General features: G+C 71.4%; 53 protein-coding genes and 5 tRNA genes (2 of these 58 running past the window's edge). 20 read left to right on the top strand and 38 right to left on the bottom strand.

Going from position 1 to position 55,963, the window contains the following annotated elements; genetic code table 11:
* The 4 genes from AB0927_RS07005 to AB0927_RS06990 all read right to left on the bottom strand — a co-directional run.
* On the bottom strand, positions 1–578 hold the 5' portion of the coding sequence (locus AB0927_RS07005; RefSeq protein WP_366666498.1) for a sugar porter family MFS transporter. 841 nt of this gene lie to the left of the window's left edge; 578 of the gene's 1,419 nt are visible here — the first part of the coding sequence; the start codon lies at positions 576–578; its stop codon lies beyond the left edge, outside the window.
* Positions 579–827: 249 nt separating this feature from the next.
* Positions 828–4,415, bottom strand: a complete 3,588-nt coding sequence (gene smc, locus AB0927_RS07000) for a chromosome segregation protein SMC (protein ID WP_366666497.1) — start codon at positions 4,413–4,415, stop codon at positions 828–830.
* A gap of 262 nt (positions 4,416–4,677) precedes the next feature.
* The gene (locus AB0927_RS06995; protein ID WP_018544743.1) at positions 4,678–4,881 is read right to left on the bottom strand and encodes a hypothetical protein; all 204 of its coding nucleotides are present in this window, start codon (positions 4,879–4,881) and stop codon (positions 4,678–4,680) included.
* A gap of 372 nt (positions 4,882–5,253) precedes the next feature.
* Entirely contained in the window at positions 5,254–5,535 is a 282-nt protein-coding gene (locus tag AB0927_RS06990; RefSeq protein ID WP_366666496.1) for an acylphosphatase, read from the bottom strand.
* A gap of 158 nt (positions 5,536–5,693) precedes the next feature.
* On the opposite strand from AB0927_RS06990, the gene AB0927_RS06985 reads away from it, so the two are divergent.
* Positions 5,694–6,974: a CAP domain-containing protein gene (locus tag AB0927_RS06985; protein ID WP_366666495.1), complete on the top strand. Its 1,281-nt coding sequence runs from the start codon at positions 5,694–5,696 to the stop codon at positions 6,972–6,974.
* 46 nt (positions 6,975–7,020) lie between these two features.
* On the opposite strand, the gene AB0927_RS06980 is transcribed toward AB0927_RS06985, so the two are convergent.
* Complete coding sequence (locus tag AB0927_RS06980; protein ID WP_366666494.1) at positions 7,021–7,608, bottom strand: flavodoxin family protein; 588 nt, start codon at positions 7,606–7,608, stop codon at positions 7,021–7,023.
* 102 nt (positions 7,609–7,710) lie between these two features.
* On the opposite strand from AB0927_RS06980, the gene AB0927_RS06975 reads away from it, so the two are divergent.
* Positions 7,711–8,106: a helix-turn-helix domain-containing protein gene (locus tag AB0927_RS06975; RefSeq protein ID WP_366666493.1), complete on the top strand. Its 396-nt coding sequence runs from the start codon at positions 7,711–7,713 to the stop codon at positions 8,104–8,106.
* Here AB0927_RS06975 and mutM read toward each other — a convergent pair.
* From mutM to AB0927_RS06930, 9 genes are all read right to left on the bottom strand, one after another.
* Positions 8,079–8,939, bottom strand: coding sequence for a bifunctional DNA-formamidopyrimidine glycosylase/DNA-(apurinic or apyrimidinic site) lyase (gene mutM, locus AB0927_RS06970; RefSeq protein WP_366666492.1), 861 nt, complete (start codon positions 8,937–8,939; stop codon positions 8,079–8,081). The two genes, AB0927_RS06975 and mutM, sit on opposite strands and share 28 nt — an antisense overlap.
* Before the next feature lie 83 nt (positions 8,940–9,022).
* Positions 9,023–9,841: a ribonuclease III gene (rnc, locus tag AB0927_RS06965; protein ID WP_366666491.1), complete on the bottom strand. Its 819-nt coding sequence runs from the start codon at positions 9,839–9,841 to the stop codon at positions 9,023–9,025.
* Between the two features lie 19 nt (positions 9,842–9,860).
* Entirely contained in the window at positions 9,861–10,034 is a 174-nt protein-coding gene (rpmF, locus tag AB0927_RS06960) for a 50S ribosomal protein L32 (RefSeq protein ID WP_003951102.1), read from the bottom strand.
* A 2-nt stretch (positions 10,035–10,036) separates the two neighbouring features.
* Positions 10,037–10,681 carry a DUF177 domain-containing protein gene (locus tag AB0927_RS06955; protein WP_366666490.1) on the bottom strand — a complete coding sequence of 215 codons (645 nt, stop codon included), beginning with the start codon at positions 10,679–10,681 and terminating at the stop codon, positions 10,037–10,039.
* 152 nt (positions 10,682–10,833) lie between these two features.
* Complete coding sequence (locus tag AB0927_RS06950) at positions 10,834–12,006, bottom strand: cell division initiation protein (protein ID WP_366666489.1); 1,173 nt, start codon at positions 12,004–12,006, stop codon at positions 10,834–10,836.
* A 57-nt stretch (positions 12,007–12,063) separates the two neighbouring features.
* A complete protein-coding gene (gene coaD / locus AB0927_RS06945; RefSeq protein ID WP_366666621.1) occupies positions 12,064–12,543 on the bottom strand; it encodes a pantetheine-phosphate adenylyltransferase in 480 nt (159 codons plus the stop codon).
* Between the two features lie 26 nt (positions 12,544–12,569).
* Positions 12,570–13,157, bottom strand: a complete 588-nt coding sequence (rsmD, locus tag AB0927_RS06940) for a 16S rRNA (guanine(966)-N(2))-methyltransferase RsmD (RefSeq protein WP_366666488.1) — start codon at positions 13,155–13,157, stop codon at positions 12,570–12,572.
* 107 nt (positions 13,158–13,264) lie between these two features.
* Positions 13,265–16,507 (bottom strand): helicase-related protein, encoded by a 3,243-nt coding sequence (locus AB0927_RS06935; RefSeq protein ID WP_366666487.1) that lies wholly within the window; start codon positions 16,505–16,507, stop codon positions 13,265–13,267.
* A gap of 118 nt (positions 16,508–16,625) precedes the next feature.
* Positions 16,626–18,308 (bottom strand): DAK2 domain-containing protein, encoded by a 1,683-nt coding sequence (locus AB0927_RS06930; RefSeq protein ID WP_366666485.1) that lies wholly within the window; start codon positions 18,306–18,308, stop codon positions 16,626–16,628.
* Positions 18,309–18,576: 268 nt separating this feature from the next.
* Between AB0927_RS06930 and rpmB the strand changes: the two genes are divergently transcribed.
* Positions 18,577–18,762: a 50S ribosomal protein L28 gene (gene rpmB, locus AB0927_RS06925; protein WP_003993230.1), complete on the top strand. Its 186-nt coding sequence runs from the start codon at positions 18,577–18,579 to the stop codon at positions 18,760–18,762.
* Between the two features lie 113 nt (positions 18,763–18,875).
* Here the strand turns inward: rpmB and AB0927_RS06920 are convergent, their stop codons facing one another.
* The gene (locus AB0927_RS06920) at positions 18,876–19,352 is read right to left on the bottom strand and encodes a MarR family transcriptional regulator (RefSeq protein WP_366666484.1); all 477 of its coding nucleotides are present in this window, start codon (positions 19,350–19,352) and stop codon (positions 18,876–18,878) included.
* Between the two features lie 44 nt (positions 19,353–19,396).
* Here AB0927_RS06920 and AB0927_RS06915 point away from each other — a divergent pair, with 44 nt between their 5' ends.
* Positions 19,397–20,317: an alpha/beta hydrolase gene (locus AB0927_RS06915; protein WP_366666483.1), complete on the top strand. Its 921-nt coding sequence runs from the start codon at positions 19,397–19,399 to the stop codon at positions 20,315–20,317.
* Here the strand turns inward: AB0927_RS06915 and thiD are convergent.
* Together thiD and AB0927_RS06905 are read right to left on the bottom strand one after the other, a co-directional pair.
* On the bottom strand, positions 20,307–21,095 hold the full coding sequence (gene thiD, locus AB0927_RS06910) for a bifunctional hydroxymethylpyrimidine kinase/phosphomethylpyrimidine kinase (RefSeq protein ID WP_366666482.1): 789 nt from the start codon (positions 21,093–21,095) through the stop codon (positions 20,307–20,309). The genes AB0927_RS06915 and thiD overlap by 11 nt on opposite strands.
* Positions 21,092–22,057 carry a thiamine-phosphate kinase gene (locus AB0927_RS06905; RefSeq protein WP_366666481.1) on the bottom strand — a complete coding sequence of 322 codons (966 nt, stop codon included), beginning with the start codon at positions 22,055–22,057 and terminating at the stop codon, positions 21,092–21,094. Before AB0927_RS06905 ends, thiD begins: the two co-directional genes overlap by 4 nt.
* A 254-nt stretch (positions 22,058–22,311) precedes the next feature.
* Here AB0927_RS06905 and AB0927_RS06900 point away from each other — a divergent pair, with 254 nt between their 5' ends.
* On the top strand, positions 22,312–22,545 hold the full coding sequence (locus AB0927_RS06900; protein WP_019328745.1) for an Lrp/AsnC ligand binding domain-containing protein: 234 nt from the start codon (positions 22,312–22,314) through the stop codon (positions 22,543–22,545).
* Positions 22,546–22,565: 20 nt separating this feature from the next.
* On the top strand, positions 22,566–23,096 hold the full coding sequence (locus tag AB0927_RS06895; protein ID WP_366666480.1) for a DUF3515 domain-containing protein: 531 nt from the start codon (positions 22,566–22,568) through the stop codon (positions 23,094–23,096).
* Positions 23,097–23,109: 13 nt separating this feature from the next.
* Here AB0927_RS06895 and AB0927_RS06890 read toward each other — a convergent pair whose 3' ends face one another.
* The 3 genes from AB0927_RS06890 to AB0927_RS06880 all read right to left on the bottom strand — a co-directional run bounded on the left by AB0927_RS06890 (position 23,110) and on the right by AB0927_RS06880 (position 26,187).
* Positions 23,110–24,267, bottom strand: coding sequence for a D-alanine--D-alanine ligase family protein (locus AB0927_RS06890; RefSeq protein WP_366666479.1), 1,158 nt, complete (start codon positions 24,265–24,267; stop codon positions 23,110–23,112).
* 103 nt (positions 24,268–24,370) lie between these two features.
* Complete coding sequence (locus AB0927_RS06885; RefSeq protein WP_366666477.1) at positions 24,371–25,381, bottom strand: NAD(P)H-dependent glycerol-3-phosphate dehydrogenase; 1,011 nt, start codon at positions 25,379–25,381, stop codon at positions 24,371–24,373.
* Positions 25,378–26,187 carry a lysophospholipid acyltransferase family protein gene (locus AB0927_RS06880; RefSeq protein WP_366666476.1) on the bottom strand — a complete coding sequence of 270 codons (810 nt, stop codon included), beginning with the start codon at positions 26,185–26,187 and terminating at the stop codon, positions 25,378–25,380. Before AB0927_RS06880 ends, AB0927_RS06885 begins: the two co-directional genes overlap by 4 nt.
* Positions 26,188–26,397: 210 nt before the next feature.
* Here AB0927_RS06880 and cofC point away from each other — a divergent pair, with 210 nt between their 5' ends.
* On the top strand, positions 26,398–27,036 hold the full coding sequence (gene cofC / locus AB0927_RS06875; RefSeq protein ID WP_366666475.1) for a 2-phospho-L-lactate guanylyltransferase: 639 nt from the start codon (positions 26,398–26,400) through the stop codon (positions 27,034–27,036).
* A gap of 68 nt (positions 27,037–27,104) precedes the next feature.
* Positions 27,105–27,308: a hypothetical protein gene (locus tag AB0927_RS06870; RefSeq protein ID WP_366666474.1), complete on the top strand. Its 204-nt coding sequence runs from the start codon at positions 27,105–27,107 to the stop codon at positions 27,306–27,308.
* A gap of 85 nt (positions 27,309–27,393) precedes the next feature.
* Here the strand turns inward: AB0927_RS06870 and AB0927_RS06865 are convergent, their stop codons facing one another.
* The 4 genes from AB0927_RS06865 to leuC form a co-directional block, all read right to left on the bottom strand.
* On the bottom strand, positions 27,394–28,029 hold the full coding sequence (locus tag AB0927_RS06865; protein ID WP_366666473.1) for an HU family DNA-binding protein: 636 nt from the start codon (positions 28,027–28,029) through the stop codon (positions 27,394–27,396).
* Positions 28,030–28,165: 136 nt separating this feature from the next.
* Complete coding sequence (locus AB0927_RS06860; protein WP_366666472.1) at positions 28,166–28,396, bottom strand: hypothetical protein; 231 nt, start codon at positions 28,394–28,396, stop codon at positions 28,166–28,168.
* A gap of 277 nt (positions 28,397–28,673) precedes the next feature.
* A complete protein-coding gene (leuD, locus tag AB0927_RS06855; RefSeq protein ID WP_366666471.1) occupies positions 28,674–29,267 on the bottom strand; it encodes a 3-isopropylmalate dehydratase small subunit in 594 nt (197 codons plus the stop codon).
* A 5-nt stretch (positions 29,268–29,272) separates the two neighbouring features.
* A complete protein-coding gene (gene leuC / locus AB0927_RS06850) occupies positions 29,273–30,697 on the bottom strand; it encodes a 3-isopropylmalate dehydratase large subunit (protein WP_366666470.1) in 1,425 nt (474 codons plus the stop codon).
* A gap of 191 nt (positions 30,698–30,888) precedes the next feature.
* Between leuC and ndgR the strand changes: the two genes are divergently transcribed.
* Positions 30,889–31,605: an IclR family transcriptional regulator NdgR gene (ndgR, locus tag AB0927_RS06845; protein WP_030649197.1), complete on the top strand. Its 717-nt coding sequence runs from the start codon at positions 30,889–30,891 to the stop codon at positions 31,603–31,605.
* 119 nt (positions 31,606–31,724) lie between these two features.
* Here ndgR and AB0927_RS06840 read toward each other — a convergent pair whose 3' ends face one another.
* Positions 31,725–32,279 (bottom strand): DUF4188 domain-containing protein, encoded by a 555-nt coding sequence (locus AB0927_RS06840; RefSeq protein ID WP_366666468.1) that lies wholly within the window; start codon positions 32,277–32,279, stop codon positions 31,725–31,727.
* Between the two features lie 58 nt (positions 32,280–32,337).
* On the opposite strand from AB0927_RS06840, the gene AB0927_RS06835 reads away from it, so the two are divergent.
* The gene (locus AB0927_RS06835) at positions 32,338–32,982 is read left to right on the top strand and encodes a MerR family transcriptional regulator (protein WP_366666467.1); all 645 of its coding nucleotides are present in this window, start codon (positions 32,338–32,340) and stop codon (positions 32,980–32,982) included.
* 68 nt (positions 32,983–33,050) lie between these two features.
* Here the strand turns inward: AB0927_RS06835 and AB0927_RS06830 are convergent.
* The 6 genes from AB0927_RS06830 to AB0927_RS06805 all read right to left on the bottom strand — a co-directional run bounded on the left by AB0927_RS06830 (position 33,051) and on the right by AB0927_RS06805 (position 34,334).
* A tRNA-Glu gene (locus AB0927_RS06830) sits at positions 33,051–33,123 on the bottom strand.
* A 28-nt stretch (positions 33,124–33,151) separates the two neighbouring features.
* Positions 33,152–33,223: transfer RNA gene (locus tag AB0927_RS06825), tRNA-Gln, on the bottom strand.
* A 21-nt stretch (positions 33,224–33,244) separates the two neighbouring features.
* Positions 33,245–33,317: transfer RNA gene (locus AB0927_RS06820), tRNA-Glu, on the bottom strand.
* Positions 33,318–33,346: 29 nt separating this feature from the next.
* Positions 33,347–33,419, bottom strand: a tRNA-Glu gene (locus tag AB0927_RS06815).
* A 21-nt stretch (positions 33,420–33,440) separates the two neighbouring features.
* Positions 33,441–33,512: transfer RNA gene (locus AB0927_RS06810), tRNA-Gln, on the bottom strand.
* A 90-nt stretch (positions 33,513–33,602) separates the two neighbouring features.
* Entirely contained in the window at positions 33,603–34,334 is a 732-nt protein-coding gene (locus AB0927_RS06805) for an HAD family hydrolase (protein WP_366666466.1), read from the bottom strand.
* Between the two features lie 81 nt (positions 34,335–34,415).
* Between AB0927_RS06805 and AB0927_RS06800 the strand changes: the two genes are divergently transcribed.
* Positions 34,416–34,700 carry a type II toxin-antitoxin system RelE/ParE family toxin gene (locus tag AB0927_RS06800; RefSeq protein WP_086806473.1) on the top strand — a complete coding sequence of 95 codons (285 nt, stop codon included), beginning with the start codon at positions 34,416–34,418 and terminating at the stop codon, positions 34,698–34,700.
* A 74-nt stretch (positions 34,701–34,774) separates the two neighbouring features.
* On the opposite strand, the gene gltX is transcribed toward AB0927_RS06800, so the two are convergent.
* The 3 genes from gltX to AB0927_RS06785 all read right to left on the bottom strand — a co-directional run bounded on the left by gltX (position 34,775) and on the right by AB0927_RS06785 (position 37,643).
* Entirely contained in the window at positions 34,775–36,259 is a 1,485-nt protein-coding gene (gene gltX / locus AB0927_RS06795) for a glutamate--tRNA ligase (protein WP_366666465.1), read from the bottom strand.
* On the bottom strand, positions 36,252–37,037 hold the full coding sequence (locus tag AB0927_RS06790) for a fumarylacetoacetate hydrolase family protein (RefSeq protein ID WP_366666464.1): 786 nt from the start codon (positions 37,035–37,037) through the stop codon (positions 36,252–36,254). Before AB0927_RS06790 ends, gltX begins: the two co-directional genes overlap by 8 nt.
* Before the next feature lie 408 nt (positions 37,038–37,445).
* On the bottom strand, positions 37,446–37,643 hold the full coding sequence (locus AB0927_RS06785) for a hypothetical protein (RefSeq protein WP_366666463.1): 198 nt from the start codon (positions 37,641–37,643) through the stop codon (positions 37,446–37,448).
* 584 nt (positions 37,644–38,227) lie between these two features.
* On the opposite strand from AB0927_RS06785, the gene AB0927_RS06780 reads away from it, so the two are divergent.
* The 8 genes from AB0927_RS06780 (at position 38,228) to AB0927_RS06745 (ending at position 48,984) form a co-directional block, all read left to right on the top strand.
* Positions 38,228–42,253 carry a nitrate- and nitrite sensing domain-containing protein gene (locus tag AB0927_RS06780; RefSeq protein WP_366666462.1) on the top strand — a complete coding sequence of 1,342 codons (4,026 nt, stop codon included), beginning with the start codon at positions 38,228–38,230 and terminating at the stop codon, positions 42,251–42,253.
* Positions 42,254–42,262: 9 nt separating this feature from the next.
* Positions 42,263–42,676, top strand: a complete 414-nt coding sequence (locus AB0927_RS06775; RefSeq protein ID WP_023546525.1) for a roadblock/LC7 domain-containing protein — start codon at positions 42,263–42,265, stop codon at positions 42,674–42,676.
* Positions 42,677–42,787: 111 nt separating this feature from the next.
* The gene (locus AB0927_RS06770) at positions 42,788–43,186 is read left to right on the top strand and encodes a DUF742 domain-containing protein (RefSeq protein WP_037654659.1); all 399 of its coding nucleotides are present in this window, start codon (positions 42,788–42,790) and stop codon (positions 43,184–43,186) included.
* A complete protein-coding gene (locus AB0927_RS06765) occupies positions 43,167–43,742 on the top strand; it encodes an ATP/GTP-binding protein (protein ID WP_085566720.1) in 576 nt (191 codons plus the stop codon). The genes AB0927_RS06770 and AB0927_RS06765 overlap by 20 nt, the downstream gene beginning before the upstream one ends.
* A 391-nt stretch (positions 43,743–44,133) precedes the next feature.
* Positions 44,134–47,328: a nitrate- and nitrite sensing domain-containing protein gene (locus AB0927_RS06760; protein WP_366666461.1), complete on the top strand. Its 3,195-nt coding sequence runs from the start codon at positions 44,134–44,136 to the stop codon at positions 47,326–47,328.
* A gap of 10 nt (positions 47,329–47,338) precedes the next feature.
* Positions 47,339–47,752, top strand: a complete 414-nt coding sequence (locus AB0927_RS06755) for a roadblock/LC7 domain-containing protein (RefSeq protein ID WP_030948713.1) — start codon at positions 47,339–47,341, stop codon at positions 47,750–47,752.
* Between the two features lie 94 nt (positions 47,753–47,846).
* On the top strand, positions 47,847–48,413 hold the full coding sequence (locus tag AB0927_RS06750; protein ID WP_366666460.1) for a DUF742 domain-containing protein: 567 nt from the start codon (positions 47,847–47,849) through the stop codon (positions 48,411–48,413).
* The gene (locus AB0927_RS06745) at positions 48,394–48,984 is read left to right on the top strand and encodes an ATP/GTP-binding protein (protein ID WP_085566719.1); all 591 of its coding nucleotides are present in this window, start codon (positions 48,394–48,396) and stop codon (positions 48,982–48,984) included. Before AB0927_RS06750 ends, AB0927_RS06745 begins: the two co-directional genes overlap by 20 nt.
* A 102-nt stretch (positions 48,985–49,086) precedes the next feature.
* Here AB0927_RS06745 and AB0927_RS06740 read toward each other — a convergent pair whose 3' ends face one another.
* Both AB0927_RS06740 and AB0927_RS06735 read right to left on the bottom strand, forming a co-directional pair.
* Complete coding sequence (locus AB0927_RS06740; protein WP_366666620.1) at positions 49,087–49,278, bottom strand: acyl-CoA carboxylase subunit epsilon; 192 nt, start codon at positions 49,276–49,278, stop codon at positions 49,087–49,089.
* Positions 49,279–49,328: 50 nt separating this feature from the next.
* On the bottom strand, positions 49,329–50,924 hold the full coding sequence (locus tag AB0927_RS06735) for an acyl-CoA carboxylase subunit beta (RefSeq protein ID WP_366666459.1): 1,596 nt from the start codon (positions 50,922–50,924) through the stop codon (positions 49,329–49,331).
* A gap of 402 nt (positions 50,925–51,326) precedes the next feature.
* On the opposite strand from AB0927_RS06735, the gene AB0927_RS06730 reads away from it, so the two are divergent.
* A complete protein-coding gene (locus tag AB0927_RS06730) occupies positions 51,327–51,929 on the top strand; it encodes a YceI family protein (protein WP_366666458.1) in 603 nt (200 codons plus the stop codon).
* A 157-nt stretch (positions 51,930–52,086) separates the two neighbouring features.
* On the opposite strand, the gene AB0927_RS06725 is transcribed toward AB0927_RS06730, so the two are convergent.
* Positions 52,087–53,445: a hypothetical protein gene (locus AB0927_RS06725; protein ID WP_366666457.1), complete on the bottom strand. Its 1,359-nt coding sequence runs from the start codon at positions 53,443–53,445 to the stop codon at positions 52,087–52,089.
* A 51-nt stretch (positions 53,446–53,496) separates the two neighbouring features.
* A protein-coding gene (locus AB0927_RS06720; protein ID WP_366666456.1) for a glycoside hydrolase family 3 N-terminal domain-containing protein crosses the window boundary here: on the bottom strand, positions 53,497–55,963 show its 3' portion. Its footprint extends 551 nt past the window's final position; 2,467 of the gene's 3,018 nt are visible here — the last part of the coding sequence; the start codon falls outside the window, past its right edge — the gene reads right to left on this strand; it ends in the stop codon at positions 53,497–53,499.

Here is a 55,963-nt window from a genome sequence, read left to right as displayed (position 1 = left end):
ATGACCTGCCAGGCCTCCAGGCCCATGAGGTGGCCGCGCTGCTTGCCGCCGGCGGCGTTCAGCAGGCCCCAGTTGACCAGCTGGGAGATGGCGATGCCGACGACGATCGCGGCCTGCTGGAAGGAGCCGAGCCGGCCGCGGTAGGCGGGCGGGGCGACCTCGGCGATGTAGGCGGGGCCGATCACGGAGGCCATGCCGATGGCGAAACCGCCGACGATGCGCCAGAAGGCGAGGTCCCACAGCGCGAAGGGCAGCGCGGAGCCGACGGCGCTGATGGTGAACAGCACGGCTGCGATGCGCATGCAGCGGATACGGCCGATCCGGTCGGCTATCCGGCCCGCGGTGGCGGCACCGATGGCACAGCCGATCAGGGCGATGGCGATGACCTGCGCGAGCCCGGCGGAGCCGACGGCGTAACGGTCGCGGATGGCCTCGACGGCGCCGTTGATGACGGAGCTGTCGTAGCCGAAGAGAAAGCCGCCCATCGCCGCGGCCGCGGCGATGAAGATGACATGCCCGAGATGTTCGGGATGAGCCGTCCCGGCTCCTGACTGAGGTGCCTGCGCTGTGCTGGTCACGTGAAACTCCTCGGGCCGCGGCAACGCTGCCGGGTGGGGTGAGCCCTTCCAGGTCTCCAGTGGCGCACACGTTCACACCACTTACACCTGAAGGTTAAAAGCAACGTTGCAGAGACTATGTCTTCAAGTTCCGAAGTCAATAGGTCCAATGCTGTGACTTAGGAGATAGTGCACTCTCGGCAAAACGTTCAAGAAGTGAACGTTAAGTGAGTGATGTGGCTCCATGGACTGAGTGGATCTTGAAAAAGGTCAACGCAGGCGCTGCGAGATGACCTTCGACACACCGTCGCCCTGCATCGAGACGCCGTACAGCGCGTCGGCAACCTCCATCGTGCGCTTCTGGTGCGTGATCACGATCAGCTGCGAGGACTCCTGCAGCTCCTGCATGATCCTGATCAGCCGCTGGAGGTTGGTGTCGTCCAGGGCCGCCTCGACCTCGTCCATGACGTAGAAGGGGCTCGGCCGGGCCTTGAAGATCGACACCAGCAGCGCGACGGCCGTCAGCGACCGCTCGCCGCCCGAGAGGAGGGACAGCCGCTTGACCTTCTTGCCCGGCGGCCGCGCCTCGACGTCGACGCCCGTGGTGAGCATGTTCTCGGGGTCGGTGAGCACCAGCCTGCCCTCGCCGCCCGGAAACAGCCGGCTGAAGACGCCCTCGAACTCGCGCGCGGTGTCCCGGTAGGCCTCGGTGAAGACCCGCTCGACCCGCTCGTCGACCTCCTTCACCACCTGGAGCAGATCGGCCCTGGTCTTCTTCAGGTCCGCAAGCTGCTCGCTGAGGAACTGGTGCCGTTCCTCCAGCGCCGCGAACTCCTCCAGGGCCAGCGGATTGACCTTGCCGAGCTGCTGGTACGCCCGCTCGGCCGCCTTGAGCCGCTTCTCCTGCTCGGCCCGCACGAACGGGCGCGGCCGGTTACGGGGATGGTCCGGGTCCTCCGGCAGCGTCTCGCCGTCGGCGGGGGGCGAGGGCGGCACGGGCTGGTGCGGCCCGTACTCCGTCTCCAGCCCCGCCGGTTCGACACCCAGCTCCTCCAGCGCCCTGGTCTCCAGCTGCTCGATCCGCAGCCGTTTCTCCGCGCCGAGTACCTCGCCCTTGTGGACCGAATCCGTCAACTTGTCGAGTTCCGACTTCAGTTCGCGTCCGGTGCCGCGGGCGGCAGTCAGTTCCCGTTCGCGCTGGGCCTTGGCGGCCTCGGCGGCGGCGCGTTCCCGGTCGGCGCGGGCGAGGGAGACCTCGACGTGCGCGAGCAACTGGCGGGCACCGTCGGCCACGGCCCGGGCGACGGCCGCCTCGTGGCGCAGCCGGGCCCGGCGCTGCTCGGCCCGCGCCCGCGCCTCGCGCTCCGCGCGGGCGGCGCGGTCGAGGGAGTCGGCCCGGCCGGCGAGCCCCTTGACCCTTTCCTCGTGGGTACGGACCTGGAGGCGGGCCTCCATCTCGGTCTGGCGTGCGTTGGCGCCGTCGGCGGAGAGCCGGTCGCGCACCGAGGCGTCCGGCTCCTCCTCCGTTGGCATCTCCTCGGCGACGGCGAGCCGCTCCGCGAGTTCCTCGGCCTCCTGTGCCGCCTTGTCCAGCGCGTCCTGCGCCCGCGCGGCCGCGGCGGCGGAGCGCTCGGCCTCCCCGGCGGCGGCACGGGCCTCGCCTGCGAGGCGGCCGAGCCGCTGGGCGACGGAGGACTTCTCCCGGTCGGCGGCCCGGCGCCGCTCACCGATCTCCTCCACGAGGGCGGCGGCTTCGGCACGGCGTTCGGTCGCGGTGTGCTGCCGCTCGGCCAGCTCCGCGCAGTGGACGGAAAGCTCTTCCAGCTGGGCGGCGGCCTCGTCCACGGAGGCCTGCACCTCCAGCAGGCTCGGCGCGCCCGCGGATCCGCCGTGGGCGAAGTGGGCGCTCAGGAGGTCGCCCTCCGCGGTCACGGCGGTGAGGTGGGGACGGGCACCGACGAGGTCTTCGGCGGCGTCCAGGGTGTCGACCACGACGACGTCGCGCAGGAGCCTGCGGATGGCGGGCATCAGGTCGTCGGGGGCGCGCACGAGGGTCTCGGCGAGGAGATGCCGGTCGGCGGGTGCGGGTGCGTCGGGGCCGGTCGCGCTGTCGCCGGCGCCCCTGGGGGGCGTCTCCTCGGGGCCGGTGACGAGCAGTGCCGCCCGGCCCCCGTCCTGTTTGCGCAGGAGGCGGATGGCGTCCGCGGCCGAGGCCGGGTTCGTCACGGCGAGGGCGTCGGCCGCGGCTCCGAAGGCGGCGGCCAGCGGGATCTCGTAGCCCGGCGTGATGGTCAGGAGTTCCGCCGCCGGGCCGAGGAGGCCGGTGAGGTGGGCCTTGGAGTCGAGGAGTATGCCGGTGCCGTCCTTGCGGCGCAGGCCCAGCGCCAGTGCCTCGTGGCGGGCCTGGATGGCGGCGCGGCGGCGTTCGGCGGTGGTGACGGCCTCGCGGGCGGTGCTCAGGGCGGTCTCTGCCTCGGCGAGCTGCCGCCGGGCCGCCTGGTGGCGCTCGGCGAGGTCGGTGTCGTCCGCGTCGAGGCCGTCGACCTCGGCCTTGAGGGCCTCGTACTCCTCCTGGGCGCGCACCGCGCGTTCCCGGGCCTCGTCGCGGGCCGTGGCGAGGCGGCCGATCTCGGCCTGGGCGGCGGCGGCGCGTGAACGGGCCGCGCCCACCTGGCCGTTCAGCCGGGCCAGGCCCTCACGGCGGTCGGCGATGGCGCGGGCCACGTCCTTGAGCCGGCGTTCCTCGACCGCCAGTTCCCGCTCCAGTTCGGCGCGGTGCACGACCGTGTCGTCCAGGGCGTGCCGGGCCGCTTCCAGGGCGGCCTCCAGTTCGGCCTCCTGCTCGCGGACGCGGGCGGCCTCGCGCTCCAGGTCCTCGGGATCGCGGCCGCGACGCTCCTCGGGCGGCGCTGAGGTGGCGCTCCTGACCCGGGCGTCGGCCAGCGAGATGGTGCCGCGCACCCGCTCGGCCAGCTGGGACAGCTCGTACCAGGTCTGCTGGGCGCGCTGGAGACGGGGCGTGAGCCGCCGTACCTCGTCCTCCAGGAGGGACTCGCGGTGCAGGGCCTTCTTCAGCTCCTGCTCGGCGGCCTCCCTGCGTGCCTTGAGGGCGGCCTCGTCTGCGATCTCGGCGTCGAGCGCCTGTCGCAGTCGTACGAGGTCGTCGGCGAGCAGCCGGAGCCGGGCGTCGCGCAGGTCGGCCTGGATGACGGCGGCCCGGCGTGCCACCGCGGCCTGGCGGCCAAGGGGCTTGAGCTGACGGCGCAGCTCTTCGGTGAGGTCCTGGACGCGGGCGAGGTTGGCCTGCATCGCGTCCAGTTTCCGCAGCGCCTTCTCCTTGCGCCTGCGGTGCTTGAGGACGCCGGCCGCCTCCTCGATGAAGGCGCGGCGGCCCGTCGGGTCGGCGTGCAGCACGGAGTCGAGCTGGCCCTGGCCGACGATGACGTGCATCTCGCGGCCGATGCCGGAGTCGGAGAGCAGTTCCTGGATGTCGAGGAGACGGCAGGTGTCGCCGTTGATCTGGTACTCGCTGCCGCCGTTGCGGAACATGATCCGCGTGATGGTGACCTCGGCGTACTCGATGGGCAGCGCCCCGTCGGAGTTGTCGATGGTCAGCGACACCTCGGCGCGGCCCAGCGGGGGACGCCCGGTGGTGCCGGCGAAGATGACGTCCTCCATCTTGCCGCCGCGCAGCGACTTCGCGCCCTGCTCGCCCATGACCCAGCTCAGCGCGTCCACCACGTTGGACTTGCCCGAGCCGTTCGGTCCGACGACGCATGTGATCCCGGGTTCGAACCGGAGCGTGGTCGCGGAGGCGAACGACTTGAAGCCGCGAAGGGTCAGGGCCTTGAGGTGCACGCCGCCGGACTCTACCGGCCGCCGCTATCTCACTCCATGAACCCTCGCAACCCCGCGGTTTCACCGGCCGGCAGGCAGGGCACACCAGATGTTGAAGAAGGTGAAGGATGCGCGGGGGAAAGCGCGGGGGGAAGAAGGAAGGGACGCCGAAGCGTCCCTTGCGATTCTGATGGACGGCCTCGGATGCCGACCGTCCGATCTGCTGAGCGGTTGATAGGGGCTGCCCCGATCACTGCTGAGCTGTCGTGGAGCGATGCAGCGATCAGGTGAGCGCAGGCTCCGCCTGGTGTGCGTCGATGCTCTCCATGATCCTGTCCTGAGACGCGGCAGCCGCCAGCGCGTCGTTCTCCGCCTGGATCCTGACCAGCTCGGACTCCAGGTCCTGGACGCGCTGCTGCAGCCGTCGCATCTCGGCGAGGAGTCGAGGGTCGGAGCCGCCGACGTAACCGAGAAGCGCCTTTGCCATGATGGATGGTCCTCCACACTGAGTGACCGACCGATGCGGTGTGGGTCGTGAGGGATTCGCACCCGCGGTGCTTGGCACATCCGAGTGTTGCTCTGCTGTTGCGCCATGCCAAACAGCTAAGGTGCGCGGGGCTTTCAGCGTCTCACCAAAAAGTTTGACGGTCAACACGATCACAGCCCGTATTGGCGGGCGGACCGGGGCGCGCGGCCGGGGAACGCGGCGGCGCAGCGAGTCATCCGGGCCCTGGGGCGCAGCGATCAGCTGTACCAGCGGAGCCTGCCACGCCGCGCCCTTCTTGGCAACCACCAGGCCGTTTCCGCTCCGGGCCGCCGCGAGGCGGGGTTCGGGAGCCGGGGACACGCCGGTTCCGGCTCAGCGGATCGCGAAGCCGTCGTAGCCGCCGCGGGGTGTGTCCCAGATCTCGGTGACGCCGTCCACGCGGCCGGGCGTGTCGGCGCCCTGGAGCCAGTCAAGCAGCCCCTCGCAGCACTCGGACGCGCCCTCCGCGACGACCTGGACCCGGCCGTCCGCCAAATTGAGAGCAAAACCACTCAGGCCGCCGATCTCCAGTGCCTTGGCACGGGTGAACCAGCGGAATCCCACGCCCTGTACGTGTCCACGCACCCAGGCGACCAGTCGAACATCCTCGCTCATGGGTGCAACCTAACCGGCCGGTGTCGTTCGGGACACATCGCCTCCGAAGGGCATGAGGTACCGTCCGCACGCGGGTGCATCCCAGATGCAAACTCACTCGATCGAGTGGGTTGGGTTGGCCAGAAGCACCAAGGAAGTACGAGGAAGAGGGCAAGGGCATGGGACGCCACCGACGCTCGGACGCCGACCGCGCCGCGGAGGGCGACCCGGGCGCCGCCACCGCCGGGAGCGACGCTTCGCCGTCCCCGTCCGCCGACACGGTGCCGATACCGATGGGCACCGCGCCCTATCTGAACCCCGAGGCCTACGCGGCGGCGAAGGCGAAGGCGGACGCGTATCTCTTCGCGGCCGGACCGGCGGACCCGGCGTCCACGGACCCGGCCTCCGCGGATCCGGGCGCGGGCGCGGGCGCGGGTGCGGCCGGCGATCCGGTCGACCGTTCCACCTGGGCCGGAGATCCGGGCGAGCCCGCCGCGGGCGGGCAGCGGCGTCAGAAGCAGGCCGGGCGGGCGGTGAGCATGACGCTGCTCGGGCTGTCGCTGGCCGTCGCCGTGGGCACGGCCGCGGTGGCCGCGGGCGTGGTCCCGGGCTTCCAGGGTTACCGGCTCGACAGCGGCACCCACGCCACCGGCGGCGACCGGATCCAGGTGGCGGGCTCCCCCGCCGGCACGGCCGACGCCCAGGGCGGCACGTCCGGTGACGCGTCCGGCGGCACGTCCGGCGGCACGTCCGGTGGCGCGAGCGGCGCTCCGGCGACCGGTCAGGACCCCGTCCGGTCCTCGGCTCCGGCCACCCCGACGGCATCCGCGACGGCATCCCCGACGGGCTCCCCCTCGCCGACGCCCACGAGGTCCGCCTCGCCGACCCCCTCGAAGTCCGCGAAGCCCGCCGCACCGGTGCCGTCCGGGAAGGCCACCGTCGCAAGGACGGCCCCGGCCGTCCCCGCCGCCCCGCGGCCCAAGCCCTCCCCCACCACGGCGAAGCCGAGCCCGACCCCCCGTACGACTCCGACGAGGACCAAGGCGCCCGCGCCGACCGTCCCGCCCGTGACGGTCTCCGCGCAGGCCGCCGCCGAGGCCGAGGTGCTGAAGCTGGTCAACGACGAGCGGGCGAAGGCGGGCTGCACCGCGCTGTCGGCGAACTCGGCGCTGACCGGTCTGGCCGAGGCGTTCAGCGACGACATGGCGGCGCGGGGCTTCTTCTCCGACACCGACCCGGACGGGAAGTCGCCGTGGGACCGGGCGGCGGCGGCCGGCATCAGCGGCCTGGGCGCCGAGAACATCGCCCGCGGCCCGGCGGATCCGGCGGCCGTGGTGAAGGCCTGGATGGACAGCCCCGAGCACCGCGCCAACATCCTGAACTGCGACTTCGGCAGCCTCGGCGTCGGCGTGCACTTCGGCGCGGGCGGGCCGTGGTGGACCGAGGAGTTCGGCGACTGAGCCGAACCCCTCGCTCTCCCCGCTCCGCTCGGATTTCTCCGGGCTGCTACTCGGCGGCACGCCCCCGCGCGAACGTCCGCGCGGTCTGCGTCACCCGGCGTCCCAGGTGCTCGGCCGTGGCGATGTCCGCCTTGTGCACGCCCTCCGGGCCCCGGTCGGTGTCGGTCTGGGCGGCGGCGCCGGTGAAGAAGCCGAGGCGGTTGAGGTCGTTCTCGGAGGCGGTGCTGCTGTTCCAGCCAGGGAGCAGGCCGAGGTTGACCCAGTGCATGCCGTGCTGGGCGGCGAGCGTCTGGAAGAACTGGAGGGTGTGCAGCTTGTCGCCGCTCTTGGAGCCCGAGTTGGTGAAGCCGGCGGCCAGCTTGTCCTTCCAGTCCTGGCCGGCCCAGCGCGCGGAGGTCGCCTCGCCGAAGACGTGGAAGGCACCGGTGGCGGTGCCCATGTAGGTGGGCGAGCCGAAGACGATCGCGTCGGAGCGGTCGAGTATCCCCCACTGCTCCTCGGTGATCTCGTCCACCTTGATCAGGTGCACCTCGGCGCCCGCCTCGGCGGCACCCGCGCGCACGGCCTCGGCGAGCACAGCGGTGTGGCCGTAGCCGGAGTGGTAGGCGATGGAAACGACAACAGCGGCGGTCATGACTCTCCTCGGAAGGCAGCTCAATGCGGCGAGGAAAGGAAAGCACTAACCAGAAGTGAGTGCAACCCAGTAGTTAGCGCTGTGGGGGCGTACCCTTGTCTCATGACCGCACGACCCCAGGAGTCCGACGAGCTCGCCTACAACGTCTTCGCCAAGGCCTGCCCCTCCCGCTGCACGCTGGAGAACGTCACGGGCCGCTGGGGCGGACTGACCCTCGGCGCGCTGTACGAAGGTTCGCTGCGCTTCAACGAGCTGCGCCGCCGCGTCGACGGGGTGAGCGAGAAGATGCTCTCCCAGACTCTGCACGCGCTGGAGCGGGACGGCCTGGTGCACCGCGAGGCGCAGCCGACCAACCCGCCCCGCGTGGACTACGAGCTGACCCCGCTCGGCCGCGAGGTCGCCGGGCGCCTGCGCTCCCTCATCGAGTGCGTGGAGGGCGCCATGGACGAGGTGCTGGCGGCCCGCGAGCGTTACGACGAGGCGCGCGGCGCCCGCTGACACTTCGGGCAGAAGTAGCTGGAGCGGTTCATCCAGGCCCGCCGCCTGATGGGGGTGGAGCAGCGGCGGCAGGGCTCGCCCTCGCGGCCGTAGGCGTCGAGGGAGCGGTCGAAGTAGCCCGACTCGCCATTGACGTTGACGTAGAGGCTGTCGAAGCTGGTGCCGCCGACGGCGAGGGCCGCGTTCATCACGTCCCTGACGTGGCCGAGGAGTTCGGCGGTGACGGGGCGGGTGAAGTTCGCGGTCGGACGCTCGTAGTGGATGCGGGCGCGCCAAAGGGCCTCGTCCGCATAGATGTTGCCGACGCCGCTGATCAACGACTGGTCCAGCAGGGCCCGTTTGACGGTCGTGCGCTTGCGGCGCAGCGCCTGGTGGAAGGCGTCGTCGTCGAACAGCGCGTCGAGGGGGTCGCGGGCGATGTGCGCGATGACGTCGGGCAGCCCCTCGGGGGTGTTGTCGTGCAACGACAGCCCGCCGAAGGTGCGTTGGTCCACGAAGCGCAGCTCGGTGCCGAGCGAGTCGGCGAACCTGATCCGGATGCGCAGATGCTTCTCGTCCGCCGCCTCGTGCGGCTGCACCAGCAGTTGCCCGCTCATCCCGAGGTGGGCGAGCACCGACTGGTTCGTCTCCTCCAGCGGCAGCCACAGGTACTTGCCGCGCCGGCTGGGGTCGCCGATGTGATGCCCCTTGAGCCGCTGCGCGAAGTCGTCGCCCCCGGCCACATGCCGGCGTACGGCGCGCGGGTGCAGCACCTCGGTCTCGGCGACGGTGCGATGGGCCACCCATCGCGCCAACCCCCGCCGGACGACCTCGACCTCGGGCAACTCGGGCATCGGGACCCCCGTGAGAAGACGCTGTATGAAGCGAGCGCCCGCCCCGTCCGAAACGGTGGGGCGGGCGCTCGGTGTTGCTGTCGTCAGGCGGTGGCGGACGACGTGTCGTCGTCCTTGGCGGCGTGCACGACGGCCTGCTTGGCCTCCGTCGCCGCCTTGGCGCGCTCGTCCGCGGCGGCCCTGATGGCACGCCAGGCGGACTCGGCGGCCTGCTGCTCCGCCTCCTTCTTGCTGCGGCCGGTGCCGGTGCCGTACGAGACGCCTCCGACGCGGGCGGCAGCAGTGAAGGTCTTCTCGTGGTCGGGGCCGGTCTCCGTGACCAGGTACTCGGGCACGCCGAGTCCCTCGATCGCGGTCAGCTCCTGGAGCGACGTCTTCCAGTCCAGGCCGGCGCCCAGGTTGGAGGACTTCTCGATCAGCGGGTCGAAGAGCCGGTGCACCAGCTCGGACGCCGCGTCGAGGCCCTGGTCGAGATAGACCGCGCCGATCACCGCTTCAAGGGTGTCGGCGAGGATGGACGCCTTGTCCCGGCCGCCCGTGCCCTCTTCACCCCGGCCGAGCCGGATGAAGGCGCCCAGGTCGAGGCCGCGCCCCACCTCCGCCAGCGCACGCGAGTTGACCACCGCGGCCCGCAGCTTGGCCAGTTGGCCCTCGGGCAGGTCCGGGTGGGTGCGGTACAGCGTGTCCGTGACGACGAGGCCGAGCACGGAGTCCCCGAGGAACTCCAGCCGCTCGTTCGTCGGCAGACCGCCGTTCTCGTACGCGTAGGAACGGTGGGTGAGCGCACGCACCAGAAGGGCGGACTCGACCTGGTAGCCGAGCCGCCCTTCCAGAACTGTGTGGGACGAGGCCTGCGGACTACCCCCGCGCTGGCGGGGACTAGCGGCATTCGCGTCTGTCATCGGGCCTCTCACCAACCGCTCAGACTTCGAGGACCTGGCGCTTGTTGTAGGTGCCGCAAGACGGGCACGCGATGTGCTGCTGCTTGGGCTCGTGGCAGCGCTCGCACGCAACCAGGGTGGGGACCGCAGCCTTCCACTGCGACCGGCGGTGGCGCGTGTTGCTGCGCGACATCTTCCGCTTCGGAACAGCCACGGCTACTTCTCCTGCTTCTCGTCGACGCCCGCTTCGGCGCCGCTCATCTCGTCCTTCTCGCCGTCCGTCATGGTGCCGGCGAGTCCCTGCAAAGCCGCCCAACGAATGTCGACGGCGTCGTGATGGTGGTCCGGGTCGTCCGCGAGCCGGGCTCCGCACTCGGAGCACAGACCCGGACAGTCTTCCCGGCACACCGGCTGCATCGGCAGTGCGAGCACCACCGCATCACGCAGCACGGGTTCGAGGTCGAACAGACCGTCCTCGATGAAAAGCCTGTCCTCGTCGTCCTCGGCGTCGTCGCCCGGTTCCGCGATCACGCGGCCCCGGTCGTCGGCGTCAGGGTACGAGAACATCTCCTGGAAGTCCGCTTCGAGCTCCAGCCCGACCGGCTCCAGACACCTTACGCACTCCCCCTTGGCCGTCGCACGGGCGGTGCCTGTGACAAGCACCCCTTCCATGACCGACTCAAGGCGAAGTCCGAGTTCCATCGGGGCGCCCTCGGGCACCTCGATGACTCCCGGGATGCCGAGATCCCGGGGGGCGTCGATCTCGCGAGTCAGGCGCTGCAGCGCACCAGGACGCCGACCCAGCTCGTGAGTATCGAACACGAGGGGGTTGCGGTGGTCGAGGCGGGCGTTGGAAGCCATTCCTGCTTTCGATCTACGAACTCGAAGGGACACCGCCCGTCGGTGTTTCCGGGCAGCGGCGATCGCGGACGGCTCCGCCACTCAAGCGTCAGGGCACGCGCGACCGAAGGGCCAGGATACTGGACCTTTCGCTCAGGGCCCAATCCGGTCGGTCACCGGCTGCCGCGGCCCTGCTCGTAGGCCCGCAGTTGCTCCGCGCTGATCATGCTGGTGTCGAAGAGGCTGGTCTCGTCCAGGGCGTAGTCCTGCTGCGGCTGGGACTGCTGCGGCAGCTGGGGCATCTGTTGCTGCTGGGGGTCGTAGGCGGGCTGCTGGGGGTAGCCCTGGCCCTGGTAGCCGTAGGGGTCGGCCTGCTGGTAGCCGTAGGGGTCCGGCGCGCCGTAGGGGGCCTGCTGCGGGAAGCCGGGGTAGGCGCCTTGCTGCTGGTCGTAGGCACCGTAGGCGGGCTGCGGCTCGTACGAGGGCTGCTCGGGCTGCGGCTCGTACGACGGCTGCTCGGGCTGCTGCTCGTACGACGGCTGGTCCGGCCGCTGATCGTAGGACGGCTGTTCCGGTCGCTCGTACGACGGCTGCTCCCGCCGCTGCCGCGGGGGCTCGGCCGGGGTGTCCGCGAGGGCGGCCAGGTCGGCGAGGTAGTCGGCGTCGCTGGAGTGCTGGAAGGTCGTGGTGTCGTCGGCGAGGGCGCCGAGGTCGTCGGTGGCGATCCGGCCGTGCAGCTTCTGCCGGCCGCGGCCGACGGCCTCCAGGGTCTTGGCGAGCACCGCCTCGAAGGCGCCGAGCTTGGTGTCCACGTACGCGTCGGCGTTGTGCCGCAGCGTCTCGGGGTCCAGGCTGCGCTCGGGGGCGTCCTCGTCCTCGTAGCCGTTCTCGTCGAGGCCGGGGCCGGTGCCGAGGAGCTTCTCGCGGCCGCGGCCCACCGAGCCGAGGGTCTTGGTGAGGACGACCTCGAAGTTGGCGAGCTTGGAGTCGACGTAGTCGTCGGCCTCGGCGCGGACCTCCTCGGCCTCCTGGCGGGCCTCGGCGAGGATCCGGTCCGCCTCGGCCTGGGAGCGCCGGGCGATCTCGGTGCCGGAGACCAGCGAGCCCCGCTCGGCGTGCGCGGACTCGATGATCCGCTCGGCCTCCTGGCGGGCCTGCTCGACCATCTGCTCGCGGTCACCGATCAGCTCCTGCGCCTGCGCGAGGGAGCCGGGCAGCGCCTGGCGCACCTCTTCCAGCAGCGCGAGCAGCTCGGCACGGTTGATCACGCAGGACGCCGACATGGGCATGGCCCGTGCGCCGGCGACCGCGGAGACGATCTCGTCGAGCTTCTTCTGCACGTCCACCTGTGCTCGCCACTTCCTACAGCCGGATCGGAGACGGACGGGACGACTGTAGTCCCATCAGTCCTTGCGCAGCCGCCTGTTGAGGGCGGCGAGGACCTGCGGCGGCACCAGGTGGGAGACGTCGCCGCCCCAGGCCGCGACCTCCTTGACGAGCGAGGAGGACAGGAAGCTGTAGGTGGGGTTGGTCGGCACGAACAGCGTCTCGACCCCGGTGAGGCCGTTGTTCATCTGGGCCATCTGCAGCTCGTAGTCGAAGTCGCTGACGGCGCGCAGCCCCTTGACGATGGCGGGGATGTCGCGCTGCTTGCAGAAGTCCACGAGGAGGCCGTGGTGGGTCTCCACCCGCACGTTGGCGTACTCGGCGGTGACCTCGCGGATCAGCCCGATCCGCTCCTCGACCTCGAACAGGCTCTTCTTGGACTGGTTGATCATCACCGCGACGTAGACCTCGTCGTACAGCCGGGAAGCTCGGCCGATGATGTCGAGATGTCCGTTGGTGATCGGGTCGAACGACCCGGGACAGACGGCGCGGCGCACTTGAATTCCCTCGCTCTCCGGTCCGGTCATCGTGCGTCTTCGCACGTAGAGGCGGCGCGACCGTACCAAAACGTTCCCTCGCCGTAGCGACGGGACCGGACCGGCTCGAAGCCGTCCGGCCACACGAATTCGCCGCCTCTGGTGCTGCGCTCCACGGTGACCAGCACATCCTTCGCGAGCCACCCCTCCGAGCGGAGTGTGAGGAGAATCTCGCGAAGATCGTCGTCGGTGACGGCGTAGGGCGGATCCAGGAAGACCAGGTCGTAGGGGGCGGCGGGGGGCGCGGTCCTGATGACTTGTTCCGCTTTGCCCGCTCTGACCTCGGCGCCGGGCAGGCCCAGGTTCCGCACGTTCTCGCGGACGGTCCGCGCGGCCCGGGCGTCGGCCTCCACGAGGAGGGCGTGGCCCGCGCCGCGGGAGAGGGCTTCGAGGCCGACGGCGCCGGAGCCGGCGTAGAGGTCGAGGACGCGCTCTCCGCGCAGCGGGCCGCCGAGGAGGGACTGCCAGGTGGAGAAGAGACCTTCGCGTGCGCGGTCGGAGGTCGGCCGGGTGCCGGTGCCCGGCGGGACTGCCAGGCGACGTCCGCCGGCTGCGCCGGCGATCACGCGGGTCATGTGTGGTCCTTCTCCGTGGGCGGCTTTACGGGTTCATTGTTGCTGGTCGCGCCCGGCGGCGGCAGCCGCACGTCCGATCCGGGCCCGCGGTCCCGGGCCGGGGCGCCTCAGCCCTTCTCCAGGTACTGCTCCCGCTCCTCGTCCAGCAGCGCGTCCAGGGCCGTCCGGAGCCCCGGCAGGTGCTCCAGTCCCGGATCCGCCGCCACCAGCGCCGTCGCCTCCCCGCGTGCCTCCGCGATGACCTCCTCGTCCTCGATGACCGCGAGGACGCGGAGGCTGGAGCGGGCGCCGGACTGGGCCTGGCCGAGGACGTCGCCCTCGCGGCGCTGTTCGAGGTCGATGCGGGAGAGTTCGAAGCCGTCGAGGGTGGCCGCGACCGCGTTCAGGCGCTGGCGGGCGGCGCTGGCCTCGGGCATCTCGGTGACCAGCAGGCACAGGCCGGGTGCCGAGCCGCGGCCGACGCGGCCGCGCAGCTGGTGGAGCTGGGAGACGCCGAAGCGGTCGGCGTCCATGATGACCATCGCGGTGGCGTTGGGCACGTTCACGCCGACCTCGATGACCGTGGTGGCGACCAGGACGTCGGTCTCGCCCGCGGCGAAGCGGCGCATCACCGCGTCCTTGTCGTCGGGGTGCATACGGCCGTGCAGGACTTCGATGCGCAGGCCCCGCAGGGGGCCCTCGGCCAGCCTGGCGGCCACGTCGAGGACCGCGAGCGGGGGACGCTTCTCGGCCTCGTCCTCGGGGGACTTCGCCTTGGCCGCCTTCTTCGGGTCCGCCCCCTCGTCGACGTCGTCCCCGATGCGGGGGCAGACGACGTACGCCTGGTGGCCGTTGGCCGCCTCCTCGCGCACCCGCTCCCAGGCGCGGGCCAGGAAGTGGGGTTTGTCGGCGGCCGGGACGACGTGGCTGGCGATCGGGGAGCGGCCCGCCGGGAGCTGGTCGAGGACGGAGGTCTCCAGGTCGCCGAAGACGGTCATGGCGACCGTGCGCGGGATCGGGGTGGCGGTCATGACGAGGAGGTGCGGGGGCTGGGCGCCCTTGCCGCGCAGGGCGTCGCGCTGTTCGACGCCGAAGCGGTGCTGTTCGTCCACGACGACCAGGCCGAGGTCGTGGAACCGCACCTTGTCCTCGATCAGGGCATGGGTGCCGATGACGATGCCGGCCTCGCCGGTGGTCAGGTCCAGGAGGGCGCGGCGGCGGGCCGCGGCGCCCATCGAGCCGGTCAGCAGCACCACCTTGGTGGCGTGCTCCGTGCCCCCCAGCATCCCGCCCTCGGCCAGGTCGCCCATCATCTCGGTGATCGAGCGGTGATGCTGCTGGGCCAGTACCTCGGTGGGCGCGAGCATGGCGGCCTGCCCGCCCGCGTCGACCACGGCGAGCATCGCGCGCAGGGCCACCATCGTGTTGTGGGTCACCGTGAAGTTGTCGGTGACGTATGCGTGGCTCGGGTGGGCAACACTGATGCACTGGACCGGCTTTCGCCCCACGTACTCGACCGCGCGGATTCCGCGTCGGAACGTGTTGTCCTTCGGCCGGGGTCGGACACGGGCGGCCTTGCGGGGCAGACGGAATGGAGCGTATTCGTCGGGCAGCGCCACTGACACGTTGAAGGCATCGCGCTTCGGCAGGACGCGCGCACGGCCGCCGAGCGAACGTACGAGCCAGGCGACGTCGTCGGCGAGCCTGCGAGAAGCAGAACAGAGCGAAACGCTCATGCCATCGGCGTGAACGGTCCCATCGGTGTCCAGAAGCCCTTGCAGCAAGGCATGACGGTTCTTGATCGACGTGTTCTTGAAGTCGTCTGGAACGAATTTCCCATGTGACGTCTTGCCCCACAGGTTCAGGTTTCGCAGCGCTTGGATCACCGGATTGCGGACTCCGCCGACGCGTTGTGTGAGCTGGATCGTGTAGTCGCAGCGGGAGTCCTTCACAGGTACCAGTCGGCATCCCGGCGCCACGGCGGCCTCCACGGCATCTCGGATCTCGTCGTCGATAGTGGAGAGACGCAGGTTGTGGCGGAACGAGCCGTCTCCGAGGAGAAGGCCGAACAGGTAGGGATCCATCGGCAGACCGGAGTCGCCTCCGAGGTCGACGGGGGCTGCTGCGGGGATGTACCACTTCGAGGATCCGTTTGCCTCGAACGTGTCCAGGCGAATGTCCCGGCTCGTCATGACCTTGGGCTTCTGACCCCGATGCCACCCGCAGCTCGTGCCGACGATCCAGAGATGTTCGTCGTCGCACTCCACGGAACTTCCATCGGAAAGGACCAAACGCCAGACGTCGCGTTCTCCTTGCGGAAAGACACCGTCGATCAGGGCGACCTCCCCGTCCGGCACGATGACCTCGTCCCCTGCCTTCAAGTCGCCCATGCAACGGAAACCGGCGGGTGTGAGGACGAGCGAGTCCAGTGGCTGAGCCTTGCCCGATCCCACCTCCCCCTGGAGCAGGCGGTGCATGGGGTGCTCGGTGGCGAGGTCGGCGAAGATCTCGCCGGAGACCTTCCGCTGGCCCTCGGTGAGGGTGAAGGGGAGACGGTCGTCGAAGGCGGCGAGGAGGCCGTCGGGACGCGGGCGGCGGGCGACCGCCGGGAGCTGCGCGTCGGTGTACCGGCGGCGGGCCAGGGCGACCTGGAGGACGAAGGCCTCGTCCCACTTGAGGCGGGCGCGGGCGTCCGCGATGTCGGCCTTGGTGTGCGGGCGGTGGATCTTAAGCAGGGCCTCGGGGAGCGGGAGCAGGCCGCGGCCGTCGCGCAGCGTGGGCGGCAGCGGGTCGACGGCCTCCTGGGCGGCGGGCAGGACCGTCTGGACCGCCTTGCCGATCTTCCAGGACTCCAGTTTGGCGGTGGCCGGGTAGAGCGGGATCAGGGCGCCCGCCCAGGTCTCGACGGTCTCCTCGCCGTCCCCGCGCAGCAACTCGTAGGCGGGGTGGGCGAGCTGGAGGCGGTGGTTGAAGACGGAGACCTTGCCGGCGAACATCGCGCGGGTGCCCGGCAGCAGCTCCTTGTGGGGCTTGTGCACGCCGTTGCCGAAGAAGACCAGCTGGAGGCGGCCGCTGCCGTCGGTGATCGTGACCTCCAGGCGCTGGCCCTTGCCGCGGGGGGCGCGGGAGGAGGCGAAGGAGTGCAGGCGGGCGTCGGCGACCTGGGCGACCACGGTGACGTGCTCGTCCATGGGGAGGTCGGCGAGGTGGGTGAGCTGGCCGCGCTCCTCGTATCTGCGCGGGTAGTGGTGCAGGAGGTCGCCGACGGTGTGCAGGCCGAGGTGCTCGGCCATCACCTTCGCGGTGGCGGGGCCGAGCACTGACTTCAGGGGCTGCTTCAGTGGTTCTTCCAGTGCGGGCACGGGATCCATTGCACACCACGGCACCGACAACGCCGCAGACGCCCGCCCCGCGGGTCCGTCCGCCCGGGACCGCGCCGCGCCCGGACGACCCGCGAACCGGCGCGGGGCCGGGGCCGGTCCGGCGCGCTCACTCGACGCCGATGAGCAGCAGCGCCCCCTGGCGGCCGCCCCGGTACACCACCGTGTCCACGGCCAGGTAGGACTCCCGTACCCGCGCCTCCAGACGGGCGGCGGCGGTCTCCGGCGCCTCGTCGCCGACGACGAGGGTGACCAGTTCGCCGCCGGCCTGGAGCATGCGGTCCAGGACGGTCTCGGCGGTGGCGGTGACGTCCGCCCCGATCACCGCCACGTCGCCGTCGATCAGCCCGAGCACGTCCCCGGCCTGGCAGATCCCGGCCATCGTCCAGGACTGGCGCTCGGCGACGACGACCTCGGCGTACCGGGTGGCGCCCGCGGCCGAGGTCATCTGGACGACGTCCTCGTCGAACCGGCGGCCGGGCTCGGACACCGCGAGCGCCGCGATGCCCTGCACCGCCGAGCGGGTCGGGATCAGCGCCACCCGGACCCCCTCGGCGCGGGCCTGCTCGGCCGCCGCGGCCGCGGTGTCGCGCAGGTCGGCGTCGTTGGGCAGCAGCACGACCTCGCGGGCGTGGGCCCGCCGCACCGCGGCCAGCAGCTCCCCGCTGGCGGGCGGCTCGCCGGGGCGCGCGAGCACGGTGGTCGCGCCTGCCTCGGTGTACAGCTCGGCCAGACCCTGCCCCGGTACGACGGCCACCACCGCCCGCTGGGTCCGCTCGCGCGGCGGGCGGGGGCCGCCGGTGTGCACGTCGCCGAGCCCGAAGTGCGTGATCCTGATCCGGTACGGCCGGCCGGCCTCCACGCCCGCCTCCACGGCGGCGCCCGCGTCGTCCACGTGCACATGGACGTTCCACAGCCCGTCGCCGCCGACGACGACCAGGGAGTCGCCGAGGGCGTCGAGACGGGCGCGGAGCCGGTCCACGGCGGTGTCGTCGGCCTCCAGCAGGTAGATCACCTCGTAGGCGGGGCCGCCGTCCCCGGCCGCCTCGGCGCAGGCCCCGGCGTCCGGGCCCGCTTCCGGGGGCTGGGCCGCGGCCTCGGGCACGGCCTCTCCCGCGCCCGGGGCCGGCTCCCGTACCGGCTCCCCCGTGCACGCCTCCACCAGCGCGCCGAGCACCGCCACCAGCCCGCTGCCCCCCGCGTCGACCACCCCGGCCCGCGCCAGGACGGCCAGTTGGGCCGGGGTCGCGGTCAGCGCCGTGCGGGCGCCCTCGTAGGCGGCCCGGGCGACCGTCCCGCAGTCGCCGTCCGCCCGTTCGGCGGCGTCGGCGGCGGCCGAGGCGACCGTCAGCACCGTGCCCTCGACGGGGTGCGCCACCGCCTGCCGGGCGGAGTCGGCGGCCCGGCGCAGCGCGAGCCGCAGGGCGGGCCCGTCGCAGCGGGGCTCCGCGCCGTCCGCCGCGAGCACCTGGGCCATGCCGCGCAGCAGCTGGGCGAGGATGGTGCCGGAGTTGCCCCGGGCGCCGATGAGCGCGCCGTGGGCCATCGCGCGCACCGCGTCCGCGAGGGAGGGGCCGGCGGGCCGCGTCTCGTACCCCGCGAACACGGCCTCCACGGCGGTCGCGGCGGACTCCACGGTCAGGTAGAGGTTGGTCCCGGTGTCGCCGTCGGCCACCGGATAGACGTTGATCGCGTCGATCTCCTCGCGGGCTCGTCCGAGCGCGCGCAGGGCCAGACCGCACCAGGTGCGCACCGCGACACCGTCGAGGAATGTCTGCGGCACCTGCGCCACCTGCGCCTCCCTGAGCCGGCTTGACGTGGTCGCAGCGTAGACCCCGGGACGGTGCCCGCCGGAAGCGGGCCGGGGCGGGCCCGGGGGCGGGGACCCCTCGTGGTCATGGTAGTTTCGCTCTACCGACGCAGGCTTGCTATGCTGCTCCGGTTGCCCGATCTGATCGGGCTTTTCCCCTGGCAACGCCACCCAGATCTCAGGTCTCACGATCTCGATCCCGGCCTGCCGGGATTATCCGTAAGTGCATCTGAAGTCTTTGGAGTGACCCGTGGCTGCCAACTGCGACGTCTGCGGCAAGGGGCCGGGCTTCGGCAACAACATCTCGCACTCGCACCGCCGTACGTCCCGCCGCTGGAACCCCAACATCCAGCGTGTACGTACCGTGGTGGGCGGGACGCCGAAGCGCGTGAACGCTTGCACCTCGTGCATCAAGGCGGGCAAGGTCTCGCGCTGACGCTACAGCTGAGCGCGCGGCCACTGCCTGGTTCGCTGCACTGAGCCGGTCCACCTCAGGGTGGACCGGCTTTTTGCCGTACCCAAAAACGGGTGCCCCCAGGTCCTCCCCCCTCAGCCCGTCGGCATGCCGACCTGCCGGTGTTCGAGCGCGGAACGCAGCTTCGAGAGGGTGCGCGCGGCGGCCGTCACCTCAGCGGGGTCGAGCGCCCCTCCGATCAACTCGGCCAGCGTCTCGCCGAAGGTCTCCTCCGCCGCGGCGACGAGCCGCGCGCCGTCGTCGGTCAGGGCCAGCAGGGAGGACCGGCGGTCGGCCGGATTCGGCTCCCGGACCGCCCAGCCCTGTTTCTCCAGCCGGTCGACGCTCTTGCTCGTGGCTCCGATGCCGATCGCGAACTCCGCCGCGAGGTCCGCCACCCGCGCCCCGGCGTGGTCGCGCAGATAGCGCAGGGCCTCGAACTGCGAGGTGACGAGTCCGTGCCGCGCGCGGAGCCGGTCGTTGAGGGCGTTGTACAGCCGTGTCTCGCAGCGCACCAGGTCGGAGAAGAGTTCCGGGAGCCCGGCGGCGTCCCCGCTCGTTTTATATGCCACGGCATATAGTGTAGTGGAATCTAACAGCGAGGGGGAGCACACCCATGAGCAAGGAACAGCGTGCCCGGCTCGACGCGATGCTGCGGCGGCCGCGCCCGGAGAAACCTCCGACGATCGAGGAGATACGGGCCGGCTTCGAGGCACTGATGAGCACGATCCCCGTGCCCGGCGGCATCCGTACCACCCGGACCGTGCTCGGCGACCGGCCCGCGCTGCGGGTGGCGCCGGAGAGCGGACCGCGCGCCGGAACGATCCTGTACTTCCACGGCGGCGGCTGGGTGAGCGGCTCCCCCGAGGCCGCCCTGTCGCTGACGGGCCACCTGGTGACCAGGACCGGCCGCACGGCGTACTCGGTGGACTACCGGCTGGCCCCCGAGCACCCGTTCCCGGCCGCGATCGAGGACACGCTCGGCGCCTACCGCGCCCTCCTCGACGGCGGCACCGACCCCTCGGCCCTCGTGTTCGCCGGTGACTCCGCCGGCGGCGGCCTCGCCGTCACCACCTGCCTCGCCGCGCGGGACGCGGGCCTTCCGCTGCCGGCCGCGCTTCTGGCGTTCTCCCCGGGCCTCGACGCGACGCGCACCGGCGAGAGCATGGACACCAGGGCGGCCCACGACCCGGTCTTCACCCGCGCGGCCGTCGAGCACACCGGGGCGATGTGCCTCGCCGGAGCCGATCCGCGCCATCCCCTGCTCAGCCCGGCCGTCTGCGCCGACCTGACCGGCTTCCCACCGATGCTGCTCCAGGTCGGCACCAACGAGATCCTGCTGGACGACTCCACGCGGCTGGCCGCGCGCGCCAGGGCCGCCGGGGTGGACGTGATCCTGGACGTCACGGCCGGCGTGCCGCATGTGTTCCCGGCGTTCGCCGGCTCCCTGGACGAGGCGGACGAGGCACTGGACCGCGCGGCCCTCTTCCTCGATCAGCGCCTGCGCGCGGCGGAGCGGGCCGGGCTCACGCCCTGAACCGCCAGCCGTGATCCACCGGCCCGGTCCCGGCCCCCAGCGGGAACCCCGCCGCGATCGCCCCGGTGACGTACTCCTTGGCCGCCGCGACCGCCTCCGGGACGGCGAGTCCGCGCGCCAGCCCCGAGGCGATCGCGGAGGCCAGCGTGCAGCCGGTGCCGTGGGTGTGCCGGTTGCGGTGGCGGGGCGCGCGCAGCCAGTGCTCCGCGGTGCCGTCGGTGAGCAGGTCCACCGCGTCGCCCGCCAGATGGCCGCCCTTGATCAGCGCCCAGCGCGGGCCGTACGCCAGCACGGCGTCCGCGGCCCGGCGCAGATCGTCCTCCGACTCGACCCGGACGCCGGTGAGTTGGCGCACCTCGTCCAGGTTCGGGGTCGCCACGGCCGCCGCCGGGAGCAGCTTGGTGCGCACCGCGTCCAGGGCGGAGGCGGCGAGCAGCGTGTCGCCGTGCTTGGAGACGCCCACCGGGTCGACCACGGCCGGCGCGTCCGTGCCGGAGATCAACTCGGCGACGGTCTCGACCAGTTCGGCCGAGCCCAGCATGCCGGTCTTCACCGCCTGGACGCCGATGTCGTCGACGACGGCGCGGTACTGGGCCCGCACCGCCTCCGCCGGCAGTTCCCAGACGCCCCGTACGCCCAGGGAGTTCTGCGCGGTCACCGCGGTGAGCACGCTCATCCCGTGGACGCCGAGCGCGAGCATCGTCTTGAGGTCGGCCTGGATACCGGCGCCGCCGCCGGAGTCGGAGCCGGCCACCGTGAGCACCCGGGGCGGGGTCACGGCTCTATGTCCCCGAAGTGGTCCCAGCCGCCTCTGCTGGTCCAGGGCGCCCCGTCGACCGTCACCTGCGGCAGCGCGGAGGGGTTCAGTACCTCGCCGATGACCTTCCAGCGGGCCGGGAGCTTGGTGTCCGGCGGGAAGGTGGCCACGATCGCGTGGTCCTCTCCCCCGGTCAGCACCCACTGGAGCGGATCGACGCCGACGGCCTGCCCGATGTCGTTCATCTGCGTGGGCACGTCGATCGCGCCGGAGCGGATGTCGATGCGGACCTTGCTGGCCTCGGCGATATGACCGAGGTCGGCGATCAGCCCGTCGCTCACGTCGCACATCGCGGTCGCGCCGAGCGAGGCGGCGGCCGGGCCCGCGTGGTACGGCGGCTCGGGGCGCCGGTGGGCCTCCACGAAGGCGCGCGGCGAACGGAAGCCGCGGGAGAGCACCGCGTAACCGGCCGCCGACCAGCCCAGCCAGCCGGTGACGGCCACCAGGTCGCCGGGCTGGGCGCCGGCCCGGGTCACCGGTTCCTGGTTGCGCAGATCGCCGAGCGCGGTGATCGAGACCGTGATGGTGTCGCCCCGTACGACGTCCCCGCCGACCACGGCGGCGCCCGCGACCTGGCACTCGTCGCGCAGCCCGTCCATCAGTTCGGTCGGCCAGCTGACCGGGAGTTCGGCCGGCACCACCAGGCCGAGCAGCAGGGCGGTCGGCACGGCGCCCATCGCGGCGATGTCCGCGAGGTTCTGCGCGGCCGCCTTGCGGCCGACGTCGTAGGCCGTGGACCAGTCGCGGCGGAAGTGCCGCCCTTCCAGCAGGACGTCGGTGCTCGCCACCACCCGCCGGTCGGGCGCGGCCACCACGGCGGCGTCGTCGCCCGGACCGATCCGGACCGCCGGGGTGGTGGTGAGACGGGAGGTGAGCTCCCTGATGAGCCCGAATTCCCCGAGCTCACCAACCGTGCCCTTCATGTCCCTGACTCCCCTTCTCTGCCTCTGCCTGACCGTGCTGACTCGCGCCCCATCAGTGTCCCCGATACCGTCGAGATGACCCCGACGCGGTCGGGAACGGCCGACGGTCCGGTCCCGGCCGGCCGTCAACGTCCGTCGTGCCTGCACCCTGGCGCGCAAGCCCGGTTCCCGCAGGTCTCCCCGCGGGGAGCGGCGACGCGATACCGTGGCGTTCCTTTTCCCCACATGATCCTCGTGGCCGCCCTGGAGGTTCCGTGGTACAGGCGTACATCCTGATCCAGACGGAGGTCGGCAAGGCGTCGACCGTAGCCGAGACCATCAGCAAGATCCCTGGAGTGATCCAGGCCGAGGACGTCACGGGTCCGTACGACGTCATCGTGCGCGCCCAGTCCGACACCGTCGACGAACTCGGTCGCATGGTGGTCGCCAAGGTCCAGCAGGTGGACGGCATCACTCGCACCCTGACCTGTCCGGTCGTGCACCTGTAGCCCCCGTCTACCCTTGGCCGGTGCACTTCTTCCGTCACCGGCCCCTCGCCCTGCTCGCTGTCCCGCTCGCGCCCGCCCTGCTGCTCGCGGGCGCGGGCTGCTCCTCGGACGACAGCGCGACGGTCGCGGCTCCCCGTCCCGACGCGAAGACCGCCCCGCTGTGCCGGAGTCTGCACGAGGTGCTGCCCGCCAAGGTGGACGGGCAGCGCCGCGCGGATCCCGGACCCCGGTCCGTCTACACGGCGGGCTGGGGAAACCCGGCGATCATACTGCGCTGTGGGATCGTCCGGCCGCCGAAGATGACCGACCCCAAGGTGGCCGAGGGCCAGGACCCCGACGCGATCGCGGGCGGGGTCAACGGCGTGGACTGGCTGATGGAGAAGCGGAGCGACGGCACCTGGCGCTTCACGACGTCGGGCCGGCGCGCCTACGTCGAGGTGACACTGCCGAAGCGGCTGTCGGGGCCGGACGACAGCACGCAGGTGCTGGAGGACCTGGCCCCGGCCGTGCGGAAGGCGATCCCCGAGGGGATCGCCTCCATGCGCGGCTGAGCGGCCGGCGCGGTCAGCGCAGTCCGGTGGACCTGCGCAGCGCGGCCTGCACCAGCAGGTCGATCAGTTCGGGGTAGCCGACCCCGGTGGCCTGCCACATCTGCGGGTACATCGAGATCGGCGTGAACCCGGGCAGCGTGTTGATCTCGTTGATCACGAACTCCCCGTCCTCGGTGAGGAAGAAGTCCGCGCGCACCAGCCCCTCGCAGGACGCCGCCTCGAACGCCTCCACCGCGAGCCGCCGGATCTCCGCGGTCTCCTCCTCGGTGAGCGGCGCCGGGACGATGCCGGGCGTGGAGTCGATGTACTTGGCCTCGAAGTCGTAGTACGCGTGCGTGTCCGGCGGCGGGATCTCCGCCGGGAGCGAGGCCCGCGGTCCGTCCTCGAACTCCAGGACGCCGCACTCGATCTCGCGGCCGGTGACCGCCGCCTCGACGAGGATCTTCGGGTCGTGCGACTGGGCCTCGGCGATCGCCTCGTCCAGGCCGGACAGGTCGTCGACCTTGGTGATGCCGATGGAGGAACCGGCGCGCGCGGGCTTCACGAACAGCGGCCAGCCGTGCTCGCCGGCGAAGTCCACGATCTTCTTGCGCGCGGCGGCCTCGTCCCGCTGCCACTCACGGGGCCGGATCACCACGTACGGGCCGACCTTGAGCCCGAAGGAGGTGAAGACCCGCTTCATGTACTCCTTGTCCTGGCCGACGGCCGAGGCGAGCACGCCCGCGCCCACGTAGGGCACTCCGGACAGCTCCAGCAGGCCCTGGAGGGTGCCGTCCTCGCCGTAGGGGCCGTGCAGCACCGGGAATACGACGTCGACCTCGCCGAGCGCCTTGGGCACGGAGCCGGGCTCGCTGTAGACGACCTCGCGGTTGGCGGGGGCGACGGGGAGCACCACGTCGCCCTCGTGCGACTCCGCCAGTTCCTCGACGGCGGGCAGGGAGCGGTCGGTGATGGCCATCCGCTCCGGCTCGTCGGCCGTCAGCGCCCAACGGCCGTCCCGGGTGATGCCGATCGGCAGGACGTCGTACTTCGTCCGGTCGATGGCCTTGAGGACGGCGCCGGCGGTGACCACGGAGATCCCGTGTTCGGAGCTGCGGCCACCGAACACGACGGCCACGCGCGGCTTGCGCGACGGCTGCTCAGGGTTCTGGGGAAGGTTCTCGGTGCTCATATCGCGTTGAGAGTACCCGTTGGTACAGCCCGGATACAGCGTCGCCTCCGCCCCGGAACGTGCAAAAACGGGCGGATTTGGCTCAGTGGCCTTACGGTTTCGCTCAGCGTCGTTCGGGCTTCGCGCTGCGCGACATCAGCTCCCGGAGCGCGACGACCGGCGGCTTGCCCTCGTGCACGATGCCGACGACCGTCTCCGCGATGGGCATGTCGACGCCGTGCCTGCGGGCCAGATCCAGCACGGACTCACAGGACTTGACGCCCTCGGCGGTCTGGCTGGTGACCGCGATGGTCTCCTCCAGGGTCATGCCCTTGCCGAGGTTGGTGCCGAAGGTGTGGTTGCGGGACAGCGGCGAGGAGCAGGTGGCCACCAGGTCGCCCAGGCCGGCGAGGCCGGAGAAGGTCAGCGGGTCGGCGCCGAGCTCGACGCCGAGCCGCGCGGTCTCCGCGAGGCCCCGGGTGATCAGCGAGCCCTTGGCGTTGTCGCCGAGCCCCATGCCGTCCGCGATGCCGACGGCGAGCCCGATGACGTTCTTCACGGCACCGCCCAGCTCGCAGCCGACCACGTCGGTCTCGGTGTACGGCCTGAAGTACGGCGTGTGACAGGCCGCCTGCAGCCGCCGGGCCACGGACTCGTCGGCGCAGGCCACCACCGCCGCGGCGGGCATCCGGGCGGCGACCTCGCGGGCCAGGTTGGGCCCGGTGACGACGGCGACGCGCTCCGGGCCGACCTTGGCGACGTCCTCGATGACCTCGCTCATCCGCATGGCGGAGCCGAGTTCGACGCCCTTCATCAGGGAGACGAGCACGGTGTCCGGGGCGAGCAGCGGGAGCCACTCGGCGAGGTTCCGGCGCAGGGTCTGGGAGGGGATGGCGAGGACGGTGAACTCCGCGTCGCGCAGCGCCTCGGCGGCGTCCGAGGTGGCGCGCACGTTCTCCGGGAGTTCCACGCCGGGCAGGTAGTCGGGGTTGATCCGGGTGGAGTTGACCGTCTCGACCAGGTCGGCCCTGCGGGCCCACAGGGTCACGTCGCAGCCGGCGTCGGCGAGCACCATGCCGAAGGCGGTGCCCCAGGAGCCGGTGCCCATGACGGCCACCCGCACAGGCGTGCTCACTTGCTCTGCTCCTCTTCCTGCCTGTCCGCCCTGTCCATGCCCGGCGCCTGCGCCTGGCTCTGCACCTGGTTCTGCGCCTGCGTCCGGCGGCGCTGCTCGATCCGCTCGCGGCGCGGGTCGTACGGCGTCTCGGGCGCCTTCTCGCCGCGGATCTCCTCCAGGAGACGGGTGATGGACGCCATGATGGCCTCGGTGGCCTCCTTCTGGAGGTCCGGGGTCATCTCCTTGTCGTAGAAGCGCGACAGGTCCACCGGGGGGCCCGCCAGCACGTGGTGGGTCTTGCGCGGGAAGAGGTTCGGCTTCTTCGCGTACGGCGGCAGCAGCTCGTTGGCGCCCCACTGGGCGACCGGGATCACCGGGCACTTGGTCTGCAGGGCCACGCGGGCGGCGCCGGTCTTGCCGGTCATGGGCCAGCCGTCGGGGTCGCGGGTCAGGGTGCCCTCGGGGTAGAAGGCGACGCACTCACCGCGCTCCACGGCGTCGATCGCGGCGCGGAAGGCGCTCAGCGCGTCCGTGGACTCGCGGTAGACGGGAATCTGTCCGGTGCCGCGCATCGCGGCGCCCACGATTCCCTTCTTGAAAAGGCCGCTCTTCGCCAGGAATCGCGGAACCCGTCCGGTGTTGTACTGATAGTGCGCGTATGCGAAAGGGTCCACGTGGGAATTGTGGTTCACCACGGTGATAAATCCGCCCTCGGCCGGAATGTGCTCCATTCCACGCCAGTCCCGCTTGATCAGAACCACCAGTGGCGGTTTGCAGATCACCGCGGCGAAGCGGTACCAGAAGCCGATTCTGCGGCGGGGCACAAGGACACCTTCCTCTAGGGACCCACGGGGGACTGCCACCCCGGCGGGGGCCGCACAAGTGTCGCCCCGGACCGCCGGTCTGTCGAGAACACCGTACGCCCGCCCGTCACCCGCCCCCGCCCTTCCAGGGAGCTTCGCGCGCCGCCCCGGACGCCTGCGGACGGCGTCCGCGGGGCACAATGATCGCGACGACGGAGGGACGGTACGCCGGTGCTGTGGACGTTGGTCATCCCCCTGAAACCCCTGTCCCGGGCCAAGAGCAGGCTCGCGGACACCGCGGGCGACGGGGTCCGCCCGGGGCTGGTCCTCGCGTTCGCCCAGGACACGGTGGCCGCGGGGCTGGCGTGCGCGGGGGTGCGGGATGTGGTGGTCGTCACGGACGATCAAGTCGCCGGGCGGGAGCTGTCCGCGCTGGGCGCGCGGATCGTGCCGGACGCGCCCGCGCCGGGCCTGAACGCGGCGCTGGCGCACGGCGCGGAGGCGGTGCGGCTGGCGCGGCCGAGTGCCGCCGTGGCCGCCCTGAACGCCGATCTGCCGGCGCTGCGGGCGGCCGAGCTGGAACAGGTGCTCACCGCCGCCGCGGAATTCCCCCGCTCTTTTCTGGCGGATGCCGCGGGGGTCGGCACGACATTGCTGGCGGCGGGGGCGGACCGGGAATTGCGGCCGGGGTTCGGTCCGGGATCACGGACGCGGCATCGGGCGTCCGGCGCCGGGGAACTTCTGCTGGGGGGCGTGGATTCGGTACGGCAGGACGTGGACACGGGAGAGGACCTGCGGGCGGCTCTCACGCTGGGGGTCGGGCCGTACACGACCGCCGCGTGCGCCAATCTGCTGATCCCGGGCCTGTGAAACCGAGGGACGACCCAGGCGTCCCGGCGGCACGGCCGGCCGCGGCCGGGGCGGATACGCTGAACCGTATGCAGGCGACCGCGTACACCTACGACTCCGAGACCCACAGCGGGCAGGTGCTGCTCGACGACGGGACCCCCGTGCCCTTCGACGCCGCGGCGTTCGACCGGGGCGGCCTGCGGTTGCTGCGGCCGGGGCAGCGGGTGCGGATCGAGACGGAGGGCGCCGAGGGCGCCCTGCGGATCACGCTGGTCACGCTCCAGACCCTGTAACTCCCCCCGCGACTCCCCTCGCACACGCCGCGGGCCGGACTCCGGTGGGAGTCCGGCCCGGCGCGTGGGTGCCCTGGTCGATGACCTACGCCTTGCGCGCGGTGGCCTTCTTCGCGGTGGTCTTGCGGGCCGTCGACTTCTTGGCCGGCGCCTTCTTCGCGGTGACCTTCTTCGCCGGGGCCTTCTTCGCGGTGGCCTTCTTGGCGGTGGTCTTCTTCGCCGCCGCGGTCTTGGCGGTCGGCGCGGTCTTCTTGGCGGTCGTCTTCTTCGCCGTGGTCTTCTTGGCGGCGGCGGCCGTGGTCTTCTTCGCCGTCGTCTTCTTGGCCGCGGCCTTCTTCGCCGTCGTCTTCTTCGCGGCGGCCTTCTTCACCGTCGCCGCGGCGCCCCCGGTCAGGCTGCCCTTCGGCGCCTTCTTCACGGAGACCTCGCCGCCCCGCGGGAGCTTCTTCGAGCCGCTCACCAGGTCCTTGAAACCCTGACCGGCGCGGAACCGCGGCACGGAGGTCTTCTTGACCCGAACCCGCTCGCCCGTCTGGGGGTTACGGGCGTACCGGGCGGGGCGGTCCACCTTCTCGAAGGACCCGAAGCCGGTGACCGAGACCCGCTCGCCCGCGACGACCGCGCGGACGATGGCGTCCAGAACATGATCGACGGCGTCGGCGGCCTGCTGGCGGCCGCCCACCTTCTCGGCAATCGCTTCTACGAGCTGCGCCTTGTTCACGTCTTCCCCTTCGGAGACATTGCCAGAACGAATGTGTTCAAGCTTTTTCGCACGTTAGGCAGATATATACCGCAAATCAAACACGAAACGGGCTTATCACCCTTGTGCCGCAACAGACTCGGCGTACTCGGGCTGTTCAGCGGTCCTCGCCGGGGATCCGACCCTCGTCGAGGTCCGCGGTGAACCGCTCAAGCCGCCTTGCCGCACCGGCGAGATCGTGCTTGGCCGCAGCCGTAATGACCAGCAGCTTCCGGGTCAGCGCCATCCGTACGCCCTCCGGGACTTGCAGTGCGCGCACTCTTGCGTGCGCTTCCTTGAGCTGGTTCGCGACCGCCGTATAGAGCTGGAGTTGGCCGTCGTGTTCCATGCACAGATTGTGCCATCTGGGGCGAGTTGTCGCCTGCCCAGGGGGCAACTCCCGCCACAAATGGCCTTACAGGCACTTGCGGAAGGCACGATCCTCTGCCTCATCTACCCTCCCAACGCCCTTCATAACACGGGAAGTTGAGAGAACCCCCTGAGTGCCGCGGGTCCGGACGGGCCCCGACATGCCTGTACCCCCGATCGGGGCGATCGGGGGTACAGGCGGGTTCGTTGGGGTGGCCGAAACCCGACCCTCACGGGATCCGGGACAGGCTACCTGCTCAGCCCTGGAGGGTCTGCGGCTTGTGGGAGGGCCGCTTCTCCTCGTACGCGGCGATGTCCGCCTCGTTCCGGAGGGTGATGGAGATGTCGTCCAGGCCGTTCAGCAGGCGCCAGCGGGAGTTCTCGTCCAGCTCGAAGGAGGCGGTGACGCCCTCGGCGCGCACCTCACGGGCCTGGAGGTCCACCGTGATCTCGGCGGTCGGGTCGGCCTCGGTCAGCTCCCACAGCGCGTCCACGATCTTCTGGTCGAGGACCACGGTGAGCAGGCCGTTCTTCAGCGAGTTGCCCCGGAAGATGTCCGCGAAGCGGGCGGAGATCACGGTCTTGAAGCCGTAGTTCTGCAGCGCCCAGACGGCGTGCTCACGGGAGGAGCCGGTGCCGAAGTCGGGGCCGGCGACCAGGACGGTGGCGCCCTGCCGCTCGGGGCGGTTGAGGACGAACTCGGGGTCCTTGCGCCAGGCCTCGAAGAGCCCGTCCTCGAACCCGTCCCGGGTCACCTTCTTGAGCCAGTGGGCGGGGATGATCTGGTCGGTGTCGACGTTGCCGCGGCGCAGCGGGACGGCCCGGCCGGTGTGGGTGGTGAAGGCTTCCATCGTTCTCAGACTCCAGCGGGCGTGCGGTCGTCGGTCAGGTCGGCCGGGGAGGCCAGGTGGCCCAGGACGGCGGTCGCCGCCGCGACCTGCGGCGACACCAGGTGGGTACGCCCGCCCTTGCCCTGCCGGCCCTCGAAGTTGCGGTTGGAGGTGGAGGCGGAGCGCTCGCCCGGGGCCAGCTGGTCCGGGTTCATGCCCAAGCACATCGAGCAGCCCGCGTACCGCCACTCGGCGCCGGCCTCCTTGAAGACCACGTCGAGGCCCTCGGAAGCCGCCTGGAGACCGACCCGCGCGGAGCCGGGCACGACCAGCATCCGTACACCGTCGGCGACTTTGCGGTCCTTCAGGATCCCGGCGACGGCGCGCAGGTCCTCGATCCGGCCGTTGGTGCACGAGCCTACGAAGACGGTGTCCACCTTGATGGACCGCAGCGGCGCTCCGGCCTCCAACCCCATGTATTCCAGGGCCTTTTCGGCGGCCAGGCGCTCCGATGCGTCTTCGTACGAAGCCGGGTCGGGGACGGACGCCGAAAGCGGCGCGCCCTGGCCGGGGTTGGTGCCCCAGGTGACGAACGGGGACAGCGCGGCGGCGTCGATGACGACCTCGGCGTCGAATTCCGCGTCGTCGTCGGTGCGCAGCGTCTTCCAGTACTCGACGGCCGCGTCCCAGTCGGCGCCCTCGGGGGCGTGCGGGCGGCCCTTGAGGTAGGCGAAGGTGGTCTCGTCGGGGGCGATCATGCCCGCGCGGGCGCCGGCCTCGATCGACATGTTGCAGATGGTCATCCGGGCCTCCATCGAGAGCTTCTCGATGGCGGAGCCGCGGTACTCCAGGATGTAGCCCTGGCCGCCGCCGGTACCGATCCTGGCGATGATCGCGAGGATCAGGTCCTTGGCGCTGACGCCGTCGGGCAGTTCGCCGTCGACGGTGATCGCCATGGTCTTCGGGCGGGCCATCGGCAGCGTCTGGGTGGCCAGCACGTGCTCGACCTGCGAGGTGCCGATGCCGAACGCCAGGGCGCCGAACGCGCCGTGCGTGGAGGTGTGGGAGTCGCCGCAGACCACGGTCGTGCCGGGCTGGGTGAGGCCGAGCTGGGGGCCGACCACGTGCACGACGCCCTGCTCGACGTCGCCCAGCGGGTGCAGGCGCACCCCGAACTCGGCGCAGTTCTTGCGCAGCGTCTCCAGCTGGGCGCGCGAGACCGGGTCGGCGATCGGCTTGTCGATGTCGAGGGTCGGGGTGTTGTGGTCCTCGGTCGCGATGGTGAGGTCGAGGCGGCGCACCCGGCGGCCGTTCTGCCGCAGCCCGTCGAAGGCCTGCGGGCTGGTCACCTCGTGCAGCAGGTGCAGATCGATGTAGAGGAGGTCGGGCTCGCCCTCGGCGCGCCGGACGACGTGGTCGTCCCAGACCTTTTCCGCGAGTGTCCTACCCATCGCTTTCCCTCCGGCCGGCATGCATGCACCGGCCCAACTAGAGATCTTGAGGAGGCGGCGCCCGCACCCCTGACTCCGGGCGTCCGCCGCCGCGGGCCCATCGATGGACGGGCCGCCGTGTTCCTCCAGAGTGGCGCGTTCCGCGGAAAATTGAACTTGCGTTTCACAGAGTGAGACGCGAGTATCGTTGCATGGACAACAGTAGCGGCGTCGGCGTTCTGGACAAGGCGGCCCTCGTCCTGAGCGCTCTGGAGTCCGGTCCGGCCACCCTCGCGGGTCTGGTCGGCGCCACCGGACTGGCACGACCCACGGCCCACCGCCTGGCCGTGGCCCTGGAACACCACCGCATGGTGGCACGCGACATGCAGGGCCGATTCATCCTCGGCCCGCGCCTCGCGGAGCTGGCGGCGGCCGCGGGCGAGGACCGCCTGCTCGCGACGGCCGGCCCCGTGCTCACCCACCTCCGCGATGTCACCGGCGAGAGCGCGCAGCTCTACCGGCGCCAGGGCGACATGCGGATCTGCGTGGCCGCGGCGGAGCGGCTGTCCGGCCTGCGGGACACCGTGCCGGTCGGCTCCACGCTCACAATGAAGGCCGGCTCCTCGGCGCAGATCCTGCTCGCCTGGGAGGAGCCCGAGCGGCTGCACCGCGGTCTCCAGGGCGCCCGCTTCACGGCCACGGCCCTGTCGGGCGTACGGCGCCGGGGCTGGGCCCAGTCCATCGGCGAGCGCGAGCCGGGCGTCGCGTCCGTCTCGGCACCGGTGCGCGGCCCCTCCAACCGCGTCGTGGCCGCGGTCTCCGTCTCGGGGCCCATCGAGCGCCTGACCCGCCACCCGGGCCGCATGCACGCCCAGGCCGTCATCGACGCCGCCACCCGCCTCTCCGAGGCCCTGCGCCGCTCCGGCTGAGCCGACGGGGCCGCTCCGCCCCGGCGGGCAGCCGGTCACCCCGTGCCGAGCCCTTGATCCCCCGAGCCCCTGGTGGGCCCGCCCCAACGCCGCGGCGGACCCACCGGGGGCTGTCGATCTCAGCTCGACGGTGCGCCCTTCGCCTCCTCCGGAACTTCCTCGGGCGCGCTTTCCGGCGCCTCCCGCGGCGCGGGCTTCGACCGGTAGGCGAACCGGTCCCGCGCGTACCGCCCCCGCTCCGCCAGCGGCACCTGCCCGTGCGCGGCCGCCAGCCCGAACGCCGGCATGTCCCCGTAGACCGCCTCGTACGAGCCCTCCGGCACCACGTACGTCTCGTGCCAGATGCCGACCTGCCCGCGCAGCCTGCCCGCCCGCTCCATGCGGTTCAGCCGCGCCCAGACCTCGCGGTGGAAGGCGTCCGGTGCCGTGGCATAGGCGTACAGCTTCTCCTTGGACTCCCAGTACTGCACCACGTAGTACGTCCGCGGCGACGCCGTCAGCAGCACCCTCTCGCGCAGCCCGCGCCCCGGGTCCTTCGCCAGCTCGCGCAGCATGCGGAACATCGCCAGCATCACCGGCAGCCACAGATGCACCGCCCAGAAGCGGTTTATCCGCATGCCGATCAGCAGGACGACGACCTCGCCCTTCGCGTCGGCGGTCGTACGGGACACCATGGCTTCCCCCTTCGTCGCGTGCTTGGATAGTGCTCTTATCCAAGGAAGGGCGCAAGACATGCGGCTGGCCGAACTGAGCAGACGCAGCGGTGTCTCCACCGCGACGATCAAGTACTACCTGCGCGAGGGCCTGGTGCCGCCGGGCCGGCAGATCAACACGACCACGGCGGAGTACGACGAGGAGCACCTGCGCCGGCTGCGGCTGGTGCGGGCGATGATCCAGGTCGGCCGCCTGCCGGTGGCGACGGTGCGCGAAGTGCTCGGTCACGTGGACGACGACTCCCTGGGCCGCTCGATCCGCCTGGGCGCGGCCCTGTGGGCGCTGCCGCAGGTGCCGGAGCCGGACGAGGACGACGCGTACGTCCAGGCCGCGCACGAGGAACTCCAGCTTCTGCTGGACCGGCTCGGCTGGGGGAACGCGAAGGCGCTTTCGACGCTCTCCCCCGCGTACCGCTCGCTGGTGGTGGCGGTGGCCGCGTACCGTCGGCTGGGCTACGACTGGGGCGCCGAACAGCTCACGCCGTACGCGGAGTTGATGCACCGGACGGCCGTGCTCGACCTGGACAACATGGAGACGCGTCCGCCGGGGGCGGAGCGGGTCGAGTTCGCGGTGCTGGGGGCGATCCTCAACGAACCGGCGCTGCGGGCGCTGCACCGGCTGGCCCAGGAGGAGGAGACGGCGCGGCGGTACGGCTTCGAGTGAGCCCGGCCGGCACGGCCGCCGGACGCGGCGAAGGCCCCCCACCGGAGTGGAGGGCCTTCCCTGATCTGTACCCCCGACCGGATTCGAACCGGCGCTACCGCCTTGAGAGGGCGGCGTGCTAGGCCGCTACACAACGGGGGCCTGGACACTGCGTTTCCGCAGGTCCGAGCTGGTCTACCTGGACTCGAACCAAGACTAACTGAACCAGAATCAGTCGTGCTGCCAATTACACCATAGACCAATGATGGTTTAGACCAGTCAGTACCCCCGACCGGATTCGAACCGGCGCTACCGCCTTGAGAGGGCGGCGTGCTAGGCCGCTACACAACGGGGGCCCTAGCGATCCCGACAAGATCAGGATCAGTACCCCCGACCGGATTCGAACCGGCGCTACTGCCTTGAGAGGGCAGCGTGCTAGGCCGCTACACAACGGGGGCTTTGCAGATAAGCTCTGCGAGCTGGCCTACCTGGACTCGAACCAAGACTAACTGAACCAGAATCAGTCGTGCTGCCAATTACACCATAGGCCACTGGAACTCAAGCCCCTGCGGGGTCTTCGTTCTAGTTCGCTCCTCCGGGTTCCGGCCTCTCGGCCCGTTCCCCTCGGCGCAGGAAGAACATTACCCGAAGGTGGACGGGGCTCCAAAACGAGTATCCGAGCGGAGCAGCGCGGGGAGTTCGGCCAGGCTGGCGATGCGGTGCACGACGACGTCCCCGGCGGCCCGCGCGGCCACCGTCCCGCGGTCGATCCACACGGCCAGCAGCCCGGCCTCGGCCGCGCCCCGCCCGTCGATCTCCGGGTGGTCGCCGACGTAGGCCACCTCGTGCGGGGCGAGGCCCAGCGTCTCGCAGGCGGCCAGGAAGGCGCCGGGCCGCGGCTTGGAGACGCCCAGCTCGGCGGCGCACAGCACGGACTCGAAGCGGTCCAGGAGGCCGAGGGCGCGCAGCTTGCGCTCCTGGACGGTGATGCTGGAGTTCGACAGCACCGCGTGCCGGTGCGTGCGCGCGAGCGCCTCCAGCGCGGGCAGCACGTCCGGGAACAGCGCCCAGGCGGCCTCGTAGTGCCCCACGTAGCGCTGGAACCAGGCGTCCGCCTCGGCGTCGGCCAGCTCCGCGCCGAGGAACGCGCGGACGCGGTCGAGGCGCTGCTGGTGGAAGTCGCACTCCCCCGCCGCGTACCGCGCCCACTGCCGGTCGGTGATCTCCCGCCACCGGCGCAGCGCCTCCTCCACCGCGCCGTGGCGCCCGAGCAGGCCCTCGGCGACGAGATGCGCCCGCATCCCGCTGCGGTCGGCGCTGGTGTAGTCGAAGAGCGTGTCGTCCACGTCCCAGACCACGGCTCGGATGCTCACGGTTCGAAGGTAACGCCCGTGCGGGGCGGGCGGGCCGGATTCCAGGATCCCGGGGTCCGCGGATGCCGTAGCTTGGTGCCCATGAGCGAGTACCGAATCCAGTTCACCGTCGAGGCCCGCTCGGCCTATGACTCCCTGCCCGGCTCGCGCCAGGCTCAGCTGGACAAGGCCCTGCGGATACTGGCCCGCGATCCGTTCCGCAAGACCTCGACCGCCCAGCTCGGCCCGGACGAGCATCTGCGCAAGGCATACGTGGCCCCGGGAGTGGTGCTGGAGTACATGGTGGCCGGCGCGATCATGGTCATCGTCGTGCTGGAGATCTTCGACGAGAGCGCCTACCTGGTCGACGAGGCCGACGCGCAGTGACAACGTGACAGGGGCGGCACCCGGGGTTCCGGGTGCCGCCCCTGTCGGGTGCGGTGGGCCTTACGCGGTGGGCCTTACGCGGTGAGCTTCGCCAGGGCGGCGTCGATGCGGGCCAGGGTCGTGTCCTTGCCCAGCACCTCCAGGGACTCGAAGAGCGGCAGGCCGACGGTGCGGCCGGTGACGGCGACGCGCACCGGGGCCTGGGCCTTGCCGAGCTTGAGGCCGTGGGCCTCGCCGGCGGCCAGGACGGCCTCCTTGAGGGACTCGGCCGACGTCCAGTCCGCGGCCTGGAGCTTCTCGCGGGCGGTGCGGAGGAGGGCGTCGCTGCCCTCCTTCATGGCCTTGGTCCAGGACGCCTCGTCGAAGACCGGCTCCGGCAGGAACAGGAAGTCGACGTTCTCGGTGATCTCGGAGAGCACCTTCAGGCGGGTCTGGGCGTGCGGGGCGATCGCCTGCCACTTGGCCTCGTCGAAGTCCTCCGGCGCCCAGGGGGCGAACGGGGCCTTCAGCCAGGTGCGGCAGCGCTCGGTGAACTCCTTCACATCCAGCATGCGGATGTGGTCGGCGTTGATCGCCTCGCACTTCTTCAGGTCGAAGCGCGCCGGGTTCGGGTTGACGTCGGAGATCTCGAAGGCCGCGACCATCTCCTCGATCGTGAAGATGTCCTTGTCCGCGGAGAGCGACCAGCCCAGCAGGGACAGGTAGTTGAGCAGTCCCTCGGGCAGGAAGCCGCGCTCGCGGTAGAGGTTCAGCGACGACTGCGGGTCGCGCTTGGACAGCTTCTTGTTGCCCTCGCCCATCACGTACGGCAGGTGCCCGAAGGCCGGGACCTGCTTGGCGATGCCCAGCTCCATCAGCGCCTTGTACAGCGCGACCTGGCGCGGGGTGGAGGAGAGCAGGTCCTCGCCGCGGAGCACGTGCGTGATCTCCATCAGCGCGTCGTCCACCGGGTTGACCAGCGTGTACAGCGGGGCGCCGTTGGCGCGGACGATGCCGTAGTCCGGCACGTTCTCCGGGGTGAAGGTCAGCTCGCCGCGCACCAGGTCGTCGAAAGTGATCGTCTCGTCGGGCATCCGGAAGCGGACGATCGGGGTGCGGCCCTCGGCCTGGTACCGCTCGACCTGCTCGGCGGACAGGTCGCGGCAGTGGCCGTCGTAGCCGGAGGGCCTGCCGGCAGCGCGGGCGGCCTCGCGGCGGGTGTCCAGCTCCTCCTGGGAGCAGTAGCAGTGGTACGCGTACCCGCCGTCGAGGAGCCTCCGCGCGACGTCCGCGTAGATCTCCATGCGCTGCGACTGGCGGTACGGCGCGTGCGGGCCGCCGACCTCGGGGCCCTCGTCCCAGTCGAAGCCGAGCCAGCGCATCGCGTCGAGCAGCTGGTTGTACGACTCCTCGGAGTCGCGGGCCGCGTCGGTGTCCTCGATACGGAAGACCAGGGTGCCCTGGTGGTGCCGGGCGAACGCCCAGTTGAACAGGGCGGTGCGGACCAGGCCCACGTGGGGGTTACCGGTGGGCGAGGGACAGAAACGGACGCGGACGGAGGATGCGGGTGCGCTAGCCACGCTTGACAACCTTGTTGGTGAGAGTGCCGATGCCTTCGATGGTGACGGCGACGTCGTCGCCGACGTTCAGGGGGCCGACCCCTGCGGGGGTGCCGGTGAGGATGACGTCACCGGGCAGCAGCGTCATGGCCTCGGTGATGTTGACGATCAGGTCCTCGATGGGATGGATCATCTCGCTGGTGCGGCCCAGCTGGCGTTGTTCGCCGTTGACGGTGAGCTGCACGGTCAGGTCGTTGGCCCGCGCGAGGTCCAGGTCGGTCTCCACCCAGGGGCCGAGCGGGCAGGAGCTGTCGAAGCCCTTGGCCCTGGCCCACTGCTTCTCGCGGCGCTGGACGTCGCGGGCGGTGACGTCGTTGGCGCAGGTGTAGCCGAAGATCACGTCCTTGACGCGCTCGCGGGGCACCTCGCGGCACATGCGGCCGATGACGACGGCCAGCTCGGCCTCGTGGTGCAGTTCCTCGGAGAACGACGGGTAGCGGATCTCGTCCCCGGGACCGATCACCGAGGTGGACGGCTTGAAGAAGGCGAACGGGGCCTCGGGCACCTCGTTGCCCAGCTCCCGGGCGTGCTCGGCGTAGTTGCGGCCGAACGCCACGACCTTGTTGGGCAGGACCGGCGGGAGCAGCCTGACCTTGCTCAGCGGCACCTTCGTCCCGGACAGCTCGTGGTCGGCGAAGGGAATGCCCTTGATGATGTCGAGGACGAGTTCGTCCTGCTTGTCGCCCTCGACCGCGCCGAAGGCTACGTTCCCGTCGATGGAGAACCTGGCGATGCGCACGGGTGCTTGCGCCCCTCACTGAGAACCGGCGTACTGACGCCCAAGGTTAACCGGTCGGGCGGCCCGGCGTTCGGCCGGGAGCGCATGCAGAGGGGTTTTTCCGGGGCCGTAATGCGCTTAAGGGGAATTCCCGTTTCCGGTGTTTTCGGGGGCGCCCGGGGCCGGATCCCTCGGCACACGCAGGCATCTGACCTGCGAAAACGACGCACCCCCGGGTCCGGCTGCGAGGACCGGGAGGGCTACGGCGCCCGCCGCCGTAGCCGCCGATAAACGCGGCGGGGCGAATGCGGTGGAAAACGTGTGCGGCCCGCCGCCGGGGCCGCCGAAAAGACGAGCGCGGCCCGGAAGATCATCACCGCCGGGTGATCTTCCGGGCCGCGCTCCGGGGTGCCGCGACCGCCGGGGCGGTCACTCGCCGGCGGTGGCCGCCACGGCCTCGGGGAGTTCCATCAGGATGGTGCGCCGGGGGTTGGCCGTCTGGGCGGGGAGTTCGACGGAGGACTGCTCCGGCAGCGCGGGCGTCTGCAGCTCGCCGGCGTCGTCGAGGTGCGCCAGGGTCGTGCGTCGCGGGTTGGCTATCTTGCGGAACATCATCGTCGTCTTCACGGTTGTACGCGTCCTAGTCCTGTGTCGGCGGGTGACAGTGCGGGGTGACAGATACGTCCCTCATGTAAAGCGTCAGGCTAAACATCCGATTCCCTGACCAACTCGCCAACCAGCCATGATGGTTATGTGATTTTGCTCACCAGCCCAGGGGCAAATCGGTCAATTCCGGCCGACAACCCGCCCTAACGAAACGGACATTGGGGCCTGGAAGCCCTTATTCCGCGGCCGATCATGGCGACTGGGACACGTGCCACCGCGCGACGACTCGCAGGGATACGCCCGTTATGGGCGAGATCGACTTCCACGACTGGTGACACGGCGCGCACACCCTGTCACCGTTGTCACAGCTCGGCACACGGCCCTTGTTGGAGATCCTCCACTGTGCTGGAATTCCACGGACCGCCGCGGGATCGAGCCGGCGCGCAGGGGGCGCAACGCAGCGCCGAGTGGCGGCGAGACAAGGGGGAAACCAGCGCCGGTCACTCAAGACCACCGGGGGGCGTTTTCAGGGCGCCTTCCACGACGCCGACACCGTGTTCCTCCGTTCACGCGGAGGGGCGCCTGGTCCAGAGGTTGCGACGCTAGTGCAGGGACGTTTCAAGAGGGATGGCAGCGCTTCGGCGGAGCCGGAGCCGCACGACGGGACTGGCCCCATGAAGGGCAGCGCCTCTCCCCAGCACGCCCAGAACCCGGGCCCGACCCCGCCCGGAGAGGGCCCCGACCACGCGCGCTCTAGCGCGTCGGCCCCCTCTTCCAAGGGCACCGCTTCCGCCAAGGGCTCCGCGAAGCCGGCGGGCGCCCCGTCGGCCGCGAAGTCCGCGTCGGTCCCCACCGGCACCGGCTCGCGCGTGGCCCTGCGCAACTGGCGCATCTCGACCCGTCTGGTCTCGCTGCTCGCGCTGCCCGTGGTCGCGGCGACCACGCTGGGCGGCCTGCGCATCAACGAGAACCTGAACGACATCCAGCAGCTCGACAACATGAAGCTGCTGACGGACATGACCAAGCAGGCCACCGAGCTGGCCGCCGCGCTCCAGGAGGAGCGCGACCAGTCCGCCGGTCCCCTGTCGCACGGGCTCAGCGCGAACGACTACACGGTCAAGGGCTACCAGCAGAAGACCGACCGGGCCCGCACCAACTTCCTCGACGCCTCCGAGCAGATCGACGAGGCCAGCAAGGACGGCCAGCTCCAGGGCGTGCGCGACGCGCTCGTCGGCATCGCCCACCAGCTCGACGACCTGGCCAAGATCCGCCGGTCCGCCTACGACTCCAAGGGCAACTCGACCCAGACCATCGAGTCCTACCACCGGCTGATCACCCAGCTGGTCGACCTGTCGCAGGACATGGCCGAGGCGTCCAGCAACCCGGAGATGATCTCGCGCACCCGCGCCCTGGCGGCCTTCTCCACCGCCAAGGAGTACGCCTCCGTCCAGCGCGCCACCATCGCCGCCTCGCTGCCCTCGACCACGGCCAGCAAGGCCGACCTCTCCGAGAACGACCGCCTCTACGGCGAGTCGGCCTACGAGAGCGAGGTCTCCGAGCTGGCGATCTTCCGCAAGCTCTACGCGAGTTCGAACGCGGAGGAACTGCTCACCCCGATCGACGGGAAGAACAACCCGACGATCCAGTCCGCGGACACCTACGCCAAGCGCGCCTTCGCGCAGCGCAGCGGACTGTCCGACCTGCCCCCGCGCTCGTACCGGGACTGGGTGGACGACAGCTCGACCAAGATCGAGCAGATGAAGAAGATCGAGCACACGCTGCTCGAGGACATGGAGCAGAAGGCCCGCGAGCTCAAGAGCGCCACCCAGCGCGACGCCATCATCTCCGGTGTGCTGATCCTGCTGGTGCTCGGCGTGTCGCTGGTCGGCGCGTTCGTCGTGGCCCGCTCCATGATCCGCTCGCTGCGCCGGCTCCAGGAGACCGCCACCAAGGTCGCCCAGGAACGCCTGCCCGAGCTGGTCAAGCACCTGTCGGAGTCCGACCCGCAGGACGTGGACACCTCCGTGGAGTCGGTCGGTGTGCACTCCCGGGACGAGATCGGCCGGGTGGCCGCGGCCTTCGACGACGTGCACCGCGAGGCGGTCCGCCTCGCCGCCGAGCAGGCCCTGCTGCGGGGCAACGTCAACGCGATGTTCACCAACCTCTCGCGCCGCTCCCAGGGTCTGATCCAGCGTCAGCTTTCGCTCATCTCCGAACTGGAGTCCCGCGAGGCCGACCCGGACCAGCTCTCCTCGCTGTTCAAGCTGGACCACCTCGCCACCCGTATGCGCCGTAACGGCGAGAACCTCCTCGTCCTCGCCGGTGAGGAGCCGGGCCGCCGCTGGACCCGTCCGGTGCCGCTGGTCGACGTGCTCCGCGCCGCCGCGTCCGAGGTGGAGCAGTACGAGCGCATCGAGCTGGCCGCGGTGCCGACGACGGAGGTCGCGGGCCGGGTCGTCAACGACCTCGTGCACCTGCTCGCCGAGCTGCTGGAGAACGCCACCTCGTTCTCCTCCCCGCAGACCAAGGTCAAGGTCACCGGTCACGCGCTGCCCGACGGCCGGGTGCTGATCGAGATCCACGACACCGGCATCGGCCTCTCCCCCGAGGACCTCGCGGCGATCAACGAGCGGCTGGCCTCGCCGCCCACCGTGGACGTCTCCGTCTCCCGCCGCATGGGTCTGTTCGTGGTCGGCCGGCTCTCCCAGCGGCACGGCATCCGCATCCAGCTTCGCCCGTCCGACTCCGGTGGCACGACCGCGCTGGTCATGCTGCCCGTGGACGTCGCCCAGGGCGGCAAGAAGGCTCCCGGCAAGCCCGGTGGTCCCGGCAGCGGCGGTCCGGCCGCCGCGCAGGCGGCCGCCGGTGCGGCCGCGGCCCGCCGCGGCGCGGGCAACGCCGGTGGTCCCGGCGGCGGTCTGCTCGGGTCCGGCGGTGGCCCGCGCGGCCAGGTCGGGACCGGCCAGGGTCCCCGGGCCGCGCTGCCCGGCGCGGGTCAGGGCGGCGGCCGTCCCGGCGCGCCCGGTGGCGCGCGCGGTCCGCAGCGGGGTGCCCCCGGCGGCTTCGGTGCCCAGGCGCCGAACGCCCCGCAGGGCCTCCAGGGCGCGAACCCGGCCGCGCCGCAGGGGCTCCAGGCCGCCAACCCGGCCGGGCCCCAGCAGGATCTCTTCGGCGGCCGTGGCACGCAGCGCGGCGCCGACCAGGGCCAGCAGCCCCAGCTGTCGCCGCGCGGCGGCCCGCGGGCCGAGCTGCCCGGCGGTGACTCCCGGCGCGCCCAGGACTGGAACGACGGGCGGGCCGCCCTCGACACCCCGCGCGGCCATGACGAGCGGGACCCGTCGGGGACCGCGCCGATGGCGCCGGTCGACGACCGGCAGGGCCCGGGTTCAACGGCGGAGATGCCGCGGATCGACCCGCACGGTCCCGCCCCCACGGGCGGGTTCACGCGCCCCGAGCTGCCCGGTTCCCAGGGCACGGGCCAGTACGCCCGCCCGGAACTCCCGCAGCAGACCGGGCAGTTCGCCCTGCCCGACACCACGGGTCAGTACCAGCGCCCGGACGCCCCGCAGCAGACGGGTCAGTTCGCCCGGCCCGAATCCCCGCAGGACACCGGCCAGTTCACGCGGCCCGACACCACGGGTCAGTACCAGCGCCCGGACGCCGCCCAGCAGACCGGCCAGTTCCAGCGGCCCGAGACGCCGCAGCACACCGGCCAGTTCCCGCAGGCCGACGCGGGCCGCCACACCGGCCAGTTCCCGCAGGCCGAACTCCCGCAGCAGACCGGGCAGTTCCAGCGGCCTGACGCGGGCCAGCAGACCGGGCAGTTCCAGCGCCCCGACGCGGGCCAGCAGAGCGGCCAGTTCCAGCGGCCCGACGCGGCGCAGCCGCCGCAGCGGTACGACGCTCCGGCCGGGCAGCAGGACAGCGGTTCGTTCGTGCGCTCCGACATATTCGGCACGCCCGCGCGGCAGGACGAGCCCGCCCAGGACACCGGCCGGTACGCGGCTCCGGGCGCCTACGACAACGGCGGCGCCGGACAGCAGGCGCTGCCCGGCCGCCCCGACCCGGCGCACACCGGGCAGTACGAGCGCCCGCGGCCGCCCGCCCGTGACGACTTCGGCGCCCCGCGCCCGCAGTCCCCGCAGCAGGCCCCGGCCCACCAGCAGGGTCCGGCGCGCGGTCCGGAGGCGCTGCCGCCGGCCGCCGGACCCGGTGACGGCCGTACCCCGCTGTTCGACACGCTGGAGACCAACTGGTTCCACGGCGCCGGCGGCCAGCAGCAGAACGCGCCCGCGGAGCAGCAGCCCCAGGGCGCGCAGCGCGACGCGGCCGCCACCGGCTCGTGGCGTGCCTCGCCGAACGACGAACTCGTCCGGCAGGCCGAGCGGGTGCGCCAGCCTGCCGCGGGCGGCGTCACCACCTCCGGCCTGCCGCGCCGGGTGCCCCGGGCGAACCTCGTGCCGGGCACGGCTCAGCAGCAACAGCACCAGGCTGGTCCGCAGGTCTCCCGTGCGCCCGACGACGTACGCGGCCGGCTGACCAATCTCCGTCGGGGCATCGCACAGGGCCGGCAGGCCGGCAGCGGCCAGACCGGCAGCTACCCGAGCCCCACTCACCAGCAGGAGCGTTAGTTGAGTCCGATGAGCCAGGCGGCACAGAACCTGAACTGGTTGATCACCAACTTCGTGGACAACACCCCTGGGGTGTCCCACACGGTGGTGGTCTCCGCCGACGGCCTGCTGCTGGCGATGTCCGAGGGCTTCCCGCGCGACCGCGCGGACCAGCTCGCGGCCGTCGCCTCCGGCCTGACCTCGCTGACGGCCGGGGCCTCCAGGATCTTCGAGGGCGGCACCGTGGCCCAGACGGTCGTGGAGATGGAGCGGGGATTCCTCTTCCTGATGTCCGTCTCGGACGGGTCCTCCCTCGCGGTACTGGCCCACCCCGAGTGCGACATCGGCCTGGTCGGCTACGAGATGGCACTGCTCGTCGACCGCGCGGGGGCGGTACTGACCCCGGACCTGCGCGCCGAACTACAGGGCAGTCTGCTCCACTGACCGGCCCCGGCACCACAGATCTCACCAAAACACCGTCCGGCCGCCACAAACCCCCCACCGGCCCCGTCAGACGGCTTGACTGACCGACTTGCTGTCCCGCCCGGAGGATCCATGACCCCGCCCACCGCCCATCACGATCCGTATGCGGAACCGTACGGGGACGAGGGCGACCAGCCGCTGGTGCGGCCGTACGCGATGACCGGCGGCCGCACCCGGCCGCGCTACCAGCTCGCCATCGAGGCGCTGATCAGCACCACGGCCGACCCGGCGGCGCTCATGGGGCTGCTCCCGGAGCACCAGCGCATCTGCCACCTGTGCCGTGAGGTCAAGTCGGTGGCCGAGGTCTCGGCGCTGCTGAACATGCCGCTGGGAGTGGCCCGGATCCTGGTCGCCGACCTCGCCGAGGCGGGCCTGGTCGCGATCCATCAGCCGGGTGGGGACGAGAACAACGGCGGCGCACCGGACGTGACGCTGCTCGAAAGGGTGCTCAGTGGACTTCGCAAGCTCTGACGCGGGACGGGCCACCACCTCGGCGAAGATCGTGGTGGCGGGCGGCTTCGGCGTGGGCAAGACCACGTTCGTCGGCGCCGTCTCGGAGATCAACCCGCTGCGCACCGAGGCCGTCATGACCTCGGCGTCGGCCGGCATCGACGACCTGACCCACACCGGGGACAAGACCACCACCACGGTGGCCATGGACTTCGGCCGCATCACCCTGGACCAGGACCTCATCCTGTACCTCTTCGGTACGCCGGGTCAGGACCGCTTCTGGTTCATGTGGGACGACCTCGTACGCGGCGCCATCGGCGCCGTCGTCCTCGTCGACACCCGCAGGCTCGCCGACTGCTTCCCGGCCGTCGACTACTTCGAGAACAGCGGCCTGCCGTTCGTCATCGCCCTCAACGGCTTCGACGGTCATCAGCCGTACACGCCGGACGAGGTGCGCGAGGCGCTCCAGATCGGGCCCGACACCCCGATCATCACCACCGACGCCCGGCACCGGGCCGACGCGAAGAGCGCGCTGATCACGCTGGTGGAGCACGCGCTGATGGCGCGGCTGCGGTAACACTCAAGTGCGACGTCCCGTACGGCAGTTGCCGTACGGGACGGGCGCGGGGCCGGGTGGCGGCGACTGTGGCCTTTGACACGGTGGGCCGCGGTGTTCATAACAGTTCGGCAGAGGAATCGCCCGAGTTCACCACGCGACGCGGTCACCCGATGCCGCTGCGCGCACGATTGCCCCGTCTTTTGGCGGGGCTCGCTCTTTATGACCGTTTTATCTGCGGTCGGCGGCCGAGCCGTCACAGAGTTTCCACTGTTTGGAAGTGCGCTGGTCCGCGTGCTGGAATGCCTGAACTGCCCCATGGTCAAAGACGTACAGCGTCGTCGTTGGCGAAACGGGCTCTGAAAGACTGCGGCACGACGTAGGTGCCGACCGCCGAGAGGTTGTTGGTCGAGTGAGGCGAAGCAAGAGCGGTCCCGAGCCGTCGGCGCGGGGTAACTTCACCCCGCCGTCGCGCGCTGCGGCGCCCGCCCCGGTGCCCGGTGCCCAGCCGGCGGACACTCCCGCGCCGGGCGGCGGCCGTTTCTCCCCGCGCAACTGGCGGGTGCCCACCCGACTGAACGCGATCCTGCTGATACCCGCCGCCGTCGGTCTCGTCATGGGCGGCATCCAGGTGAACAGCTCGATCGAGACCTGGCAGCAGGCCCGCGACGCCGAGAACACCGCCCGGCTGGTGCGCGCCGCCCTGGTCTACGCGGACGCGGTGGAGAACGAGCGCGACATCACCGCCGAGCCGCTCCTGCTGAACAAGACGGACGCCAAGAGCAAGGCGACGATCGCCGACGCGCGCAAGGCCACCGACGAGGCCGCCGCGGACTTCGACCGGGCGACGAAGAGCATGCCGCACACGCCCAGTCTGGAGCGCCGGCTGAAGCTGTTCCGCAAGGCCGAGCCCGAGATCCAGGAACTGCGCAAGACCGCCTACACCTCCAGGCTCACCGGCGTGCAGACCGAGGAGCGCTACGTCGAGGTCGCCCACCCGCTCTCCGACTTCTCCAACGAACTCGGTCTGGGCACCGGCAACATCACGTCGTACGGCCGCACCATCTACGCCATGTCGCTGGCCAAGGCGGCGCTGTCGCTGGAGCGTTCCATCGGCACGCACCTGCTGGTCAAGCCGGGCCCGGACGCGCCGAACCTCTCCACCCAGCGGGTCTCGCTGGCCTCGTACGCCTACCTTGAGCGCATCGCGGTCGAGGAGTACCAGGGCGGTGGCACCGCGGCCGACTCGCAGGTGCTGGCCGACGCGCAGAAGAAGATCCTGGCGGACGCCAAGTCCGAGGCCGCGCAGGCCAAGCGGAGCAACCCGAACTACGTGCCCCCGCCGGCCAACCCGAACACCATGGTCTCGGAGCTGGCCACCCTGAAGGACACCAGCCCGGCCTCCCGTGACGTGCTCGCCGCGGGCGGCGTCACCGCCGACAACTGGTTCGCGGTCAACACGCTGAAGTACAAGGCGTACCGCACGATCGAGTCGGACATGGCCGACAAGGCGCTGAACGAGGCGTCCGGCATCGCCGACGACGCCCGGACGTCCGCGATCATCACCGGTGCCGCCGTGCTGCTCGCCCTGCTGCTCGCCTTCTTCCTGGCCGGTGCGGTCGCCCGGCAGATGAGCCGCTCGATGCGCCGGCTGCGCAACGCCGCCTTCGGCATCGCCGAGCAGGGCCTGCCGATGCTGGTCGACCAGTTGTCGCGCACCGACCCCGGCCGGGTCGACACCCGGGTGGCCCCGATCCCGATCCACACCAAGGACGAGATCGGCGAGGTCGCCCGCGCCTTCGACCAGGTGCACCGCGAGGCGGTCCGGCTCGCCTCCGAGCAGGCCCTGCTGCGGGGCAACATCAACGCGATCTTCACCAACCTCTCGCGCCGCAACCAGTCGCTGATCGAGGGCCAGCTGACCCTGATCACCGACCTGGAGAACAACGAGGCCGACCCGGACCAGCTGGAGAACCTCTTCAAGCTGGACCACCTGGCCACCCGTATGCGCCGCAACGGCGAGAACCTCCTGGTCCTCGCGGGCGAGGAGCCCGGCCGCCGCTGGGACCAGCCGGTCCCGCTGGTGGACGTGCTGCGCGCCGCCTCCTCCGAGGTGGAGCAGTACGAGCGCATCGAGCTGTCCGGGGTGCCGGAGGCCGAGATCCACGGCCGTGCCGTCACCGACCTCGTGCACCTGCTCGCCGAGCTGCTGGAGAACGCCACGACGTTCTCCTCGCCGCAGACCAAGGTCAGGGTCACCGCGACCCGGCTGCCCGACGGCCGCGTCATGGTCGAGATCCACGACAAGGGCATCGGTCTGACCGCCGAGGACTTCGCGGACATCAACCACAAGCTGGCCAACCCGCCGACCGTGGACGCCGCGATCTCCCAGCGCATGGGCCTGTTCGTGGTCGGCCGGCTGTCCGACCGGCACGGCATCCGGGTCCAGCTCCGCCCCTCGGGCGAGCAGGCGGGCACCACCTCCCTGGTCATGCTGCCGGACGCGATCACACACGGCGGTGGCGGCGACACCGCGCTGGACCGCGAGGAGTTCACGGTCTCGCAGATCATCCCGGAGCAGCAGTTCCGGGCGGAGCACACGGACGCGCAGCCGCTGCGCACCGCGGCCGAACTCGGCTTCGACGACAGCCAGTACACCGAGATCCCCGACGACCTCCGCGATCTGGACCCGGTCGGCCGCTCCCTGCTCCGCGAGGAGCGCCGGGCCGCCCTGGAGGCGCAGGCCCACGGCCAGCAGCCGGCCGAGCCGCGGCACGACACCGCGGAGACCTATGCGGAACCGCTCTTCGACGGCCAGAGCACCGGTTACCACGAGCAGCCGCAGCAGCCTCAGCAGCAGTCGTACGAGGAGAGCGCGTACCAGGAGCAGGCGTACCAGGAGCCGTACACGGAGACGCCGTCCGCCTCCTACGAGCAGTCGTACGACGGCCAGTTCTACCCCCAGAACGGCGAAGTGCCGGGCGCGGAGGGCTACTCGGCGGGCGGCGGTTACGCCCAGGGCGGCTATGCGGAGCCCGCCTACCAGGGTGACTGGCAGCAGCAGAACGCTTATCAGAACGGTTACCCGGCCCATTACGCTCCGGAAACGGAATCCGCGCCGGCCGACGCGAGTGAGCAGAACCGCGTAGGCTTCGACAGTCCGGGAGCGGCCGCACCGGCGGCGCACGCGCTGACCGACGCCGGGCTGCCCCGCCGGGGCTCCGCCACGGGCGGTTTTGAGGACGCGGGCCCCGCGCGGCAGGAGACGCCGGCTTCGGCACCGGGGAACAACGGTGACGGCGACTGGCGTTCGGCGAACGACGAGCGCTGGCAGCAGGCTTCCCAGCTGCGCAAGCCCAAGGCAGGCGGGGTCACCGCCTCCGGGCTGCCGCGGCGGGTGCCCAAGGCCAACCTGGTCGAGGGCAGCGCCGAGACCACCCCTCAGGGAGGCCCCCAGGTCTCCCGCGCCCCGGAGGACGTCCGGGGCAGGCTGAGCAACCTGCGCCGGGGCGTCCAGCGCGGACGCGGCGCAGGCAGTGAAACGAACGGCCAGGCCACTGGGAATCAACACAGTGGTCCTGACAGCACCTACAACCAGGAGCGTTAGTGTGAGCCCGATGAGCCAGGCGGCACAGAACCTGAACTGGTTGATCACCAACTTCGTGGACAACACCCCGGGGGTGTCCCACACCGTGGTGGTCTCCGCCGACGGACTCCTTCTGGCGATGTCCGAAGGGTTCCCCCGTGACCGCGCCGACCAGCTCGCGGCCGTCGCCTCCGGTCTGACCTCGCTGACCGCCGGTGCCTCGCGCATCTTCGAGGGCGGCAGCGTCAACCAGACGGTTGTGGAGATGGAGCGGGGATTCCTCTTCCTGATGTCCATCTCGGACGGATCGTCCCTCGCGGTCCTGGCCCACCCGGAAGCGGACATCGGCCTCATCGGGTACGAGATGGCCCTGCTGGTGGACCGGGCGGGCACGGTCCTCACCCCGGATCTCCGCGCGGAGCTCCAGGGCAGCCTTCTCAACTAGTAATCGGACGGTGCGTATTCGTGTCCCGGGGCCGTAAGGTTTCGGGACGCGGCTCCACACGGATGGGTGCCCGACGCAGTCGGAGGAGGAGAAAGTGGCAACACCCCCAGGAGGTTCGCCCTCGGGCAATTGGTCGTACGGCCCTGCCCAGGGCCACGGCGACGGCTCGGCGAACCCGTACGAATTCCCCTCCGCACCCCAGCACCGGCAGCCGTACGCCCCGCAGGGCCCCGGCCCCTCGCCGTACGACCAGCCGCCGGCCCCGCGTATCCAGCCGGTCCAGCCGCAGCGCCGCCCCGAGCCGGCGCCCGCGGCCGCGAACAACCCCCTGGTGCGTCCGTACGCCATGACCGGCGGCCGGACCCGCCCGCGCTACCAGCTCGCCATCGAGGCACTGGTGCACACCACCGCTGCTCCGCACCAGATGCAGGGCCAACTGCCCGAGCATCAGCGGATCTGCAATCTGTGCCGGGAGATCAAGTCGGTGGCCGAGGTCTCGGCCCTGCTGACGATCCCCCTCGGCGTGGCCAGGATCCTCGTCGCCGACTTGGCGGAGGCGGGCCTGGTCGCCATCCATCAGCCCGGCGGCGACGAGAACGCCGGTGGCCAGCCAGACGTGACACTGCTCGAAAGGGTGCTCAGTGGACTTCGCAAGCTCTAGCGGAGGGCCGGTTTCTCAGAGTCGCTCCACCACCTCCGCGAAGATCGTGGTGGCGGGCGGCTTCGGCGTGGGCAAGACCACGTTCGTCGGCGCCGTCTCGGAGATCAACCCGCTGCGCACAGAGGCCGTCATGACGTCCGCGTCGGCCGGCATCGACGACCTCACCCACACCGGGGACAAGACCACCACCACGGTGGCCATGGACTTCGGCCGCATCACCCTGGACCAGGACCTCATCCTGTACCTCTTCGGTACGCCGGGTCAGGACCGCTTCTGGTTCATGTGGGACGACCTCGTACGCGGCGCCATCGGCGCCGTCGTCCTCGTCGACACCCGCAGGCTCGCCGACTGCTTCCCGGCCGTCGACTACTTCGAGAACAGCGGCCTGCCGTTCGTCATCGCCCTCAACGGCTTCGACGGCAACCAGCCCTACAACCCGGACGAGGTGCGCGAGGCGCTCCAGATCGGGCCCGACACCCCGATCATCACCACCGACGCCCGGCACCGCGCCGACGCGAAGTCGACGCTCATCACGCTGGTGGAGCACGCGCTGATGGCGCGACTGCGCTGAGCTCCAGGGCCTTTCCGATGGAGAGGCCCCAGCTCCGCGCCCCTGACGGGGCGCATGAAGAAGGGCCCCTCCTGGAGGGGCCCTTCTTCATGTCCGCTCGGTTCAGCCGTGCCAGCTGTGCGGGGCGCGGAAGCCGGGCTCGCGGTCCAGGCGGCGCCAGCCGGCCTTGGGGTGGGAGCGGTGGCGGGTGGGCTCGGGGCGGGCCGCGGCGCGGGCGAGCAGGACGGCCGTGATGGCGGCGACCTCCTCGGGGTCGGCGTGGCCCTTCTCGACGCGGATGTCGGCAGTGCTCATGGGTGCAGGGCTCATGGGTGTGAGTCTCCGTAAGAGAGAGGTCCGCTCGGTTACTGCGGGGGGTTGCCGTGCTTGCGGGACGGGAGGTCGGCGTGCTTGGTCTGCAGCATCGCCAGCGACTTCACCAGCACCTCGCGGGTCTCGGCCGGGTCGATGACGTCGTCGACCAGGCCGCGCTCGGCGGCGTAGTACGGGTGCATCAGCTCGGACTTGTACTCCTTGACCATCCGCGCCCGCATGGCCTCGGGGTCCTCCGCCTCGGCGATCTGGCGGCGGAAGATGACGTTGGCCGCGCCGTCCGCGCCCATCACGGCGATCTCGTTCGTGGGCCAGGCGTAGGTCAGGTCGGCGCCGATCGACTGGGAGTCCATGACGATGTAGGCACCTCCGTACGCCTTGCGCAGGATGAGCGAGATCCTCGGCACGGTGGCGTTGCAGTAGGCGTACAGCAGCTTCGCGCCGTGCCGGATGATTCCGCCGTGCTCCTGGTCGACACCGGGGAGGAACCCGGGCACGTCCAGGAAGGTCACGATCGGAACATTGAAAGCGTCACACATCTGGACAAAGCGCGCAGCTTTTTCGCTCGCCTCGATGTCCAGTACGCCCGCGAGGACCTGCGGCTGGTTGGCGATGATGCCGACCACCTGGCCGTCGAGGCGGGCCAGGGCACAGATGATGTTGCGGGCCCAGCGCTCGTGGACCTCCAGGTACTCGCCGTCGTCGACGATCTCCTCGATGACCTTGGCCATGTCGTACGGCCGGTTCCCGTCGGCCGGGACCAGGTCGAGGAGCACGTCCGAGCGGCGGTCGGCCGGGTCGGAGGACGCCACGCGCGGCGGGTTCTCGCGGTTGTTCTGCGGCAGCAGCGACAGGAGGTAACGCACCTCCGCGATGCAGGTCTCCTCGTCGTCGTACGCGAAGTGGCAGACGCCGGAGGTCTCGGCGTGCACGTCCGCGCCGCCCAGGCCGTTCTGGGTGATCTCCTCGCCCGTCACCGCCTTGACCACGTCCGGTCCGGTGATGAACATCTGCGAGGTCTCGCGGACCATGAAGACGAAGTCCGTGAGGGCCGGCGAGTAGGCCGCGCCGCCCGCGCAAGGGCCCAGCATGACGGAGATCTGCGGGATGACACCCGAGGCCTTCGTGTTGCGCTGGAAGATGCCGCCGTAGCCGGCGAGGGCGCTGACGCCCTCCTGGATGCGGGCGCCGGCGCCGTCGTTCAGGGAGACCAGGGGCGCGCCGGCCGCGATGGCCATGTCCATGATCTTGTGGATCTTGGTGGCGTGGGCCTCGCCCAGCGCGCCGCCGAAGATCCGGAAGTCGTGCGCGTAGACGAAGACCGTGCGGCCCTCCACCGTGCCCCAGCCGGTGATCACACCGTCGGTGTACGGCTTCTTCGCCTCCAGCCCGAACCCGGTCGCCCGGTGCCGGCGCAGCTGCTCGACCTCCTGGAAGGACCCCGGGTCCAGGAGCAGCTCGATCCGCTCCCGTGCCGTCAGCTTGCCCTTGGCGTGCTGCGCCGCGGTCGCCTTCTCGCTCGGGCCGGCCACGGCCCGCGCACGGATGTCGTGCAGTTCGGCGACCCGTCCGCGCGCGTCCGTCGGCTCGCCGGTCGGCTCACCCGTCGTCTCTTCCAAAACGGTCATGTAGCGACCTTACGAAGGACATCAAGGAAAGCGAGCCGTCGACTCCGTACAGTCTCCGGCCCGTTTTCCTGGTACCAGTGAACAGAACCACGGCGGCGTGCAGCCGTTCCGACTGCTCAGAGGCGGCTTGCGTTGTAGGGATGCCACAAAGGTACCGACAGGGGACCATCCCGCATTAGTGGGAACGCGCATGCCATCCCTGGAGTGACGGCACCCCTCGGACGGCCCCTCCGCCGCGACCCGCCCCCACGGTACCGGGCATCTCCCGACCCGTACGCCACGGTGACTTTCAGTCATTGACACACCACGCTGCGGATGATGTTGAAATCTAAACAGAATGGGTCTACCGTGTGAGTGGCAGGGTTCGTTGAACGTTAAACAGAATGGCTCCCGGAGGACACCATGGGCATCTTCAGCCGCAAGGACAACACGACCGCCACCGCCGCGCAGGCCGCCGGCCCCGAGCTGGCCGCGCTGACCGGCGACTACACGATCGACCCCGCGCACACCACGATCGAGTTCGTGGCCCGCCACGCGATGGTCACCAACGTGCGGGGCAGTTTCCAGGAGTTCACCGGCAGCCTCCACCTGGACGGGCAGAATCCGGCCAACTCGACCGCCACCCTGGACATCGAGATGGCGAGCATCGACACCGGCAACGCCGACCGTGACGGCCACCTGAAGTCGGCCGACTTCTTCAAGATCGACGAGTTCCCGGCGATGACCTTCCGCTCCACCAAGGCGGAGTCCCTGGGCGGCGACGACTACCGCATCACCGGCGACCTCTCCCTGCTCGGCGTCACCCGGCAGATCAGCATCGACCTGGAGTTCAACGGCGTCGCCAAGGACCCCTTCGGCAACGAGCGCGCCGGCTTCGAGGGCAAGACCGAGCTGCTGCGCTCCGAGTGGGGCCTGACCTGGAACGCCGCGCTGGAGACGGGCGGTGTCCTGGTCTCCGACAAGATCAAGCTGAACTTCGACGTCTCCGCGATCAAGAACGCGTGACCCGTCGGCGGCACCTCCGCATCCGAGCGTGCCCGGCGCCCCTGGACCAGGGGATGCCGGGCACGCTCTCGCGTTTCGCGGGTGTCGCGCCCGGCCGTCCGGGCAGACTCGGTCAGGCGACCGGCGTCGCGCACCTCGTCACCCAGGGCCGCGCGGCTCAGTTGCCGAAGCCGCCCCCGAAGTCGCCCCCGCCCCCGAAGTCGCCGCCCCCGCCGAAATCGCCGCCGTCGCCGAAGCCGCCGCCGAAGTCGTCGGGGTCGAAGTCGGTGCCGGAGACGTCGCCGCCCTGGTAGTCGCTGAAGTCGCCGTAGCCGACGCCGTAGTCGGCCGCGTAGGACGGGGTGGACATCATGCTGCCCAGCACGGTGCCGAAGAGCAGGCCGGGGAGGATGCCGCCGCCGAAGTAGCCGCCGGCCCAGGGGCCGTAGGCGGGGCCGGCGTCCCAGTAGGGGCGGCGGCCGTACTCGGTGTCGACCTCGCGGACCGCGGGGTCGTGGCCGTCGGCGAGGCGGGTGGCGTCGGCGGCGCAGACCGGGACCTCGCGCGGGGCGCCGCCGGGCGGGGTCCAGGCGGCGTCGGCGACCGAGGGGCCGTGGCGGGGGTCGAAGAAGCAGGGCGGGCGGCGCTCGGGCAGCGGGCGGCCCTCCCGGCGGGCGGCAAGCTGGGCGAGGGAGAAGCGCCCGTCCTCCAGTGCCTGGGTGACCGGGCGGACGTCCTCCGGCCTGGCCGCCTCGGCCATCCGCTGCTTCGCGGTCTCGTAGGCGTCCAGGGCGCGCTCGTAGTCGGCGCGCATCGCGTCGTCGGCGCCGGGTTCGGCCGGATGGAAGTCGAGGCGGTCGAGTTCCTCCCCGAACGCGGTGATGTCCTCGTCCACCACCACCCGCAGCCGGTCCAGCGCGGCCCGCTGTTCCGCCGCGCGCCGCCGCCGGCCCCGCCGCACCAGCGCGTACGCGCCCGCGCCGCCCGCCACCAGCACCGCGGCGACCGCGATCAGGCCCGCGCCGGAGCCGCCCCCGCCGTCCGCCGCGTGCCAGCTGCGCGGGGCGTGGCCGCCCATGTTGGCCAGGGCGCGGTCGGTGAAGTCGGTGAGCTGGGCCTTCGCGTCCTCGCCGCGGACGCTGCTCACCAGGTTCTGGCGGGCGGTCGGCGACATGACGGAGGCGTCGGCGCGGGCGTCGAAGCGGTCGCCGAGGCGGATGCCGTACAGGCCGGTGATGCCGGTGGCGGCGCGCAGGTCCGAGAAGAGGTTCGCGGTGGGGTAGCCGGCCGGGAGGACCGCGATGAACAGCGGTTTGTTCGCGTCCTTGATCCGTTTCGCCAGCGCGTCGGCGTCCGCCCGGGAGAGCTGGGCGGACGCCGCCGGGTCCACGTAGACCGGGCCGGAGCGCAGGGCGCGGGCGATCGCGGAGGTACCGGTGTCCGCGCTCGCCCCGGGCGCGAGGCCGGTCGCCAGGAGCAGGGCGAGCACGGCGAACAGCAGGACGGAGAGGCTTCGGGTCCGCGGGAGGGCCTTCATGTCTCGACGCTACCCGAAGCCCCCCGCAAAGGGTGACTCAGAGCGAACCGGTCAGGCCGCCCGGTACGCCTCCGTCAGCTTCTCCACCGCCTGCCCGTACTTGCCGGTCAGCAGCAGGTGGTCCGCGTCGGCGAAGGGCTTCGCCACGGCCGCCGTCATCCGCTCCCCCGCCCGCTGCTGGACCAGCAGCCGGGCCTGGGTGACCAGGTCCTGACCGGTGTGCCGGTCACCGCGCCGCTCCGCCGCCGCGGCCCGCGCGGCCAGCGACTTCCACGTGCCCGCGTCGGCGCGCGGCACCGTGGTGCCGGTGGTCAGGCCCCACCCGTAGGGGAACTGGGGGTCGTACGACGCGTCGCCCACGTTGATCGGCAGCTGGGACTCGGACTTCGGCCAGGTGACCGGGAGCTGTCCGGTGAAGGGGCGGTCGCCGTAGAGGACGTCGGCGACGCCCTCGCCCTCGGTGCCGGGCAGCCACGAGGCCACCAGGGAGTCGATCTCGCCGAGCCGGTCGCCGATGAGCTGGGGCCGGCCGGAGACGATCAGCACCACGCACTTCATGGCGCCGCACACCTTGTCCACCGCCGCCTGGTCGGCCGCCGACAGGGACAGCGAGTGGCCGTTGCCGACGTCGCCGACGCCCTCGGCGTAGGGGGTCTCGCCGACGACGACCACGCCGACGTCGTACCCGCCGGTCGGGGCGGAGGCGTCCTTGGAGTACGTGACGTCCCCGCCGGCCTGCCGCATGCCCTGGAGGATGGTGGTGCCGGGGACGGTGTCGCCCGAGGCGCCCTGCCAGGTGAGGGTCCAGCCGCCGGTCTGGTTGCCGATGTCGTCGGCGTTGGACCCGGCGACGTAGACCTTCTCGCTCTTCTTCAGCGGCAGCAGCCCGCCGCTGTTCTTGAGCAGCACCTGCGACTCGGCGGCCGCCTTGCGGGCGACGGCGCGGTGGGCCGGGGAGCCGATGTCGGCGGCGCCGCTGGTGTCGGCGTACGGGTGCTCGAACAGGCCCAGCTCGAACTTCTGGGTGAGGATGCGGGAGACGGCGTCGTCGATCCGCGCCTCGGTGACCCGGCCCGCCTTCACCTCGTCGACGAGCGTGCCGCTGAAGTCCTTGTACGAGTACGGCACCATCATCATGTCGACGCCCGCGTTCACGGCCGTGCGGACGTGGTTCGCGTAGTCGCCGGGGAGCTGGTCGATGGCGTTCCAGTCGCTGATGACGAAGCCGTCGAAGCCCATCCGGCCCTTCAGCTCGCCGTTGATCATGTCGCCGCGGGCGTGCATCTTGACCGCGCCCTTGCCGTCGCCGGTGATGTCGAGGGAGGAGAACGACGGCATGACGGTGCCGATGCCGCGCTGGACGGCGGTCTTGTACGGCGCCAGGTGGATGTCCTCCAGCTGCTGCCGGGTGACGGTGGTGACACCCTGGTCGATGGTGTAGGTGCCGGTGGTGGAGGAGCCGTAGGCGGTGCCGCCGTCACCGACGAAGTGCTTGGCGGTGGCGAGGACCTTGTCGTCGCGGCTGAGGTCACTGCCGTCCGCGCGGCCCTGGAGGCCCTGGATCACCGTCTCCATGGACTCCACGAGCGCCGGGTCCTCGCCGAAGGACTCGTAGGAGCGGCCCCAGCGTTCGTCGCGGCTCACGCACACGCAGGGCGCGAAGTCCCAGGGGACGCCGGTCGCGCGCACCTCGGCGGCGGTCACCGCGCCGGTCTGCTCGGCGAGTTGAGGGTCCCTGGTGGCGCCGAGGCCGATGTTGTGCGGCATGACCGTGGCGCCGTAGAGGTTGTTGTGGCCGTGCACCGCGTCCACGCCGTAGATCAGCGGGATCTGGAAGCGCGTCGCCTGCGCCCGCAGCTGGAAGCCGTCGATCATCTTCGCCCAGGCCTCGGCGGTGTTGGGCGTGGGCGTGGAGCCGCCGCCGGACAGGAGCGAGCCGAGGTCGTAGGAGGCGATGTCGCCGGGGGCGAGGCCGTCGCGCTCGGCCTGGGTCATCTGCCCGGCCTTCTCCGCCAGGGACATCCGCGACAGCAGGTCCGCGACCCGCTTCTTCACCGGCAGCTTCGGGTCGAGGTAGGGCAGTCCGTGCGCGTCGATGACGATCTGCGGCGTCTCGGCGGGGGCCTTGGCGCCGTCCACCGTGAGCTTGAGCGGGATCGTCTCGGCGGACTCGCCCGCCCGGTCCTTGCGGGTGGGCACCTCGACGGTCGCCGAGGCGCCCGAGGCGGTGCCCGCCGGGAAGGTGAGGGTGCCGGAGACCGGGGTGTAGTCCTGGCCCTCGGTGGCGGTGCCGCCGGCAGTGGCGTAGGTGACGGTCACCGGTGCGTCCACGGGCTTGTCGCCGGTGGTGGCCAGGGTGACCCGCACCCGGGCGGTGCCGCCCTCGACCACCGGGTAGACGGGCGCGTCGGTGCTGACGGAGGCGTGCAGCGCCTGGTCGGCCTTGCCGTACAACTCCACGTCATCCATGGCGAATTGGCCCTTGAGGCCGGTCGGCAGCGTGAGGGCGTACCCCCAC

The sequence above is a fragment of the Streptomyces sp. NPDC048106 genome (assembly GCF_040706415.1).
Lineage (GTDB): Bacteria > Actinomycetota > Actinomycetes > Streptomycetales > Streptomycetaceae > Streptomyces.
This window is presented reverse-complemented; position numbering and strand designations above follow the sequence as displayed.

Coding starts and splice junctions, on each gene's coding strand:
- AB0927_RS06995 (WP_018544743.1), bottom strand. CDS start 4,881: ATGGCAAAGGCGCTTCTCGGTTACGTCGGCGGCTCCGACCCTCGACTC.
- AB0927_RS06990 (WP_366666496.1), bottom strand. CDS start 5,535: ATGAGCGAGGATGTTCGACTGGTCGCCTGGGTGCGTGGACACGTACAG.
- AB0927_RS06985 (WP_366666495.1), top strand. CDS start 5,694: ATGGGACGCCACCGACGCTCGGACGCCGACCGCGCCGCGGAGGGCGAC.
- AB0927_RS06980 (WP_366666494.1), bottom strand. CDS start 7,608: ATGACCGCCGCTGTTGTCGTTTCCATCGCCTACCACTCCGGCTACGGC.
- AB0927_RS06975 (WP_366666493.1), top strand. CDS start 7,711: ATGACCGCACGACCCCAGGAGTCCGACGAGCTCGCCTACAACGTCTTC.
- mutM (WP_366666492.1), bottom strand. CDS start 8,939: ATGCCCGAGTTGCCCGAGGTCGAGGTCGTCCGGCGGGGGTTGGCGCGA.
- rnc (WP_366666491.1), bottom strand. CDS start 9,841: ATGACAGACGCGAATGCCGCTAGTCCCCGCCAGCGCGGGGGTAGTCCG.
- AB0927_RS06955 (WP_366666490.1), bottom strand. CDS start 10,681: ATGGCTTCCAACGCCCGCCTCGACCACCGCAACCCCCTCGTGTTCGAT.
- rsmD (WP_366666488.1), bottom strand. CDS start 13,157: ATGACCCGCGTGATCGCCGGCGCAGCCGGCGGACGTCGCCTGGCAGTC.
- AB0927_RS06935 (WP_366666487.1), bottom strand. CDS start 16,507: ATGGATCCCGTGCCCGCACTGGAAGAACCACTGAAGCAGCCCCTGAAG.
- AB0927_RS06915 (WP_366666483.1), top strand. CDS start 19,397: ATGAGCAAGGAACAGCGTGCCCGGCTCGACGCGATGCTGCGGCGGCCG.
- AB0927_RS06905 (WP_366666481.1), bottom strand. CDS start 22,057: ATGAAGGGCACGGTTGGTGAGCTCGGGGAATTCGGGCTCATCAGGGAG.
- AB0927_RS06890 (WP_366666479.1), bottom strand. CDS start 24,267: ATGAGCACCGAGAACCTTCCCCAGAACCCTGAGCAGCCGTCGCGCAAG.
- AB0927_RS06870 (WP_366666474.1), top strand. CDS start 27,105: ATGCAGGCGACCGCGTACACCTACGACTCCGAGACCCACAGCGGGCAG.
- AB0927_RS06860 (WP_366666472.1), bottom strand. CDS start 28,396: ATGGAACACGACGGCCAACTCCAGCTCTATACGGCGGTCGCGAACCAG.
- leuD (WP_366666471.1), bottom strand. CDS start 29,267: ATGGAAGCCTTCACCACCCACACCGGCCGGGCCGTCCCGCTGCGCCGC.
- leuC (WP_366666470.1), bottom strand. CDS start 30,697: ATGGGTAGGACACTCGCGGAAAAGGTCTGGGACGACCACGTCGTCCGG.
- ndgR (WP_030649197.1), top strand. CDS start 30,889: ATGGACAACAGTAGCGGCGTCGGCGTTCTGGACAAGGCGGCCCTCGTC.
- AB0927_RS06840 (WP_366666468.1), bottom strand. CDS start 32,279: ATGGTGTCCCGTACGACCGCCGACGCGAAGGGCGAGGTCGTCGTCCTG.
- AB0927_RS06835 (WP_366666467.1), top strand. CDS start 32,338: ATGCGGCTGGCCGAACTGAGCAGACGCAGCGGTGTCTCCACCGCGACG.
- AB0927_RS06800 (WP_086806473.1), top strand. CDS start 34,416: ATGAGCGAGTACCGAATCCAGTTCACCGTCGAGGCCCGCTCGGCCTAT.
- AB0927_RS06775 (WP_023546525.1), top strand. CDS start 42,263: ATGAGCCAGGCGGCACAGAACCTGAACTGGTTGATCACCAACTTCGTG.
- AB0927_RS06770 (WP_037654659.1), top strand. CDS start 42,788: ATGACCCCGCCCACCGCCCATCACGATCCGTATGCGGAACCGTACGGG.
- AB0927_RS06755 (WP_030948713.1), top strand. CDS start 47,339: ATGAGCCAGGCGGCACAGAACCTGAACTGGTTGATCACCAACTTCGTG.
- AB0927_RS06740 (WP_366666620.1), bottom strand. CDS start 49,278: ATGAGCACTGCCGACATCCGCGTCGAGAAGGGCCACGCCGACCCCGAG.
- AB0927_RS06735 (WP_366666459.1), bottom strand. CDS start 50,924: ATGACCGTTTTGGAAGAGACGACGGGTGAGCCGACCGGCGAGCCGACG.
- AB0927_RS06730 (WP_366666458.1), top strand. CDS start 51,327: ATGGGCATCTTCAGCCGCAAGGACAACACGACCGCCACCGCCGCGCAG.
- AB0927_RS06725 (WP_366666457.1), bottom strand. CDS start 53,445: ATGAAGGCCCTCCCGCGGACCCGAAGCCTCTCCGTCCTGCTGTTCGCC.